This window comes from Mesorhizobium sp. LMG17149, assembly GCF_024518695.1.
Classification (GTDB): Bacteria; Pseudomonadota; Alphaproteobacteria; order Rhizobiales; family Rhizobiaceae; genus Mesorhizobium.
Genome location: NZ_JANIFL010000002.1, coordinates 505,273 through 559,771, shown reverse-complemented (window position 1 = coordinate 559,771; position 54,499 = coordinate 505,273). Strand labels below are relative to the sequence as shown.

Annotated in this window: 61 protein-coding genes (2 of these 61 running past the window's edge); 35 read left to right on the top strand and 26 right to left on the bottom strand. The window is 63.3% G+C overall.

The features are described 5' to 3' along the window. On the top strand, window positions 1–189 hold the 3' portion of the coding sequence (locus tag NP945_RS06005; RefSeq protein WP_127270215.1) for a nuclear transport factor 2 family protein. 165 nt of this gene lie to the left of the window's left edge; the window shows 189 of its 354 coding nt (coding positions 166–354); its start codon lies off the left edge, out of view; it ends in the stop codon at window positions 187–189. Window positions 190–282: 93 nt separating this feature from the next. Here NP945_RS06005 and NP945_RS06000 read toward each other — a convergent pair whose 3' ends face one another. Then, complete coding sequence (locus tag NP945_RS06000) at window positions 283–762, bottom strand: SRPBCC family protein (RefSeq protein WP_256745813.1); 480 nt, start codon at window positions 760–762, stop codon at window positions 283–285. Further along, entirely contained in the window at window positions 759–1,115 is a 357-nt protein-coding gene (locus tag NP945_RS05995; protein ID WP_127270295.1) for a helix-turn-helix transcriptional regulator, read from the bottom strand. The genes NP945_RS06000 and NP945_RS05995 overlap by 4 nt, the downstream gene beginning before the upstream one ends. A gap of 158 nt (window positions 1,116–1,273) precedes the next feature. On the opposite strand from NP945_RS05995, the gene NP945_RS05990 reads away from it, so the two are divergent. Then, entirely contained in the window at window positions 1,274–1,609 is a 336-nt protein-coding gene (locus NP945_RS05990) for an ArsC family reductase (RefSeq protein WP_256745812.1), read from the top strand. Window positions 1,610–1,805: 196 nt separating this feature from the next. Here the strand turns inward: NP945_RS05990 and NP945_RS05985 are convergent, their stop codons facing one another. From NP945_RS05985 to NP945_RS05975, 3 genes are read right to left on the bottom strand one after another with little or no spacing between them, the layout of a single operon-like run. Further along, window positions 1,806–2,168, bottom strand: coding sequence for a DUF488 domain-containing protein (locus NP945_RS05985; protein WP_256745811.1), 363 nt, complete (start codon window positions 2,166–2,168; stop codon window positions 1,806–1,808). A 16-nt stretch (window positions 2,169–2,184) separates the two neighbouring features. Continuing rightward, window positions 2,185–3,441: an aminopeptidase gene (locus NP945_RS05980; RefSeq protein WP_256745810.1), complete on the bottom strand. Its 1,257-nt coding sequence runs from the start codon at window positions 3,439–3,441 to the stop codon at window positions 2,185–2,187. After that, window positions 3,438–4,430: a LysR substrate-binding domain-containing protein gene (locus NP945_RS05975; protein WP_256745809.1), complete on the bottom strand. Its 993-nt coding sequence runs from the start codon at window positions 4,428–4,430 to the stop codon at window positions 3,438–3,440. Before NP945_RS05975 ends, NP945_RS05980 begins: the two co-directional genes overlap by 4 nt. A 94-nt stretch (window positions 4,431–4,524) precedes the next feature. On the opposite strand from NP945_RS05975, the gene NP945_RS05970 reads away from it, so the two are divergent. The 3 genes from NP945_RS05970 to sbmA all read left to right on the top strand — a co-directional run bounded on the left by NP945_RS05970 (window position 4,525) and on the right by sbmA (window position 7,391). After that, entirely contained in the window at window positions 4,525–4,746 is a 222-nt protein-coding gene (locus NP945_RS05970; RefSeq protein WP_256745808.1) for a hypothetical protein, read from the top strand. A gap of 111 nt (window positions 4,747–4,857) precedes the next feature. Next, window positions 4,858–6,018, top strand: coding sequence for a YbfB/YjiJ family MFS transporter (locus tag NP945_RS05965; RefSeq protein WP_127272628.1), 1,161 nt, complete (start codon window positions 4,858–4,860; stop codon window positions 6,016–6,018). 113 nt (window positions 6,019–6,131) lie between these two features. Further along, a complete protein-coding gene (sbmA, locus tag NP945_RS05960) occupies window positions 6,132–7,391 on the top strand; it encodes a peptide antibiotic transporter SbmA (protein ID WP_256745807.1) in 1,260 nt (419 codons plus the stop codon). 36 nt (window positions 7,392–7,427) lie between these two features. On the opposite strand, the gene NP945_RS05955 is transcribed toward sbmA, so the two are convergent. After that, the gene (locus tag NP945_RS05955; protein ID WP_256745858.1) at window positions 7,428–8,426 is read right to left on the bottom strand and encodes a polysaccharide deacetylase; all 999 of its coding nucleotides are present in this window, start codon (window positions 8,424–8,426) and stop codon (window positions 7,428–7,430) included. A gap of 214 nt (window positions 8,427–8,640) precedes the next feature. On the opposite strand from NP945_RS05955, the gene NP945_RS05950 reads away from it, so the two are divergent. After that, window positions 8,641–9,306 carry a tetratricopeptide repeat protein gene (locus NP945_RS05950; protein ID WP_127383151.1) on the top strand — a complete coding sequence of 222 codons (666 nt, stop codon included), beginning with the start codon at window positions 8,641–8,643 and terminating at the stop codon, window positions 9,304–9,306. Next, window positions 9,303–10,736 (top strand): ribosome biogenesis GTPase Der, encoded by a 1,434-nt coding sequence (der, locus tag NP945_RS05945; protein WP_256745806.1) that lies wholly within the window; start codon window positions 9,303–9,305, stop codon window positions 10,734–10,736. Before NP945_RS05950 ends, der begins: the two co-directional genes overlap by 4 nt. A 248-nt stretch (window positions 10,737–10,984) precedes the next feature. Here the strand turns inward: der and NP945_RS05940 are convergent, their stop codons facing one another. Next, the gene (locus NP945_RS05940; protein ID WP_256745805.1) at window positions 10,985–11,893 is read right to left on the bottom strand and encodes a LysR substrate-binding domain-containing protein; all 909 of its coding nucleotides are present in this window, start codon (window positions 11,891–11,893) and stop codon (window positions 10,985–10,987) included. Between the two features lie 120 nt (window positions 11,894–12,013). On the opposite strand from NP945_RS05940, the gene NP945_RS05935 reads away from it, so the two are divergent. From NP945_RS05935 to NP945_RS05905, 7 genes are all read left to right on the top strand, one after another. Next, on the top strand, window positions 12,014–13,303 hold the full coding sequence (locus tag NP945_RS05935) for an MFS transporter (protein WP_256745804.1): 1,290 nt from the start codon (window positions 12,014–12,016) through the stop codon (window positions 13,301–13,303). Window positions 13,304–13,446: 143 nt separating this feature from the next. Further along, window positions 13,447–14,628: a cell wall hydrolase gene (locus tag NP945_RS05930; RefSeq protein ID WP_127270764.1), complete on the top strand. Its 1,182-nt coding sequence runs from the start codon at window positions 13,447–13,449 to the stop codon at window positions 14,626–14,628. A 254-nt stretch (window positions 14,629–14,882) separates the two neighbouring features. Then, window positions 14,883–15,290 (top strand): AtpZ/AtpI family protein, encoded by a 408-nt coding sequence (locus NP945_RS05925; RefSeq protein ID WP_127272330.1) that lies wholly within the window; start codon window positions 14,883–14,885, stop codon window positions 15,288–15,290. Between the two features lie 59 nt (window positions 15,291–15,349). After that, complete coding sequence (locus NP945_RS05920; RefSeq protein WP_023808677.1) at window positions 15,350–16,108, top strand: F0F1 ATP synthase subunit A; 759 nt, start codon at window positions 15,350–15,352, stop codon at window positions 16,106–16,108. A gap of 85 nt (window positions 16,109–16,193) precedes the next feature. After that, window positions 16,194–16,418 carry a F0F1 ATP synthase subunit C gene (locus tag NP945_RS05915; protein ID WP_006206606.1) on the top strand — a complete coding sequence of 75 codons (225 nt, stop codon included), beginning with the start codon at window positions 16,194–16,196 and terminating at the stop codon, window positions 16,416–16,418. A 63-nt stretch (window positions 16,419–16,481) separates the two neighbouring features. Continuing rightward, a complete protein-coding gene (locus NP945_RS05910; RefSeq protein WP_127272329.1) occupies window positions 16,482–17,081 on the top strand; it encodes a F0F1 ATP synthase subunit B in 600 nt (199 codons plus the stop codon). A gap of 10 nt (window positions 17,082–17,091) precedes the next feature. Then, window positions 17,092–17,583, top strand: a complete 492-nt coding sequence (locus NP945_RS05905) for a F0F1 ATP synthase subunit B (protein WP_127270951.1) — start codon at window positions 17,092–17,094, stop codon at window positions 17,581–17,583. 222 nt (window positions 17,584–17,805) lie between these two features. Here the strand turns inward: NP945_RS05905 and NP945_RS05900 are convergent, their stop codons facing one another. Both NP945_RS05900 and NP945_RS05895 read right to left on the bottom strand, forming a co-directional pair. Continuing rightward, the gene (locus NP945_RS05900) at window positions 17,806–18,504 is read right to left on the bottom strand and encodes a ribonuclease HII (protein WP_127270953.1); all 699 of its coding nucleotides are present in this window, start codon (window positions 18,502–18,504) and stop codon (window positions 17,806–17,808) included. Between the two features lie 151 nt (window positions 18,505–18,655). Then, window positions 18,656–19,810, bottom strand: a complete 1,155-nt coding sequence (locus NP945_RS05895; RefSeq protein WP_256745857.1) for a PA0069 family radical SAM protein — start codon at window positions 19,808–19,810, stop codon at window positions 18,656–18,658. Between the two features lie 150 nt (window positions 19,811–19,960). Here NP945_RS05895 and NP945_RS05890 point away from each other — a divergent pair, with 150 nt between their 5' ends. Then, complete coding sequence (locus tag NP945_RS05890; RefSeq protein ID WP_256745803.1) at window positions 19,961–20,485, top strand: glycosyltransferase; 525 nt, start codon at window positions 19,961–19,963, stop codon at window positions 20,483–20,485. 142 nt (window positions 20,486–20,627) lie between these two features. Further along, the gene (locus tag NP945_RS05885; protein WP_023808671.1) at window positions 20,628–21,602 is read left to right on the top strand and encodes a hypothetical protein; all 975 of its coding nucleotides are present in this window, start codon (window positions 20,628–20,630) and stop codon (window positions 21,600–21,602) included. 7 nt (window positions 21,603–21,609) lie between these two features. Here the strand turns inward: NP945_RS05885 and NP945_RS05880 are convergent, their stop codons facing one another. From NP945_RS05880 to NP945_RS05850, 7 genes are all read right to left on the bottom strand, one after another. Further along, entirely contained in the window at window positions 21,610–22,074 is a 465-nt protein-coding gene (locus tag NP945_RS05880; RefSeq protein WP_256745802.1) for a GFA family protein, read from the bottom strand. A gap of 141 nt (window positions 22,075–22,215) precedes the next feature. Continuing rightward, entirely contained in the window at window positions 22,216–22,770 is a 555-nt protein-coding gene (moaB, locus tag NP945_RS05875) for a molybdenum cofactor biosynthesis protein B (protein WP_127383353.1), read from the bottom strand. Then, window positions 22,757–23,656 (bottom strand): 4-(cytidine 5'-diphospho)-2-C-methyl-D-erythritol kinase, encoded by a 900-nt coding sequence (locus NP945_RS05870; protein ID WP_256745801.1) that lies wholly within the window; start codon window positions 23,654–23,656, stop codon window positions 22,757–22,759. The genes moaB and NP945_RS05870 overlap by 14 nt, the downstream gene beginning before the upstream one ends. Before the next feature lie 20 nt (window positions 23,657–23,676). Continuing rightward, a complete protein-coding gene (locus tag NP945_RS05865) occupies window positions 23,677–23,862 on the bottom strand; it encodes a membrane protein (protein WP_023808667.1) in 186 nt (61 codons plus the stop codon). 123 nt (window positions 23,863–23,985) lie between these two features. Then, window positions 23,986–24,849: a S49 family peptidase gene (locus NP945_RS05860; protein WP_127272776.1), complete on the bottom strand. Its 864-nt coding sequence runs from the start codon at window positions 24,847–24,849 to the stop codon at window positions 23,986–23,988. 79 nt (window positions 24,850–24,928) lie between these two features. Continuing rightward, entirely contained in the window at window positions 24,929–25,729 is an 801-nt protein-coding gene (locus tag NP945_RS05855) for a tRNA1(Val) (adenine(37)-N6)-methyltransferase (protein ID WP_127395889.1), read from the bottom strand. Further along, entirely contained in the window at window positions 25,729–25,953 is a 225-nt protein-coding gene (locus tag NP945_RS05850) for a DUF2007 domain-containing protein (RefSeq protein ID WP_063167652.1), read from the bottom strand. Before NP945_RS05850 ends, NP945_RS05855 begins: the two co-directional genes overlap by 1 nt. Window positions 25,954–26,156: 203 nt before the next feature. On the opposite strand from NP945_RS05850, the gene NP945_RS05845 reads away from it, so the two are divergent. Continuing rightward, entirely contained in the window at window positions 26,157–27,173 is a 1,017-nt protein-coding gene (locus NP945_RS05845) for a polyprenyl synthetase family protein (protein WP_127272280.1), read from the top strand. Between the two features lie 6 nt (window positions 27,174–27,179). Here the strand turns inward: NP945_RS05845 and NP945_RS05840 are convergent, their stop codons facing one another. Then, entirely contained in the window at window positions 27,180–28,631 is a 1,452-nt protein-coding gene (locus NP945_RS05840) for an MFS transporter (RefSeq protein ID WP_256745800.1), read from the bottom strand. A gap of 100 nt (window positions 28,632–28,731) precedes the next feature. Here NP945_RS05840 and NP945_RS05835 point away from each other — a divergent pair, with 100 nt between their 5' ends. The 5 genes from NP945_RS05835 (at window position 28,732) to NP945_RS05815 (ending at window position 33,252) form a co-directional block, all read left to right on the top strand. After that, window positions 28,732–29,334 (top strand): TetR/AcrR family transcriptional regulator, encoded by a 603-nt coding sequence (locus NP945_RS05835; RefSeq protein WP_256745799.1) that lies wholly within the window; start codon window positions 28,732–28,734, stop codon window positions 29,332–29,334. A gap of 75 nt (window positions 29,335–29,409) precedes the next feature. Next, window positions 29,410–30,078 carry a GntR family transcriptional regulator gene (locus tag NP945_RS05830; RefSeq protein WP_027035987.1) on the top strand — a complete coding sequence of 223 codons (669 nt, stop codon included), beginning with the start codon at window positions 29,410–29,412 and terminating at the stop codon, window positions 30,076–30,078. 107 nt (window positions 30,079–30,185) lie between these two features. Then, window positions 30,186–30,779: a biotin transporter BioY gene (locus NP945_RS05825; protein WP_127328424.1), complete on the top strand. Its 594-nt coding sequence runs from the start codon at window positions 30,186–30,188 to the stop codon at window positions 30,777–30,779. Continuing rightward, the gene (locus NP945_RS05820) at window positions 30,776–31,219 is read left to right on the top strand and encodes a DUF1284 domain-containing protein (protein WP_127380641.1); all 444 of its coding nucleotides are present in this window, start codon (window positions 30,776–30,778) and stop codon (window positions 31,217–31,219) included. The genes NP945_RS05825 and NP945_RS05820 overlap by 4 nt, the downstream gene beginning before the upstream one ends. Window positions 31,220–31,476: 257 nt before the next feature. Beyond that, a complete protein-coding gene (locus NP945_RS05815) occupies window positions 31,477–33,252 on the top strand; it encodes a tetratricopeptide repeat protein (protein ID WP_127328420.1) in 1,776 nt (591 codons plus the stop codon). A gap of 79 nt (window positions 33,253–33,331) precedes the next feature. Here the strand turns inward: NP945_RS05815 and NP945_RS05810 are convergent, their stop codons facing one another. Then, window positions 33,332–33,793 (bottom strand): GNAT family N-acetyltransferase, encoded by a 462-nt coding sequence (locus NP945_RS05810; protein ID WP_023808656.1) that lies wholly within the window; start codon window positions 33,791–33,793, stop codon window positions 33,332–33,334. Window positions 33,794–34,011: 218 nt separating this feature from the next. Here NP945_RS05810 and NP945_RS05805 point away from each other — a divergent pair, with 218 nt between their 5' ends. After that, window positions 34,012–34,932 (top strand): glycine--tRNA ligase subunit alpha, encoded by a 921-nt coding sequence (locus tag NP945_RS05805; RefSeq protein ID WP_256745856.1) that lies wholly within the window; start codon window positions 34,012–34,014, stop codon window positions 34,930–34,932. Between the two features lie 3 nt (window positions 34,933–34,935). Here the strand turns inward: NP945_RS05805 and NP945_RS05800 are convergent, their stop codons facing one another. Beyond that, window positions 34,936–35,250 (bottom strand): hypothetical protein, encoded by a 315-nt coding sequence (locus tag NP945_RS05800; RefSeq protein WP_127270002.1) that lies wholly within the window; start codon window positions 35,248–35,250, stop codon window positions 34,936–34,938. A gap of 88 nt (window positions 35,251–35,338) precedes the next feature. Here NP945_RS05800 and glyS point away from each other — a divergent pair, with 88 nt between their 5' ends. Next, the gene (glyS, locus tag NP945_RS05795; protein ID WP_256745798.1) at window positions 35,339–37,756 is read left to right on the top strand and encodes a glycine--tRNA ligase subunit beta; all 2,418 of its coding nucleotides are present in this window, start codon (window positions 35,339–35,341) and stop codon (window positions 37,754–37,756) included. A gap of 109 nt (window positions 37,757–37,865) precedes the next feature. After that, window positions 37,866–38,090, top strand: coding sequence for an ATPase (locus NP945_RS05790; RefSeq protein WP_256745797.1), 225 nt, complete (start codon window positions 37,866–37,868; stop codon window positions 38,088–38,090). A 102-nt stretch (window positions 38,091–38,192) separates the two neighbouring features. On the opposite strand, the gene NP945_RS05785 is transcribed toward NP945_RS05790, so the two are convergent. After that, a complete protein-coding gene (locus tag NP945_RS05785) occupies window positions 38,193–38,582 on the bottom strand; it encodes a hypothetical protein (RefSeq protein ID WP_128309670.1) in 390 nt (129 codons plus the stop codon). A 137-nt stretch (window positions 38,583–38,719) separates the two neighbouring features. After that, window positions 38,720–39,205: a hypothetical protein gene (locus NP945_RS05780; protein ID WP_128309669.1), complete on the bottom strand. Its 486-nt coding sequence runs from the start codon at window positions 39,203–39,205 to the stop codon at window positions 38,720–38,722. 191 nt (window positions 39,206–39,396) lie between these two features. Here NP945_RS05780 and NP945_RS05775 point away from each other — a divergent pair, with 191 nt between their 5' ends. From NP945_RS05775 to NP945_RS05765, 3 genes are all read left to right on the top strand, one after another. After that, on the top strand, window positions 39,397–40,371 hold the full coding sequence (locus tag NP945_RS05775) for an L-threonylcarbamoyladenylate synthase (RefSeq protein ID WP_256745796.1): 975 nt from the start codon (window positions 39,397–39,399) through the stop codon (window positions 40,369–40,371). 8 nt (window positions 40,372–40,379) lie between these two features. Beyond that, window positions 40,380–41,810, top strand: a complete 1,431-nt coding sequence (locus NP945_RS05770; RefSeq protein ID WP_256745795.1) for an FAD-binding oxidoreductase — start codon at window positions 40,380–40,382, stop codon at window positions 41,808–41,810. A gap of 186 nt (window positions 41,811–41,996) precedes the next feature. Next, window positions 41,997–42,563 carry a DUF6101 family protein gene (locus NP945_RS05765; RefSeq protein WP_023808648.1) on the top strand — a complete coding sequence of 189 codons (567 nt, stop codon included), beginning with the start codon at window positions 41,997–41,999 and terminating at the stop codon, window positions 42,561–42,563. A 205-nt stretch (window positions 42,564–42,768) separates the two neighbouring features. Here the strand turns inward: NP945_RS05765 and ubiA are convergent, their stop codons facing one another. Then, complete coding sequence (ubiA, locus tag NP945_RS05760) at window positions 42,769–43,752, bottom strand: 4-hydroxybenzoate octaprenyltransferase (RefSeq protein WP_164749081.1); 984 nt, start codon at window positions 43,750–43,752, stop codon at window positions 42,769–42,771. Between the two features lie 68 nt (window positions 43,753–43,820). After that, entirely contained in the window at window positions 43,821–44,732 is a 912-nt protein-coding gene (locus NP945_RS05755; protein WP_027035976.1) for a LysR family transcriptional regulator, read from the bottom strand. Between the two features lie 89 nt (window positions 44,733–44,821). On the opposite strand from NP945_RS05755, the gene NP945_RS05750 reads away from it, so the two are divergent. Together NP945_RS05750 and purD are read left to right on the top strand one after the other, a co-directional pair. Next, window positions 44,822–45,643: a phytanoyl-CoA dioxygenase family protein gene (locus NP945_RS05750; protein WP_256745794.1), complete on the top strand. Its 822-nt coding sequence runs from the start codon at window positions 44,822–44,824 to the stop codon at window positions 45,641–45,643. 157 nt (window positions 45,644–45,800) lie between these two features. Then, window positions 45,801–47,078 carry a phosphoribosylamine--glycine ligase gene (gene purD, locus NP945_RS05745; RefSeq protein WP_256745793.1) on the top strand — a complete coding sequence of 426 codons (1,278 nt, stop codon included), beginning with the start codon at window positions 45,801–45,803 and terminating at the stop codon, window positions 47,076–47,078. Window positions 47,079–47,092: 14 nt separating this feature from the next. Here the strand turns inward: purD and NP945_RS05740 are convergent, their stop codons facing one another. Further along, window positions 47,093–48,202: a glycoside hydrolase family 25 protein gene (locus tag NP945_RS05740; protein WP_164761764.1), complete on the bottom strand. Its 1,110-nt coding sequence runs from the start codon at window positions 48,200–48,202 to the stop codon at window positions 47,093–47,095. 248 nt (window positions 48,203–48,450) lie between these two features. After that, on the bottom strand, window positions 48,451–48,669 hold the full coding sequence (locus NP945_RS05735; protein ID WP_013532811.1) for a hypothetical protein: 219 nt from the start codon (window positions 48,667–48,669) through the stop codon (window positions 48,451–48,453). A gap of 216 nt (window positions 48,670–48,885) precedes the next feature. Between NP945_RS05735 and NP945_RS05730 the strand changes: the two genes are divergently transcribed. Together NP945_RS05730 and NP945_RS05725 are read left to right on the top strand one after the other, a co-directional pair. Beyond that, window positions 48,886–50,655, top strand: a complete 1,770-nt coding sequence (locus tag NP945_RS05730) for an acyl-CoA dehydrogenase (RefSeq protein WP_128308987.1) — start codon at window positions 48,886–48,888, stop codon at window positions 50,653–50,655. A 20-nt stretch (window positions 50,656–50,675) separates the two neighbouring features. Next, on the top strand, window positions 50,676–51,428 hold the full coding sequence (locus NP945_RS05725) for a crotonase/enoyl-CoA hydratase family protein (RefSeq protein ID WP_256745792.1): 753 nt from the start codon (window positions 50,676–50,678) through the stop codon (window positions 51,426–51,428). 3 nt (window positions 51,429–51,431) lie between these two features. Here NP945_RS05725 and pdxH read toward each other — a convergent pair whose 3' ends face one another. After that, entirely contained in the window at window positions 51,432–52,049 is a 618-nt protein-coding gene (pdxH, locus tag NP945_RS05720; RefSeq protein ID WP_256745791.1) for a pyridoxamine 5'-phosphate oxidase, read from the bottom strand. A 77-nt stretch (window positions 52,050–52,126) separates the two neighbouring features. Between pdxH and NP945_RS05715 the strand changes: the two genes are divergently transcribed. From NP945_RS05715 to fabI, 3 genes are all read left to right on the top strand, one after another. Next, window positions 52,127–52,588, top strand: a complete 462-nt coding sequence (locus tag NP945_RS05715; RefSeq protein ID WP_256745790.1) for an RT0821/Lpp0805 family surface protein — start codon at window positions 52,127–52,129, stop codon at window positions 52,586–52,588. Between the two features lie 100 nt (window positions 52,589–52,688). After that, window positions 52,689–53,618 carry a DnaJ C-terminal domain-containing protein gene (locus tag NP945_RS05710; protein ID WP_256745789.1) on the top strand — a complete coding sequence of 310 codons (930 nt, stop codon included), beginning with the start codon at window positions 52,689–52,691 and terminating at the stop codon, window positions 53,616–53,618. 106 nt (window positions 53,619–53,724) lie between these two features. Further along, a protein-coding gene (fabI, locus tag NP945_RS05705; RefSeq protein ID WP_128288839.1) for an enoyl-ACP reductase FabI crosses the window boundary here: on the top strand, window positions 53,725–54,499 show its 5' portion. The gene runs 44 nt beyond the window's last position; 775 of the gene's 819 nt are visible here — the first part of the coding sequence; the start codon lies at window positions 53,725–53,727; the stop codon falls past the right edge of the window.

Sequence of the window (54,499 nt, the reverse complement as noted above, 5' to 3'; positions counted from 1 at the left end):
TGGTGGCAGGAGAACAACGAAGTGCATGGCGGCTCGGTCGAGGGCCCCTATGTCAACGGAGACCAGTTCGCGGTGCGCTTCAAGTTCGACATCACGCCCAAGGCCACCGGCGAGCGCGTCACCATGGATGAAGTTGGCCTCTACACAGTCAAGAACGGCAAGATCACCGAAGAGCGCTTCTATTATTGAGGCGGAAATGCCACCGGGAGACTGCTCTCTTCGCTCCCGGGTTGAAAACAAGCATGACGGCCAAGACAACGTCCTGGCCGTCATGTGGGAAGATCAGATCGTCTTCACGTACTGCGCAAGCTGATCGGCCGCCGTGCCCCAGCCGTTGAAGAAACCCATCTCCTCATGGTTGTTGCGGGTCGCCTCGTCGCGATGGATGGCGGTGGCGGTGTAGCGCGTGCCCTTGCCGTCCGGCTGCAAGGAGATAACAGCGGTGATGAAGGGTTCCCCTGACGGCCGGTAACCCGGCAACAATGCATCCGTCCACACCAGCCGCTCGTTCGGCACGATTTCGAGATAGCAGCAATGGCGGTCGTTGACCTCGGTTCCGTCGGGCGACTGCATGCGCGTGCGGAACAGCCCGCCCGGCCTGAGGTCTATCTCGCAGTCGGTGATCATCCAAGGCTTCGGCGTGAACCATTGCTTGACGTGCTCCGGCGTCGTCAAGGCGCGCCACAGCAATTCGCGCGGCGCATCGATGACGCGCTCCAGCACGAGGTCCAGTCTGGGATCCGGCTTGAGGGGATAGATCATTTTTCTGTCTCCTTGAGGGTCATCACATAGGCGTCGAACTGGTCGAGGCGGCGCTCCCACAGCGTGCGCTGTTCGGCCAGCCAGTTTTCGGCAAGCTTCAGCGGCTCGGGCGCCAGTTGATAGGTCCTGACCCGGCCGGTCTTTTGCGAGCGCACCAGCCCGCAACCTTCGAGGATTTTGAGATGTTCGATGAAGGAGGGCAGGGCCATGTCGAACGGTTGGGCAAGCTCGCTGACCGAGGCAGGGCTGCGGTTCAGCCGCTCCACCACGCGTCGCCGCGTCGGATCGGACAGTGCGCGAAAGATGCCGTCGATCGGCGGAGGGCTCGGAGTTGTGGTCTGAAGGCTTGTCATTGGTTGGTCCTGAGGCGCTGTCAAAATACTTAGGGAAATTCCTTAGTGTTGGCAAGGGCAAAACCGAAGGCATGCCGGGGAGCGCTGGCAAAGCGCGCAGAGCGTCCTTAATCTGCGGTCAGATTCGAAATCGGAAGGTCACTGTTTTGACGATCACCATGTACGGCATCACCACCTGCGACACGGTCAGGAAGGCGCGCCTCTGGCTGGAAGGCCATGACGTGGCCTACAGGTTTCACGATTTCAGGGCAGAGGGACTGGACGCGAAGCGGATGGATGGCTGGGCGGGCAAGGTCGGCTGGGAAAAGCTGCTCAACAGGGGTAGCACCACGTTTCGCGAGCTGCCGGACAACGACAAGCAGAGCCTCGACGAAAAGAAGGCCAAGGCGCTGATGCTGGCCAAGCCGACCGTGATCAAGCGACCGGTGCTGGAGGTTGGGGATCGGATTCTGGTGGGGTTCAAGGCTGATGTTTATGAGGCGGTGGTGAAGTAGGGCAGCGCATACACCTCACTTCGTCATCCTATGGCGAAGCAAGGAGCGGAGCGACGCAGCGCAGACCATAGGATCCATGCCGTGATCTATCCGTGTTGCAACGGTGCAGATTCTGCTCCGCTGCGCCTTTCGACTGAGGTCGCGGCATGGATCCTCGGGTCAAGCCCGAGGATGACGAAGGTCTGGCTAACGATGGCTAATTGTGAGCGCTTGCGCTGAGATACCCCGCCAGCGCGACCGCATTGTTATGTGCTTCATCATGCGCGCCATAGAGCAGCGTCACCTTGCCGTGGCTGATCAAGCCTCGCAATTCACTCACCGCCTCGCCGTTCCCGTCCAGCTCAGCACGATACCGCTCCTGAAACTCCGGCCAGCGCGCCGGCGCATGGCCGAACCACTTTCGCAGCTCGTCGCTCGGTGCGATGTCCTTCAACCACAGCGTCAGCGCGGCGTCTTCCTTGCTGACGCCGCGCGGCCAGATGCGGTCGACCAGAACCCGCTGCCCGTCATCGGGCGCGGGTGGCTCGTAGATACGCTTGACCGCCAGGTCGAAGGCCATCGCACCCTCCGTACGGTCAAGCCCATTCGCCCTTGCGCATGACGGGCACGCGGGCGCCGTCCTTGTGGACACCGTCGATGTCGATCTTATCCGAGCCGATCATCCAGTCGATGTGGATGAAGCTCTTGTTGCCGCCGCGCGCCGCGATCTCGTCCTGGCTGAGCGAGGCGCCGTCGACGAAGCACTTCGAATAGCACTGGCCGAGCGCGATATGGCAGGCGGCGTTCTCGTCGAACAGCGTGTTGAAGAACAACAGCCCGCTTGCCGAGATCGGCGAGGAATGCGGCACCAGCGCCACTTCGCCGAGGCGGCGCGCGCCCTCATCTGTATCGAGCACCTTCTTCAGCACATCCTCGCCCTTCGATGCCTTGGCCTCGACGATCCTGCCTTCTTCGAAACGCACCGAAATGTCGTCGATCAGCGTGCCCTGGTAGGACAGCGGCTTGGTCGAGGAGACATGACCCTCGACCCGCCTTGCATGCGGCGTGGTGAAGACCTCCTCGGTCGGGATGTTGGGATTGCAGGTGATGCCGTTCTTGGCGGTCGAGGCGCCGCCCATCCATTCATGGCCGTCCGCCAGCCCAACGGTCAGGTCGGTGCCCGGTCCGGTGAAATGCAGCGCGTGGAAATTATGGCCATTGAGCCATTCGGTGCGGCTGCGAAGCGCCGCGTTGTGCGCCTTCCAATTGCCGATCGGGTCCTCAACATCGACCCGCGAAGCGGCGAAGATGGCATCGGCGAGCTTCACGACCGCGACATCGTCGGCATCGCCGGGGAAGACCTGTTTGGCCCAGGCGAGGTCCGGATAGGCGACGATGTTCCAGTTGATGTCGAAGCCGGTGATCTTTTCCAGCGCCGGCTGGTAGGCCATCGAATTCGCCTTGTTGGCGCGCGCCACTTTCGCCGGATCCTGTGCGGAGAGCAGCGACGGATCCTCGCCGCGCACGGCAAGCCTGGCCGCATTGTTGGAAAAGGCCTTCGCCATGCCTTCATAGAGCCAGCCGGCGGCGCGGTCGAAGCTCGCATCGGCACCGAAGCGGTAGCGGGCCAGCGTCATCTCATCATCGTTGAAGATCGGCGTCACCAGCCCGGCGCCGGCCTTGTAGGCATGCTCGACGATCCGCCTGGTCAGCGGCAGTGCCGCGATGGACGACGTCAGCACCAGATCCTGCCCCGGCTGCAATTGCAGTCCGGCCTTGATGGCGACTTCCGCCAGCCTGTCGAGCTTCACCGGGTCGATCAATGCGGAAACGCCGCGCGAATGTGTGGTCATGATCCTGCCTGTCGTAGTTTGATGTCCGACCCTACATAGCTCGGTGCCTCCGTCCTTTCCACCGCGATCGCGCCGGCGGGTTCTGGGTTTACGGACCCGAACCGCGCCATGGTTGCCTCGATCTCTTCCCTGATCCAGACCTTGAAATCACGGACCTTACGGCTTTCCGCCTTGGTGCTGGAGGTCACCAGCCAATAGCCGAGCCCGCTCTGGGCGCGGATTCCGAAAGGCGCCACCAGCCGCCCGTCGGCCAGCGCGTCGGCGGCGAGCAGTTGCCAGCCCAGCATCACGCCATGACCGGCAATCGCCGATTCCAGGCACAGCATCGGGTCGGTGAAACTCGCACCTTTCAGGAAGGTGACAGGTGGAACACCGGCCGTCTCGAACCAGCTTTCCCAGTTGATCATCGCCCGCTCGTCGGTGATCGCGCAGGTCTGGGCAAGGTCCTCGATCGACTTCAGTTTTTGGGCGATCGCCGGCGCGCAGACCGGGAAGACCTCCTGCGCCAAGAGCAGTTCCGCCCGCCCGCCAGGCCATTTGCCGTCGCCAAGCCGGATGGCGATGTCGATGTCCGAGTGATCGAGATTGGCCAGCCGCACCGAAGCGTCGATGCGCAGCAGCACGTTGGGATGCCGGTCGAAGTGGCGAGATAGCCTGGGCAACAGCCACTTCGAGGCAAAGGCCGGCGCCACCGAAACCACCAATGTGCATTGCGTAGCCTCGTCGGCCAGGGCCACGGCCTGGGAAAGCTCACGAAATCCAGCACCGAGGCGGGCCGCGAAGACGGCGCCGAATTCGGTCAGCACCAGACCGCTCGCCGTTCGCTCGAACAGCGCCTGGCCGAGCTGTTTTTCGGTACGGCTGATCTGCTGGCTGACGGCGCTGACGGAAACGTTGAGCTCACCGGCCGCCGCCGCCAGCGATCCGAGACGGGCAACGGTTTCGACGGCGCGGAGGCCGTTGAGATGGACGCGGTTGAGCATGGCCATTGAGTTTTTCTAAACTGATCCGGCTGAAATCTCAATTGATAGGCATATCGAAACGGCAGATTTTGTCGGGAGAGACAGACCTGTGGAGCCGGAAATGTTAGGGATTTTGTCGTCGTCGCTGAAGGTCTTTTTCACTGCGAGCAGGCCGTATGAGCCGCGCCCGGACGGCGAGGCGCAGAGATGGCTGATCGATCCGCTTTCGCATCCGGTGCTGAACACCATGTCGGAGCGCGAACTGGGCGATGTGCCGTTCAGGCTGACGGCACGGCGGACGGTGCACGAGAGGGGTTCATTGCGCGCCGGCGGTCGCTGCTGAGCAGGCGCCAAGCGTTCCGACATAGGAAGTCGAGGCGAGCACGTCCCGCGTACGCACTGGCCCAACAGATGGCGATTGTTTCAGCGATCCCTGCACTTATTGTGCAGTGCAATGACATCGGCCACCTCGACAGCGCTGCGTTTCGCCTTCGCCGGCATGATTGCCATGGCGATTGCCATGGGCATCGGCCGTTTCGTCTACACGCCGATCCTGCCCGGCATGATGCAGGAACTGCATCTGTCGCCGGCCGATGCCGGCTGGATCGCCTCGGCCAACTATCTCGGCTACCTCGTCGGCGCGTTGGCGGCGGCGGGCGGCTGGGCGCATGGGCGCGAGCGCCTGCTGATGCTGGCGGGGCTTGGCGCCAGTGCGGTCCTTGCCGCGCTGATGGGGCTGACCGAAGCGATGGCGGCCTTTCTCGCCATCCGCTTTCTGGCCGGTCTGGCCAGCGCCTTCGTCATGGTGTTCATGGCCAGCATCGTGTTCAGCCATATCGCGGCTGCCGGTCGCAACGACCTGCAGGCCTGGCATTTCGGCGGCGTCGGGCTCGGCATAGCGGCATCGGCGGCGATGATGGCGGTGCTGGTCGCCGAGCATTCGGGCTGGGCGGCAGGCTGGCTATGGTCGGCGGCGATTTCGGCCTGCGGTTTCGTCCTCGTGGCTCTGTTGGTCAATGAGGGTCCGCTCGGCAACGGCGAAGTCCCCCGCGAGCCGGCACTGCGGATGGACCGGTCGTTGGTCAAGGTCATCATCGCCTACGGCCTGTTCGGCTTTGGCTATGTGGTGACGGCGACATTCCTGGTCGCCATCGTCCGGCAAGGCGGCGGCAGCCGCGTCTTCGAGGCCATTGTGTGGATGGTCGCCGGTCTTGCGGGCTTTCCCTCGGTCTGGTTCTGGCAGAAGATCGCGGCGCGGACCGGCCTCTATGCCGCCTATGCGCTGGCGTGCTTCATCGAAGTTGCCGGCGTCACCGCGAGCGTCGCCATCGGCGGCGCCACCGGGCCGCTGCTTGCCGGCGTGCTGCTCGGCGGCACCTTCATTGCCATCACCGCCTTTGGCCTGCAGGCCGCCCGGCAGCAGGCGCCAAGCGCGCCGCGCCGGATCTTTGCCCTGATGACGGCTGCGTTCGGCCTTGGCCAGATCATCGGGCCGGTCGCGGCCGGATTTCTGGCGCAAATGTCCGGCGATTTCTTCCTCGCCTCGATCACCGCCGCAATCGTGCTGGTCGTCTCCGGCGCCATCACATGGTCGGCTGCGCCAAAATCGCCATGATTGTGGGCTTGCTGTGCCGGGCATCGGGCACGGGCATTTTCTTTCCTACTAATGTGTGACTTTATGCCCGCTGCCGTCAGCTGATTTGCGCCTAGATCGAGGAATTCGCCACAGTGTTCGTATCCTTTTTCCCGCAGCCGAAGCTCTTCTTCTCTTCGGCCGCCCTCTGGAGCCTTGCGGCAATCCTGTTCTGGTTTTTCGGTGGTGAACAATTGGGGGCGGTTTTCGGATTGCCGCCCGCAGTGGCCGGTGCGCCGCCAGTCGTCGGCATCGCCGTCCTCGTCTCGAAGCCATTCCTCTGGTTCTATATCTATTTCACTATCTGCGTTGGGATCTTCTACGCGTTCTGGCGCCTTTATGCGCCGCACCCCTGGCAGAACTGGTCCATTCTTGTAGCCGCCTTGATCCTCTTTCTGATCTATTTCAACGTGCAGATTAGCGTCGCCGTTAACGACTGGTACGGTCCGTTCTTCGACTACATTCAGGGCCTGATTTCCAAAACGATCGAATCGACCAATGCCGAGTTTTTCGCCCGGCTGGCCACATTCGCGTGGTTGGCGCTGGTCGGTATGAATGTCAGCGTGGTCAATGCCTTTATCGTCAGCCATTGGATCTTCCGTTGGCGGATGGCGATGAACGATCACTTCATGACGAACTGGAACAAACTGCGCCACATCGAGGGCGCCTCTCAGCGCGTTCAGGAAGATACGATGCGCTTCGCTCAAATCATGGAGGATCTCGGCACCAGCTTCGTGCAGTCGATCATGACGTTGATCGCGTTCCTTCCGGTGTTGATCAGACTTGAGGACCATATCAGTGAATTGCCGATAATCGGTGCTATCCCTCATCCCCTTGTGGTTGCCGCGATCGCCTGGTGTGTGTTCGGAACCATTTCAGTAATGATCGCCGGTCTGAAACTACCCGGCCTCCAGTTCCGCAATCAGCGCGTCGAGGCAGCTTATCGTAAGGAGCTGGTCTATGGAGAGGATCACGCTGACCGTGCTCAGCCATTTACGACAGCGGAGCTGTTCAACAACGTTCGCCGAAATTACTTCAGGCTTTATTTCCATTACATCTATTTCAATGTAGTTCGTTACACTTACTTACAAGCCGACAATATCTTCGCATTCTTTGTCATGGGGCCATCGATCGTGGCGCACAGGATAACACTTGGCGTCCTCAATCAGATACCGAACGCGTTTGGCAGAGTGACCGGTTCGCTGCAGTTTCTGCTCTCCTCCTGGTCGACCATCGTCGAGCTGCAATCTGTCCACAAGCGCCTGCGTGCCTTCGAAGCGACGCTGCAAGGCGAGCCATTGCCTGAAATCGACCAGCGCTATCTGGCAAGACAGAGCGCCGAGGACCCAGCCTAAAAACCGAGGCTTTGGAAATCGAACCGGGTTGGCGGCTCAGCCGCCGACCGAGATCTGCCTTTGGCCAGCGTCCTGTCGCGAAACATAATCGCGAAAACTGATGCATTCGACATCGGCTTTGACGCAGACCTCGCCGGCAAAGCGCTCAAGCGCGTTCCAGTAGGCGCCGTCATTCATCAGCGCGAAGTGGAAGCCGAGCTCCAGCGGAATGCGTTTTCCCGCATACTGCTTGTCGAAGGCGGCGCGGAAGGCAGCATAGGTCCGGTTCGCGAACTCGTCCGCCTGGCTTGGCCGCTCGAAGCCGCCGGAATGTCTGACATAGAGATTGTAGTCCATGGCGATCACCGGCCGCGACTTCGGTCCTTCCGGAATCTGCGGCAGTGAAAAGTGCATGATGCCGTTGCTGGCAGTCGGTCGGGCAGGGCCTTGCGAGACGCCGCTGGCGTCGAATTGATAGCCGGCCGCCGGCAGCGCTTCATAGAGCGCCTTGCCGGTCGACAGATACGGCGCGCGAAAGCCGACCACCGCATGCCGCGCGAAATCGCGCCAGCCCTGTGGTTCGGGTGCAATGCCGTTGATCGCATAGGCGTTCTCGAGAATGTGCTCGAACGAACTGAACTCTTTCAGCCAGTCGGCCTTGCTCCAGTCCTTGCCGTCGAAATGGCCACAGCCATGGCTGGCGATATCGTGGCCTTCATGCGCGGCAAGCCCGATCTGTTCGAGCCGCTCGCTGACTTCCTGCTTCGAGGCGGCAAAGCCGATGTTGGATTTGCCGGCGCCTTTGCCCGGTGCGGTGTATTCCTTGCGTGTCTCCGTCGACAGCAGGAAGACGCAGGAGAGAAAATAGGTGAAGTGCGCGCCGGTGCGCTCAGCCAGTGCCCGGCTGCGTTTCCACTGCGAAATGTCGCGGGCACTGTCGAACGAGATGATGACGACCTGTTTCGGCTTTGCCGGCGCCGGTGGATCGGCCAAAGCCCCACCGGCAGCGGCGAGTGCCGCAAGCGAAAACGCAACAACGCGGAACGGACGAAGCATAGGCAATCTGATCTTCACTCGGGGAATGTCTGCAAGCCGGCTATCGCCTAAATGTGGCGTGGGTGCGATTGGCCTTTTCGGCTGCCTGTCCGGGGCAAACATCCGTTTGCCCCGGACAATAGGCGATTTTCCGGTTGAACCCCTTCCATGCCGGCAAAATTTCGCTAAAACGCGGGCTGACAAAGGCCCGACGGGGCAGGAATGGTTTGATTTGATGTCCGACGACAGTTTTATCCGTGAAGTCAATGACGAGATCCGTCGCGAACAGGCGCAGAAGCTGTGGGACCGTTTTGGCCCAGCCCTGATTGTCGTTGCGATCCTCGTGGTGCTCGGCACCGCCGCCTTCGTCGGCTATCGCTATTGGGACGAGACGCGCGCCAACCGCTCGGGCGATGCGTTCTCGCAGGCACTGAAGCTTGCCAATGACGGCAAGAACGATGAGGCGCTGACCGCGCTCGATCAGTTGGAGAAGGATGGCTACGGCGCCTATCCGCTGCTCGCCCGCATGCGCGGCGCAACCGTCAAGGCGAATAAGGGCGATGTTCCCGCCGCCGTCAAGGATTTCGACGAAGTCGCCGCCGACACAGCCATTCCCCAGGGAATTCGCGACATGGCGCGCCTGCGGGCAGCGCTGCTGCTCGTCGACCATGGCTCCTTCGCCGACGTCTCCAGCCGTGTCGAGGCGCTGACATCCGACACCAACACGCTACGCCACACGGCGCGCGAGGCACTCGGCCTTTCCGCCTGGAAGGAAGGCAAGACGCAGGATGCGCTGAAACTGTTCGACCAGATCGCCGCCGATGACGGCGCGCCGCGCAACACCCGCGAGCGCGCAACATTGATGTCCGAGCTGATCCGCGGGTCGGGCAGTGCGTCGTGACTTTCAAAGTCGCCATCATCGGCAGGCCTAACGTCGGCAAATCGACTCTTTTCAATCGGCTGGTGGGAAGGAAGCTGGCGCTCGTCGACGACACGCCGGGCGTCACCCGCGACCGTCGCGTCCATGCCGCCAAGCTTTACGACCTGCATTTCGACGTCATCGACACCGCCGGCTTCGAGGACGCAGGCGCCTCGACCTTGCCCGGCCGCATGCGTGCGCAGACCGAGATCGCCATCCGCGAGGCCGACCTGATCTTCTTCACCATCGACGCCAAGTCCGGCCTGTTGCCTGACGACAGGACCTTCGCCGAGATCGTGCGCAAGTCCGGCAAGCCGGTCGTGCTGGTCGCCAACAAGGCCGAGGCGAAGGGCGCCCAGGGCGGCATGCTGGAGGCCTGGGAACTCGGCCTTGGCGAGCCGATCCCGGTTTCGGCCGAGCATGGCCAGGGCTTGCCTGACCTGCGCGACGCCGTGATCGGAGCGCTCGGCGAAGCGCGAGCTTTCGACGAAAATGAAGATGGCGAAGACTTGGAAGTCGCTGCCGGCGAAGTTCTGATCGGCGAGGATATCGCCGATCCGGATGCCGAGCACACCTATGACGACACCAAGCCAATGCGCATCGCTGTCGTCGGCCGTCCCAATGCCGGCAAGTCGACGCTGATCAACGCGCTGATCGGCGAAGAGCGGCTGCTCACCGGACCGGAAGCCGGCATCACCCGTGATTCCATCTCCGTCGATTGGGAATGGCATGGCCGCCGGCTGAAACTGTTCGACACGGCCGGCATGCGCCGCAAGGCCAGGATCCACGAAAAGCTGGAAGTGATGTCGGTGCAGGACGGCCTGCGCGCCATCCGGTTTGCCGAGATCGTCATCATCGTGCTCGACGCCACCATTCCCTTCGAGAAGCAGGATCTGCAGATTGCCGACCTGATCATCAGGGAAGGCCGGGCGCCGGTGATTGCCTTCAACAAATGGGATCTGATCGATCATCCCCAGGAGCTTCTGGCCGAACTGCGCGAGAAGACGGAACGGCTTCTTCCGCAGGCGCGCGGCCTCCAGGCCGTACCCGTATCGGCCGAGACCGGGCGCGGTCTCGACAAGCTGATGGATGCCGTCATCAGGACCCACAAGGTGTGGAACAGCCGCGTTTCCACCGGCAAGCTCAATCGCTGGCTGGAAGGCATCCTGGCGCATCATCCGCCGCCTGCCGTGGCCGGGCGCCGGCTGAAGGTCAAATACGTCACCCAGGCCAAGACCCGGCCGCCGGGTTTCGTTGTCCAGTGCTCGCGGCCCGATGCGATGCCGCAATCCTATGTCCGCTATCTCTCCAACAGCCTGCGCGAAGCCTTCGACATGCCCGGCGTGCCGATCCGCATCGCGCTGCGCACGTCGGACAATCCATTCGCCGGCAGGTCCAACAAGCGCAAATAAGCGGTCGGGCTCGAATGAGCCTCTTTGCTCGCGGGAATTCTCCGCAAAGTTGGCGGGACAGCACCCCCCTCTGGCCTGCCGGCCATCTCCCCCGCAAGGAGGGAGATCAGCAGTTCGTTCTGACGGCGCCTTTCTTGCAACGTTGAAGATTCGCGAGAGCACTCGCGACATCCAATCTCCCCCCTTGCGGGGGAGATGTCCGCAGGACAGAGGGGACGGAACGCGACACTGGATACCTTTCCGGCTGTCTAAGCGACCTCCTTCAACCGCTCGTCCCGTGGCAGCGCCTGCAACGCCGCCTGCAACAATATGTCGGCTAGCCGCGCTGCCACCGGATCCAGTTCAGCATCCTTCTGGTGCAGCACCAACGCCATTTTGGGCAATGCCGGCAGCCCGGCGATCTCCGGCGTCATTGCGCTGACGCTGGCCGGCAGGCCGATGTCGGTGCGGATCGTCAGCCCCAGCCCCGCCGCCACGGCTGCCCAGATGCCGCCAAGGCTCGGGCTGGAAAAGGCCATCCGCCACGACAGCCCGGCGCGGTCGAGCGTTTCGGTTGCCACCGTGCGCAGAAGGCATGGCGCTTCGAGCGCCACCAGCGGCAGCGGCTCACCGTCGCGCAGGCTGGTCTCGATGCGCTTTGCCGGCCCGATCCAGCGCATCGGCACATCGGCGACATGCTGGCTGTAGGGCAGCGTTTCGCCGCAGTGCCAAGTGAGCGCGATGTCGAGGCTGCCTGACATGACCCTTTCGGCAAGGTCGTGGCTGCGTGCGATCCTGGCTTCGATCTTCACCTTGGGGTGCGCCCGGGCAAATCGGCCGAGCACGTCCGGCAGCACCGCCTCGCCGAAATCTTCCTGCAAGCCGAGCCGTACCCAGCCTTCCAGCTCGACATCATGGATGGCGGATGCCGCCTCGTCATTCAATTCGATCAGCCGGCGCGCATAGCCGAGCATGGTCTCGCCGGCCTCGGTCAAAGCGAGGCCGCGTCCTGATTTGCGGAAGATCGGCGTCGCCGCCTGTTCTTCCAGTTTCTTCAATTGCGCGCTGACCGCCGACGTCGACCGGCCAAGCCGGTCAGCCGCCTTGGCAAAGCTGCCCAGCTCCATACCGGTGACGAAACTGCGTAGGACGTCGAGGTCGAAAGTTACGCGTCGCATGTCTGAAGTCCCGATTTTCAGGATTGTTAGTTCAAAACTTCCTGATTTTCAGGATGAAATTATGGCGGTAGGGACAGATCGTCAAGGCCGGGACCGCTGGCCGGCACGGGAAATGAAGTCATGTCCGCCATTGTCAATTGCACCGACCGGCAGCCGTCGGAACCCTTGGAAGATACCGGTTCCGCCGGGAGGGCGTTCAAGCCGGGCCATCGCTGGAAAGTCCTGGGCATCGGCGTTGCCGCCAATGCCGCCTTCTCGGCTACGTTCTCCGGCATCCCGGCGACGGCGGTCGTTCTTCGCCAGGGCTATCACTTAGGCAATGCCGAGCTCGGCCTGGCGCTCGGCCTTCTCGGGCTGGGGGTCGCGCTCAGCGAACTGCCCTGGGGTCTGCTCACCGATCGCTGGGGCGACCGCCGCGTGCTCCTGATCGGGCTCTGCGCGACGGCGGCGTGGCTCCTGGTCATGGCGATGCTGGTTGTGCCGACAAAGTCCGGTATTCCCGGCGTCACGCTGCTCTCCGCGAGCCTGCTCATCACCGGACTGCTCGGCGGCAGCGTCAACGGTTCGAGCGGCCGCGCCATCATGGGCTGGTTTCGGGAAAACGAGCGCGGCTTCGCCATGAGCGTCAGGCAGACGGCGGTGCCGCTTGGCGGTGGCCTTGGCGCGCTCGTGCTGCCCTCGCTTGCGCTGGCTTTCGGCTTTGGCGCGGTGTTCGGGGTGCTGGCGGGCGCATCCGCTCTGTCTGCCCTGTTCGCCTGGCGCTGGCTGCACGAGCCGCCGACGGCGGGCGAGGGCCATCTCGCTTCGGCTGTGGCCGGACCGGCGCCGCTGCGCAATCGCGATGTCTGGCGTATCGCGACCGCCATCGGCCTGCTCTGCTTTCCGCAGGTGGCCGTGCTCACCTTCGCTTCCGTGTTCCTGCACGATTTCGTTGGGTTGGGAACGGCGGCAATCGGCGCGAGCCTCGCCGCCGTTCAGATCGGCGCCATGGTCATGCGCATCTGGAGCGGCCGCTTCACCGACCGTCACGGCAACCGCCGCCAATTTCTTCGCTTGTGCAGCGCGTTCAGCGCCCTTGCCTTCGCCATGCTTTGGCTGCTGGTCCTGTTCGGCCCAACCGTTCCGGGCGGCCAGCTCATCTGGTTGGTGGTCCCTCCAGTCGTGCTTATTGTCGCAGGCATCTCGGTCTCGGCCTGGCACGGCGTCGCCTACACCGAGCTTGCCACCCTTGCCGGGGCCAGCCATGTCGGGACCGCGCTCAGCCTTGCCAACACCTTTGTTTTCGTAGGCTTCTTCCTGGTGCCGGTGGCCATTCCGGGGCTCTTGCACCTTTGGTCTTGGTCCGGCGTCTGGCTGGCGGCCGCCATCTGCGCGCTGATCGCCCGGCCGATCTTCCTGCGTCCGGCCTGAGTTCGGCCGCAAAACCGCCCGACTTCGGAACCACGACCTGAAGCCGGCTGAGAACAATCCGATCGAAGCCGTTAACGTCCCATCAAGGTTAATGCATCATTTTGCTCTCCAGTGGGGTCTGTCGCGTTCCTGGAGAGTGTTCCGTGCATCGACGTGTGTTGAAGCGGCTGGTTGCCGCCGCCGGTGAGAGAAGACGTGGCTTTCTGCCCCCGTTCGTCATCGGTCTCGGCATCTGGATCGGCTTTCCGACCATCGTCGCCTATCAGGACATGACGAGCCTTGTCTCCGGCCTCGAAGCGAACACCCGCTGGAATTCCTATGTCGAGAAATCCGTCGCCGGCTCGACCCATGCGGCCGAGATGCCCTTTGTCGATTCTGATGTCACCGGCTCCATCTCCGGATCGGGTGTCCACCTGGCCGGTGTCGGCAACGTGTCGTTTCGCGGCAAGGGCGGCAAGGTCAGCGGCACGCCCGATGAGGACCGCGTCGTGCGCGCCGAGAAGAAAGGGCGCATCGTCCAGATGTCTCCCGTCGCACCGCCGAAGAACTTCAACGCCGGCTCGATCTTCGAGCGCACCTCCTCCTTGCTGCGGCCCAGCATGGACAGCGGCCTGAAAATGGCTTTCGCCAAGCCGCAGATCAAAGGCAAGGAAATCCAGATCGCCGCGGCATTCCATGCGCGCGAGGACAGGAAGCCGGATCCCGGCGTGCCGGCCATGCTGGCAGCGCTGGTCAACAACGACCATCCGGACGTGCTGGCCACCGCCTACGCGCAGTCCGAGCCTGACTATGCCAAGGCATCGCCCTTCGAAGCCCTGCTTCAGGACGAGCAGCCCAATGAGGGCCGCTTCATTCCGCCGATGGCCAAGGGCGATCATTCGTGGATCCAGAACCCGCTGCCCGCCAGTGTCTTCTCCCAGAAGGAGCAGGCATGCCTTGCCAACGGCATCTATTTCGAGGCGAGGAGCGAATCCGTGCGCGGCCAGGCCGCCGTCGCCCAGGTCATCCTCAACCGCGTCCGCAACCCGACCTATCCGAATTCGATCTGCGGCGTCGTCTACCAGAACGACAGCTGGTTCAACCGCTGCCAGTTCTCCTTCGCCTGCGACGGCAGGAAGAAGCGCATCGATAGCCCAGCCGCCTACAAGACCGCCAAGGAGATCGCCATGGCCGTCACTGCCGGCAAGATCTTCATCCCGGAGGTCGGATCGTCGACCCACTACTATGCGCAATATGTCCATCCCGGCTGGGCGCGCACGATGCAGAAGATGACCAAGATCGGCCTGCATATCTTCTATCGGACCTATGGCGGCGGCTGGAGCTGAGTGCGGAGTAGCCGCTGATCTTTGATGTGGCGCGCAGCCGATCAAAGGGCCATTGCGCGGGGGATTCGCGCCATGCATCTTCGTCATCATGGCGGGCACGATGTCGCACCTTTCTAATTCATTGATTTTATTGCCTAAAATACATGGCAATGAACTTCCGCCCGTGGCTTGACGGGCGCAAACCCTCTAACTATGTTGCCGGCGACTTTAGAAGCGGACGGACGGTGACGGTCTGACCGGGCAGGGGGGTTGCGATGGCCGACAAGAATGGGCCAGACGGAACCGGAAAAACCGGCCGCGGCAATCAGCATGAGCCCGACATCCGCGACGACGATCTTGAGCGCCGCCGCCGTGACCTTGAAGCTTCGCTTGCGACAAGGCGGCCGGGCCGGCTCGAGGGGAAAGACGACGCGAAAGCGGGCAGTGTGGCCGGTTACGGTCAGGCGCTCAAACTCTCCAGCGAATTTATCGCCGGGGTGGTGGTGGGTGCCGGCATCGGCTGGATCATCGACCGTCTGGCGGGGACATCGCCATGGGGTCTGATCGTGTTTCTGCTGCTTGGTTTTGGCGCCGGAGTGCTCAATGTGATGCGTTCCGCCGGCGTTGTGGCAGAATTTGGACAGGGCGATAAATCGCGCCGTGGCCAAGACGACAAGAAATGACCGCGCACCATGTGCGGTAATGGTAACGAGGCCGTACGCGGCATTGACGGGGTTTGAACGTGGCAGCTGACAAGGTCGATCCGATCCACCAGTTCCATATCAACAAGCTGATTCCGATCGACATCGGCGGCTATGACCTGTCTTTCACCAATTCGGCACTGTTCATGGTCGCAACCGTTATCGTCGCGGCTGGATTTCTGTTTCTCACGACGTCGAGCCGCAGCCTGGTTCCCGGGCGGCTTCAGTCGGTCTCCGAGATGGCCTACGAGTTCGTCGGCAACATGTTGCGCGATGCCGCCGGCACGCAAGGCATGAAGTTCTTCCCTCTCGTGTTCTCGCTGTTCATGTTCGTGCTCGTCGCCAATCTGCTTGGCCTGTTCCCGTATTTCTTCACCGTCACCAGCCACATCATCGTCACCTTCGGCCTTGCCGTGCTGGTGATCGCAACCGTGGTCGTCTACGGCTTCATGAAGCATGGTTTTGGCTTCCTGAAACTGTTCGTGCCGCATGGCGTGCCGGTCTTCCTGCTGCCACTGGTGGTGCTGATCGAAGTGATCTCCTTCGTGTCGCGCCCGGTCAGCCTCTCGGTTCGTCTGTTCGCCAACATGCTCGCCGGCCACATCACGCTGAAAGTGTTTTCCGGCTTCGTGGTCAGCCTGAGTGCGCTCGGCGCGGTCGGCGTCGCCGGCTCGATCCTGCCTCTGGCGATGGCGGTGGCGCTGACGGCACTGGAACTGCTGGTCGCCTTCCTGCAGGCCTACGTCTTTGCCGTGTTGACCTGCATGTATCTCAACGACGCCCTGCACCCCGGGCACTAGGTCCAAAAGTTTCCGGCCCAAGAATTTCCAACATTGGCGCCGGATGGAATCGCAACGGAATTTTAGATCCAAAGGAGTTGAACAAATGGACGCAGAAGCAGCAAAGTACATCGGCGCCGGCATCGCTTGCCTGGGCATGGGTGGTGCGGGCATTGGCCTCGGCAACATCTTCGGCAGCTACCTCGCGGGCGCACTGCGCAACCCGTCGGCTGCCGATGGCCAGTTCGGCCGCTTGATCTTCGGTTTCGCCGTGACCGAAGCTCTGGGCATCTTCTCGCTTCTCATCGCGCTTCTGGCCCTGTTCGGCTGAGCACTCGGGAAGATTGGACAGGCCGGCCGCGCGAGCGGCGGGCCTGAATTTCGGGGATAGTCCATGTTCGTGACATCTGCCTTTGCGCAAGAGTCCGCGCCATCAGCCGATACCAGCCACGCTGCTACGGAAGGCGACACGCATTCCAGCACCGGTGTGCCTGCTGAAGCGCATGGCACGTTTCCGCCATTCGATCCGGCGACGTTCCCGTCGCAGCTTCTGTGGCTGGCGATCACCTTCGGGCTGTTCTATCTCTTCCTGAAGCGGGTTGTGATGCCGCGCGTCGGCGGCATCATCGATGTCCGCAACGATCGCATCACGCAGGATCTCGATCAGGCGGCCAAGTTGAAGGGCGAGGCCGACGCTGCCGTTGCTGCCTACGAGCAGGAACTGGCGGAAGCCAAGACCAAGGCCAACGCGATCGGCCAGCAGGCCAACGACGCGGCTAAGGCCGAGGCCGACACCGCTCGCAAGAAGGTCGAGGCCGCGCTCGACGCCAAGCTTGGCGAAGCCGAGGCCCGCATCTCTTCCATCAAGGCCAATGCCATGAAGGAAGTCGGCAGCATCGCCGAGGACACCGCTTCGGCGATTGTCGAAGCCCTGGTTGGCGGCAAGGCCAGCAAGGCAGAGATCGCGGCCGCGGTCAAATCCGTGGCCCGGTGAGGAGCGCATCATGGACGCCACATCTCTCGCGACGCTCTGGGCCACGGTTGCCCTGGTCATCTTCCTGGGCATTGCCGTCTACATCAAGGTGCCTCGCCTGATCGCCAAGGCGCTCGACGCCCGCGCCGAAAGGATCAGCAACGAACTCGACGAAGCGCGCCGGCTGCGCGAGGAAGCCCAGCAACTGCTTGGCCAGTATCAGCGCAAGCGCAAGGAAGCCGAGCAGGAGGCCGCCGACATCGTCGCCGCCGCCAAGCGCGAAGCCGACTTGCTTGCCGCCGAAGCGCACAAGAAAACCGAGGACTATGTTGTCAGGCGCACCGCGCTTGCCGAGCAGAAGATCGGCCAGGCCGAGCGTGACGCCATCAGCGAAGTCCGCGCCAGCGCCGTCGACATCGCCGTAGAGGCAGCGCGCGCGCTGCTTGCCGGCAAGATCGACGCCAAGGCCGGTGCCGATCTGTTCAAGGCATCGCTTGCGGACGTGAAGTCGAAGCTGAATTAGAGGGTCCCGCTAGCCAATCATCGAAAGCCGCCCGGGCAACCTGGCGGCTTTTTTGTTGTGGGCGGGGATAATCTCCCCCCTCGAGGGGGAGATGTCGCCAAAGGCGACAGAGGGGGTCGGCTCGACCGGGCGCGACGTCATTTTTGCAGCGCAGATAAGGTCGGCGTTTCACGCGCGGCGACCCCTCTGGCCTGCCGGCCATCTCTCCCTCGAGGGGGGAGATCAGCTATCCATTCCGACGAAGCTCTCTTCCTCGACCACTTCAGCGCCACCCAGCCTGAACGGCGAAAACGATACGCGATGCAGCCGCGCCACCGGGCCATGCGCCTCGATTGCCGTGCGATGGCGAAGCGTGGCGTAGCCCATATGGACTTCGAAGCCGTAACGGTCGTGATGGTTGCCGCAGCCGCACATCATGCGATCACGCATCACCTTGGCGACGATCGAGGCGGCGGCGATCGACTGCGAACGCTGGTCGCCCTTGATCAGCGCGCGCCCTTCACAAGGCAGGCCAGGCGGCACGTCGCGTCCATCGGCAAGGGCGAGCTTCGGTCTGACCGACAGCCCTACCAGGGCGCGGCGCATGGCTTCCAGGCTTGCCTTGAGGATGTTGCTGCCGTCGATACCCTCGGCACTGATGGAGGCCATTGAGACCGCCTGCGCAGAGCCGAGAATTCGCAGGAACAAGGCTTCACGCTGCAGATGGCTGAGGCGCTTGGAATCGTCGAGGCCGTCGGGAATGTTGGCGGGATCGAGCACCACGGCCGCGGCGACTACCGGCCCGGCCAGGGGGCCACGGCCGGCCTCGTCCATCCCGGCAACCGGCCACAGGCCCTCCGCCATCGCCTTCGTCTCGAAGGAGAAGTCGGGCTTCTCGATGATCTCAAAGAGAGGCGGAGAATCAGAACGCGCGCGAGCCATGTTGCGGCGAGGTTCGCATCGGCTCTGATTCTCCGCAAGTCCCTCCGGGTCGGGTGGGGCGCCGGACCGGGAGGGCACCGTCTGCAGGCCGGGGCAGGCCGGACGGGATTCTGGTGCCGCGACGGATCAAACCACCGCGACGAATTGTCTCTTAAAGCAGCGTCAACTGCACCTGGTCTTTCCCGGCGGCAACGAACTGGTCGGTCCGCAGCGTGCGCCGTTCGGCATTGAGGCCGAGCCGCTTGGCTGTGATCTCGAAGCGCCGGCCGATCTGCCAGGCATAGGGACCGGCGCCCTTCATGCGTTTGCCCCATTCCGAATCGTAGTCCTTGCCGTCACGCATCGACCGGACCAGCGACATCACATGGCGGTAGCGGTCGGGATAATGACGCAGCAGCCAATCCTTGAAGATCGGGCTGACCTCCAGCGGCAGCCGCAGGATCACGTAGCCCGCTTCGCCCGCGCCCGCCGCACGTGCGGAATCGAGGATGCGTTCCATCTCCGGATCGGTCAGGCCCGGAATGATCGGCGCCACCATGACCGACGCCGGAATGCCGGCATCCGAAAGCTGCCGGATCGCTTCCAGCCGCTTGGTCGGCGTCGACGCGCGCGGCTCCATGGTGCGCGCCAGCATACGGTCGAGCGTCGTCACCGACAGCGCTACCTTGGCGAGCCCGCGTTCGGCCATGCGCGACAGGATATCGATATCGCGCGTCACCAGAGCGGACTTTGTCACGATGCCGACCGGATGGCCGCGCGCTTCCAGCACTTCGAGGATTTCGCGCATGATCCGGTATTGCTTCTCGATCGGCTGGTAGGGGTCGGTGTTGGTGCCGATGGCGATGGTGCGCGGCTGATAGCTGTCCTTCGAAAGCTCCTTGTCAAGCAAGCGCGCCGCATCAGGCTTGGCGAACAGCTTGGATTCGAAATCCAGACCCGGCGACAGGCCCATGAACGCGTGCGTCGGGCGGGCAAAGCAATAGACGCAGCCATGCTCGCAGCCGCGATAGGGGTTGATGGAACGGTCGAAGGAAATGTCGGGCGATTCGTTGCGGGTGATGATGGTGCGCGGCTTCTCTACCTGCACTTCGGTCTTGAAAGGCGGCAGTTCTTCCAGCGAATTCCAGCCATCGTCGAACACGTGCCGGCTGACTGGCTCGAACCGGCCGGACGGATTGATGCCAGCCGACCTGCCGCGGTTGCGGTCCGGGCGGACACGCATGCCGCTCTGCTCGACCATCGCGTTGGCCATCTCGGCTCTTCCTGCTCCGAAAGCCGCAATGTCGGCGCGCACGATCTGTTCCATCTTCGCCCGCTCCCAGGGACTGTCCATGTTGTGTCGAATCGCTCTGTTCATGAAATTATTCCTATTTGGTTGATGAGAACAAAGCAAGAACTTTCTATGGTGCGATGCAAAAACTGGCGCTGTCCGGCGCTTTCCGCTATTCGGCTAAGGATGCTCAGTGTTCTCATCGAAACCCGCAATGACGAGGAGGGCCTCGCCCGTACGCTCGCCTCACTGATTGGCGGCGCGGTCGAGGGCGTGGTGCGTGAAGTCATCGTCTGCGACACAGGCTCTACCGATCAGACGCATCATGTGGCCGAGCATGCCGGCTGTCAGTACGTGACGGGCGGTGTCGCTGCCGGCATCCGCCAGGCCAAGGGGGATTGGTTGCTGCTCCTGGAGCCGGGCGCGCGGCTGGTGGAGGGCTGGATCGACGAGGTTGTCGCCCATACGGCCAGGCAGACCATGGCGGCACGGTTTTCGCGCACGCGAGCCAGCCGCACGCCATTCCTGGCCCGGGTCTTTTCGGGAAACCGCGCCTTGGCCGACGGCTTGCTGATCAGCAAGCGTCAGGCGGCTGCCGCGGCAAAGAGCGCCGGCAGTGCCGAGGCCATCGCCCGCGGCCTCGCGACGAAGCGGCTCGACGCGGAGATCTGGATGGCGCCGGCCAAGCAGGAGCGCCGCTCGTCGACGTGATTTTTGCAGTTGCTCAGGTCATTGTGCATTGCACAAAATCTGACGCGGGGTTAGCTTCCGTTCAAGCGGGAATTGGGTTTGGGACATGCCGAGAGGCGAGCACCGATGCGGCATCGGTGGTGCTCTCATAGCCGAGGACCCAATGAAGCTTTCAACCCCCGACACATCCGGCGCGGCCAGTCTCGAGGCCATTGCGCGCAACGGCAGCCTGCTGCGGCGCATCGCCGTACGTATTCCAACCTATCTGACGGACCTGCGGGAGAACCCTGCCTGGCTGCCGATGTTCGTGCTGGCGCGCACGATGCCCGGACGCCGCATGCATTGGCTGGGCGCAAAACGCGCCCGCCCGGTCGCCAATGCCGGGGATACGATGTTTGCCGGTGTCGAACGGGGAGCGGTCGTCGATGCGTTGCGCTCCGACGGGCTGTTCTCAGGCCTGGTCCTGCCGCCTGATATCCATGAAGAGATCGCCGACTTCGCCGGGCGCACGCCTTGCTTCGGCAATTTCGACCGCCGTCTCGAATTCATGCCGGGGGAACATGCCGAGGCCGAGAAACGCCTTGGCCGCTCGCTGCTCAGCGGGCATTTTTTCGAGCGCATCCTCGACTGCCCGGCGGCGCTTGCCATCCAGCGCGATCCGCTGCTTCTGGATATTGCCGCGCACTATCTCGGCGGCCAGGCAAAACTGATCACGACGCGCGTCTGGTGGAGTTTTCCAACCGGTGCGGCTTCGGACGCCGACAAGAACCTCGCCTCGCTCGGCAAGTATCATTTCGACCTCGATGATTGGCGCATGCTGAAATTCTTCTTCTACCTGAAGCCGGTCGACGCCGACACCGGTCCGCATGTCTATGTCAGGGGCAGCCACAAGCGCCGCAGCCTCAAGCATCAGCTTACGCTTCTGGTCGGTCATCCCGCGCAACAGGTTCTGGATGTCTATGGCGAGCAGAGCCCGGTGACGCTGACCGGCGAGGCCGGTCTCGGCTTCGTCGAGGACCCCTTTGGCTTTCATATGGGCACCGTGCCGGCACGCACGCCGCGACTGATGATGGAAGTCGGCTTCGGCGTATCGCCGCCGTCGCGCCGACGGTTTCATGGCGAGCCGGTTATCCGCTGAGAGCTGCCTATCCGAAGCTCATCTCGACAGGTGTCCAGTGTGTGCGGCGTCTGGCTTGGCGCTGCGCCCTGTTTTCCGTATCGAAGTCAACGCGGACCGGCTCCTGGTTGAACCGTTCGCGGTCGTCCAGGGCGTTGATGATGACGATCGCCCTTGCATCGTCATCTCTGGCGATTGCATCGTCATCTCTGGCGATTGCATCGTCATCTCTGGCGATTGCGGCGACGTAGACACCGCACCGCCGGCAGATCAGATAGTCGGCCGTCCTCAGCCCGAACTGATATCTCCGCAATTGCGTCTCGTCCTTGACCGAGATGACCAGTCTGCCATTCGGATCGGCAACGGCGCGCGAACCATGTCTGACACAGAACGAGCATTGGCAAGCGCGAACTTCGGTTTGCGGTGGCTCGAGCTCGGTTGAAAATTCAAGGCGTATGTTGCCGCAATGGCATCCACCGGTGTGCACGGTCATCGTAGCTGCCTTGTCGTGAACGGCGATGATCGCCTTCAGACAAGGTACTTTTCCGAGGTCCGGTTTGGAATGGGGTTTCAAAGGCGCCGGTGCTGTTTTGCCTGGCGAACGCGGCGTGGAACCGGCGCTTTGCCTCGGCTTTTACGGAGCCGATTTGCCGCGCCGCAAATGCTCGTCCAGGCGCGGCATGATCTCGACGAAGTTGCATGGCGTGTGCCGGTAGTCGAGCTGCGCTTTCAGGATGCCGTCCCACGCGTCCTTGCAGGCGCCTGGCGAACCCGGCAGCACGAAGACGAAGGTGGCGTTGACGACGCCGCCGGTGGCCCGGCTCTGGATCGTCGAGGTGCCGATCTTGTCGTAGGAAATCCGGTGGAACACTTCCGAAAAGCCATCCATGCGCTTTTCGAAGATCGGCTCCAGCGCGTCCGGCGTCACGTCACGGCCTGTGAAGCCGGTACCGCCGGTGGTGATGACGACATCGATATTCTTGTCCTGTGACCACGCCAGAACCGTGTCGCGGATTTTCTCGCGGTCGTCGGTGACGATATCGCGGGCCGCCAGGATGTGGCCGGCCTCGGTGATGCGGTCGGCCAGCGTCTGGCCGGATTTGTCGTCGGGGAGGCTGCGCGTATCTGAAACGGTCAGCACCGCGATGCGCACGGGAATGAAGGAGCGGCTCTCGTCAATTCTGGCCATCTGCGCCCTCCGATGCGATGCTGCGCGTCGCCGCGACGAACCAGTCGGGCTGGCGGCCGCGGATCTCGGCAGCGGCACGCTTGGCGACATTGCCGGTCTCGAACAGGCCGAAGCAGGTGGCGCCGGACCCGGACATCCGTGAAAAACCCGATCCGGCCTTGTTCAGCCAGGAAAGCGCCCTGCCGATGGCGGGCTGCATCGCCAGCGCCGCGGGCTCGAGATCGTTGCGAGTAATCTCCAGCCAGTTGCGCAGGCTGTGAAAATCGATGCCGCGCGGCAGCGGCGGCAAGGCCTCATTGTCGCGCCGGGAAAGCGCTGCAAAGACATCCGCCGTCGACACCGGGGTGCCTGGATTGACCAGCACCAGGCCAAGCGCCGAAAAATCCGGCACCATCGACAGTTCATCCCCGATGCCGCGCGCCACCAGCGGCTTTGCCGCCAGGCACATCGGCACATCGGCGCCAAGCGAAAGGCCGATCCGCGCCAGCTCTGCGCCGTCGATGTCCAGCGCCCATGTCTCCACCAGCCCGCGCAGCACGGTCGCCGCGTCGCTCGAACCGCCGCCGACGCCGGAGGCAACCGGCAGGTTCTTTTCCAGCCGGATAGCGACCGGCGGTGTTCTCTCGTGCCCGGCTGTCTGCCGCAGGGCATCGCGCGCCTTGAGCACCAGATTGCTGGCGTCGAGAGGAACGGCCGGAGCGTAACGGCCGGACACGGTAAATTCATCGCTGTCGGCGGGCGCGATTTCGACCCTGTCGCCAAAACGCGTGAACACCGCCAGGCTTTCGATCAGATGATAGCCGTCAGGGCGCCTGCCGGTGACATGCAGCGCAAGATTGATTTTGGCGTGTGCGTGCCAGCTACGCGACCCGATGTCGGAGTCCACAATCGTCTGCGGGATGATGCTCAGTCCTTGGCCAGCCGGTATTCGCCGGTCTTCGGATCCTTGACCAAAGTGCCGATCGCGCCGTTGGCCGTCTGCTTTTCTGTGCGCCGCACCTTGGCGGTCACGCGCTCGGCTTCCCTAATGAAGGTGCGGTAGCCGAAATAAGCGGCAACGCCAACAACGGCGAAGAAAATGATCTGCGGCATGCCAAAACTCCTCCCACGCTGGGCCGGCGAAGGCGGCCGGTCGGGTGATGCATGTCGACCCGGTTTTGGGGACACGACATGCATGAAACTCAAGCTCTCATGCTAGACGGTTTTGCCGGGTTTTCAAAGCCCGAAGCGAGACCACAATGCGCGCTCTTCCGCCGCATCGATCACGCCGCTGGCGGCAGCGGCTACGATATCGGGCGCTGAAAAGCCCTTGCTTGAGCCGAACAGGCCGAAGCGGCTAAGAAAACCGCGCGGTGTCGTGATCAGCCTGAGCTGGGTTTTCGCCCCGAAACGGGTCTTGAGCACAGTGCGCATGTCGCCGAGCGCATCGACCAGACCGAGTTCGAGGCCCTTGATGCCGGTCCAGAACAGGCCGGTGAACAGGTCCGGGTCGTCCTTCAGTTTCGTGCCGCGCCGCTCCTTGACGAGGTCGATGAAGGTTGCGTGCACCTCGAGCTGCAGCGCCTTCAGCCGTTCGACATCTTCCTTCTTCTCGGGCTTGAACGGATCGAGCACCGCCTTGTTCTGGCCGGCCGTGTGGACACGGCGCTCGACACCGATCTTTTTCATCAGTTCAGGGAAGCCGAACGAGGCCGATACCACGCCGATCGAACCGACGATGGACGACGGATCGGCGAAGATCTCGTCACCGGCGACCGCGATCATGTAGCCGCCCGACGCCGCGACATCCTCGACGAAGACCAGTACCTTTTTGTTCTTTTCCGTGGCCAGGTCACGGATGCGCTTGAAGATCAGCCGAGACTGCACCGGCGAGCCGCCCGGCGAATTGATCGAGATGGCGACCGCCGGCGCGTCGTAGGAGAACGCCTTCTCGATGAGGCCGGCGGTGGAAGCCAGCGACAGGCTCGGCCGAAACTGGCCACCGCCTGCCATGATGGTGCCGTGCAGCCGGATGACCGGAATGGTGACGACGGTGGAGCGCCAGGATTTCGGCAGCAGGCGGTTGATAAGGCGTTTCACGAGGGCGCAGTCTCCGGTCGGTGGGTTGCAGGCATGTAGGGATTTCCCGGCCAACGGCAATGTCGCCGGGCAGAATAGCTCAATCTCCGAACAGCGAGGCGAGGCCGTTGGTGATCATTTCGCTGCGCTCGTCGGGGCCGTTGCCTGACTGCGTGTGGAGCATTAGGGGCGGGCGTATGGCAAGCTTTCCCCGCGCCCCGAGCGCTGCCCGCACGACGATGCGGATCGCCGCCGCATCGGGACGAGGGTGGACGGCGAGCATCTCGGCATCGCCGAAGCGGCCGGCGATCGCATCGAGAATGGCGCCGAGCTGTTCGGGCCGGGCGATTACGGCGAGCCCGCCGCGCGGCCTCACCACCGCCGCCGCACTTCTGATCCAGCTCTCGAACAGCCCGTCCTCCATGACATGGGCTTCCTTTCGCAGGCGATCCGATGTGGCGCGGTCCCGGGGGGCATTGAAAGGCGGGTTCATGATGACGAAGTCGAAGTCGTTGTCGGCGAGGCCGGCGGCCGCCCGCGCCCGGCCCGATACGGTGACATTGGCGACCAGCACGGATGCGCGATCGCTAAGATGGGCATTGCCGGGATGGGCAAGCGTCGCCGCCGCGAAGGCCGCCATTTCCGGCGCGCGTTCGACAAGCACCGCCTCTGCCGCCGGGCAGCGTGACAGCACCGCCAGTCCGGCAGCTCCGGCTCCGGCGCCAAAATCGGCCAGGCGCCCGCTAAAGGTCGATGGCACGGATGCCGCCAGCATCATCGCATCCATGCCGGCGCGATGGCCGCCCTGCTTGGGCTGGACGAGCCAGAACCGGCCGCGATGGAAGGCGTCGACCGTATGGGCCGGCGTGTCCGGAACAAGGGCGGCGGGCGCGGCGGGCATTATTTTCCGCGGATCTCGTTGGCGATGCCGGCATCCCTGAGGATGCGCCGTGCCGCGTCGGCCTGGTCGGCGTCGACCATGACGCGTTTCTGCAAAAGACCGATCGATCCTTCGAGAATGCTCATATTCTGATCGGCGACAAAGCAGGCGATGCCAGCGTCGCGCATCAGCGATTCCACAAAGGAGATGATCACGGCATCGTTGGTGCGGACAAGTTCTATCATCGTATGAAACTCGCAGTTTGCGCTATTGATGTAAACGGGCAGGGGATTCCGAGGCAGAGCCCCGTTCCCTCTGTGGTCGTTGACATTCCGTCATCGACGCCGCGCCAATTCGCCACTTGCCGTGGCCATGTCCGCCGCCCTAGAGTCCACGCAGGGACTAAGGGTGCCGTCGCACGCTCTATACCAAGACGGGAGTGATTGTCGTGGGTGTCGTTCTCAACATCGAAAACGGGAAGCGGGAGCCCGCCTCCATCAAGGATCTGATCGATCTGACAGCGGCCGATATGGGGCGCGTCAATGAATTGATCCTGTCCAAGGCCGGCTCCGACGTCGAGATGATCCCGGAGGTCGCCAATCATCTGATCTCGTCCGGCGGCAAACGGCTGCGGCCGATGCTGACGCTCGCCGCCGCGCAGATGTTCGGCTATGCTGGCGAAGGCCACGTCAAGCTCGCCACCTCCGTCGAATTCATGCACACGGCGACGCTGCTGCACGACGATGTCGTCGACGAGAGCGGCATGCGGCGCGGCAAGAAGACCGCCCGCATGATCTGGGGCAACCAGGCAAGCGTGCTGGTCGGCGACTTCCTGCTCGGCCAGGCTTTCCGCATGATGGTCGATGTCGGCTCGCTCGAAGCGCTCGATATCCTGTCGAGTGCTGCCTCGATCATCGCCGAGGGCGAGGTTATGCAGCTTGCCGCCGCCAAGAACCTCGAAACCACCGAGGACGAGCATTTCGCCGTCATCAAGGCCAAGACCGCCGCACTGTTTTCGGCTGCTGCCGAGGTAGGGCCCGTCATTGCCCAGGCGACCCGCAACGATCGTGCGGCGCTGCGCTCCTACGGCATGAATCTCGGCCTTGCCTTCCAGCTGATCGATGACGCGCTGGACTATGGCGGCACCAGCAAGGATCTCGGCAAGAATGTCGGCGACGATTTCCGCGAAGGCAAGGTGACCTTGCCGGTCATTCTCGCCTATCGGCGGGGCACGAAGGCCGAGCGCACTTTCTGGAAGCGTGCCATCGAGGACAATGTCACCGATGACGCCGGCCTGGAAAAGGCGATCGGCCTGATGACCCGCCATGGCGCCATTGCCGACACGATCGGACGAGCCCGCCATTTCGGCGAGATCGCCCGCGACGCGCTGGCGCCGCTGGAAGCGACGCCGCAGAAATCGGCGCTGATCGACGTCATCGATTTCTGCATCAGCCGGGTGAACTGAGCGGCGTCACCCGGTTGCCGGCTGCTTCGCCTTTCCCGGCAAAGCGAACGCGGCCAGCAGGCTGACAAAGATGCCCGCCGCCGCCAGCCAGAAGGCGATCTGTATGCCGTCGGCGATCGCGGCCTTCAGTGCATCGCCAGTCAATCCGCCGACATGGCTGTTGGCGATCGCGATCAATGTCGCCATGCCGATCGCGTTGCCGATGTTGAGCGTCGTGCAGGCCATTCCCGAGGCAACGCCCTGTTCGTCGTGTGCCACGCCCGACGCGGCCGCGATCCACATGGCGGTCCAGACGATGCCCTGTCCGACACCGGAGATGATCAGGCCGGGAACGATGGCGGCATAGCTGCTGTCGGCTGATGCTCCAAGGACCATCAGCGCGGTGCCGGCTGCGCCGACTATCATGCCGCCGACCAGGGTCGAGCGTGTAGAAAAGCGCGTCGCCAGGCGTTCACCAAGCTGCGTGCCGGCGGCGATGGCGATCGACGGCACCAGGAACGCCAGGCCTGTTTGCAGGGCGGTGAAGCCATGTACGGTCTGCAACAGCACGGTCAGGAAATAGGGCAGGGCTCCGAACGTTCCCATGAACAGGAAGGTGATCGTCATGCCGGCGACGAGGCTGCGATTGCGGAACAGCCGCAGCGGCATCAGCGGGTCGGCGCTCTTCGCCTCAATCAGCGCGAAGGCGATAATGAAGATCGCTGCCAGTGCGGCGCTGGCGATGATCGCTGGCGAACCCCAGCCATATTCAGGTCCCTGGACCAGCGTGAAGACCAGCAATGTGGCGCCTGCGGTGACGGTCAGCGCGCCCGGCAGATCGAAGTTGCGGTGCTGGTGCCGCTTGGGATCGCGCGGAATGATGGCAAATGCGGCGATGATGGCGATGCCAGCCAGCAGCACATTGACGTAGAAGACCGACGACCAGCCGAAGGCGCCTGTCAGGATTCCACCGGCCAGTGAGCCAAGGGTAAGGCCGCTCGCGCCGGCACCGCCCCACACCGCCAGCGCCCTGTTGCGTTCCGGTCCTTCGGCAAACAGGCGGTTGATCAGCGAGAGCGTCGCCGGGAACAGGAAAGCGCCGCCGATGCCTTGTACAGCGCGGGCAGCGATGATGATTTCCGGCGACCAGGCGAGGCCGCCGACCAGCGACGAAAGCGCATAGAGCCAGAGCGCGAAGATGAAGACGCGGCGCTGGCCGACGAGGTCGGCGGCGCGGCCGCCGAACAGCAGGAAGCCGCCGGTGAACACGGTGTAGGCGCTCACAACCCATTGTAGTGTCTGGCCGGAAAAGCCGAGGCTGGAGCCGATCTCCGGCAGCGCCACGAAGACGATGTTGATGTCGAGAGCGATGATGAGCTGGGCGAAGGCGAGCAATGCCAGCGTGGCGCCGCGCTTCGCGCCAATCCCTCCCTGTGTCGCAGTGGCGCCGAATGGCAGCCCTTGATCGAGTGAACTCATGCCAGTCTCCTTTCGATTCTTTATCGATCGACAAAGAATTGAATTTGCAATCTTGAGTCAAGCGGATTATTTGTGGATCGATAAAGAAATGGAGGTTGCGATGGCGGGACGGCCAAGGGAGTTCGACAGAGCCCAGGCTCTGCAGAAAGCGCGCGATGCCTTCTGGATGCGCGGCTACGAGGGCACCTCGATGGCCGACCTCGTCTCCATGCTTGGCCTGGCCTCGGCGCGCATCTATGCCGCCTTTGGCTCGAAGGAGGATCTGTTTCGCGAAGCCGTTGTTCTCTACGAAACCAGCGAAGGAAGCTTCGCCACCGGTGCCCTTGCCGAAGAACCAACCGCTCGGCGGTTTGTCGAGCGGCTGCTGCGCGATGCGATCGATATCTACACAAGGCCGGATCTGCCGAAGGGCTGCATGGTTGTCTCGGCCGCCACCAACTGCGCTACCGAAAATGACGGCGTGCTGCATTGGCTGGCCGAGCGCCGACTGGCGCGCAATGCATTGATTGTGGAGCGCCTGAGAAGGGGTGTTCGCGACGGCGACCTCAAGCCGGATACCGATCCGGAAGCGCTTGGCGACTACTACACCACGCTGTTGTTTGGCCTCTCAGTGCAGGCGCGCGACGGGGTGCCGAAGAAGCGGCTGCATGACCTGGTCACCGTGGCGATGCCTGCGCTCGACGGTTTCGTCTCACAGCCTTGAGTCTTGCTTCTGGCGCCTCGCGATTTCGACTGCAATTGGCTCGACAAGCTGCCCTGCCGCAAATTATCTATAAACATGGCAAAGGGCACAGACGACACCATCGCGGTGCGCATCAGCAAGGTGCTGGCGGACCGCATCATCTCCGGCGCGATCGAGCCGGGGGCCAGGCTTCGGCAGGATCATATCGCCGAGGAATTCCAAACCAGCCATGTTCCCGTGCGCGAGGCCTTCCGCCGCCTCGAGGCGCAAGGGCTGGCCATCGGCGAGCCACGTCGTGGCGTGCGTGTGGCGTCTTTTGATCTGGGCGAGGTCAAGGAAGTCGCCGAAATGCGCGCCGCCCTTGAAGTGCTGGCGCTGCGCCACGCCGCGCCGCACCTGACATCGGCCATTCTCGATCTCGCCGAGGAGGCGACCAAGGCCGGCGACAAGTCCCGCGATGTCAGGTCGTGGGAAGAGGCCAACCGCGCCTTCCACCGCTTGATCCTGGCGCCATGCGGCATGCCGCGCCTGCTCGCCACCATCGATGATCTGCACGCGGCAAGCGCCCGTTTCCTGTTCGCGGCATGGCGGTCGGAGTGGGAGACGCGCACCGATCAGGACCATCGCGCGATCCTCTCCGCCTTGCGGCAGGGAAACACCGAATCCGCGGCCGTCACACTGGGGCGGCACGTCCAATGGATTGGCCGCAAGCCGGTCAGGACGGCCTCCGGGACGACGCGCGAAGCTTTTGCCATCGTAGGTTAGTCGGCCTCCGCCAAAGCCAGGGCTTGCAATCTCCAGGGAAGTGTGGATTCGATAATAGATCGGAAAGAGAAATTATCTATAATTTTCAATCGATCAAAGGAATCCCAATGACAGACGTCGCATTCTCCCCCGGCAAGCCGTCGTTCAGTCCGCTCCGGCTCCAGGATCGTTCTCTTGCCTGGCAGGTTGGAGCCGTCGTGCTTGGCACCCTGTTCCTGGCGCTGGCGTCCTATATCGAGGTGCCGATGGTGCCGGTCCCGGTAAACATGCAGACCTTTGCCGTGACCCTGATCGGCGCGCTCTATGGCTGGCGGCTTGGCGCGCTCACCATCGTCGCCTGGCTGGTCGAGGGTGCGGTCGGCTTTCCGGTTCTGTCCGGAGGGGCAGCGGGTGCCGCGCATTTCGTCGGGCCGACGGGTGGCTATCTCTTCGCCTTCCCGCTTGTCGGCGCCTTGGTCGGCTGGCTGGCAGAACGCGGTTGGAACGGCAAAAGGGTGATGCTTGCCTTTGTCGCCATGCTGCTTGGCAACCTTGCCTGCCTTGTGCTGGGCACAGCATGGCTTGCCGTCATGATTGGAGCCGAACAGGCCGTTACCTTCGGCTTCCTGCCGTTCATCGTCGGCGGCTTGCTCAAGTCAGCGCTGGGTGCCGCGACCCTCATGGCCCTTCCCGGCGGCAAGGCCAAGCCGGCCAATCCGTGACGATCAAGCTGCGCGCCCATCATCTCCTTTGCCTGCTCACCTATGTGGGCAAGGGATACAGCCCCGCCTTCACCGCCAATTATGATCGCGTCGCGGAGCGCCTGAGCCGGGGCGAGGACATCCTCCTCGTTTCCGGCCCCGACGATGTCTGCGCTCCATTGCTCGACGAGCCGGAACCTCACTGCCTCAACGAGAGCGTCGTCGAGCGGGACCGGCTCGCCGGGCTGGATGTAGAGGAATTACTGGCGCGGCCAATCCGGATCGGCACCCACCTCGATCTCGACACGGGGACCTTGGCCCGGATGCGGCAGGCGTTTTCGGCTGGCCTTGTACGCAAGGCCTGCGGCGGCTGCGAATGGAACGAACTGTGCAGCACGATAGCGGCCGGTGGATATAGCGACACGCTGGTGCAGCGGTCCGCCGCGCCAGCCGAGGGTTGATATTGGCCCCGAGCCTTAGCGGTCGAAGCCGAGCTCAAGGGTCGAATCTGCGATATCTTCGGCGCCGCGCAGGGCCAACACCGAAATTCAAGACCGGAAAACTGGTGCCTGTCGCCATGATTTGTTAATCGGGTGCCCGGATTGTGAATTCGAGGCGGATTGAAGCGCGACCCCAAAAAGGCCATGCTTTGCCTGGAAAGATCGAGTCTACGCCGATCCCGCTGATGCGGAGATGGCGCCTGGCTGAAAGGGATATGATGCGGCAAGGACGTGCGCGCTGGCTGACAAGGCTGGCAATTGTGACCGGCATGGCGATCTCGGCTTTGCCGGCCTATGCCAAGCAAACCACCGAACCGGTCAAGATCACGTCGTTTTCGGGCGCTTATCTGGCGGCCCGGATCGCCGAAGGCGACAACGACCTCGACAGCGCCATCGCCTACTACAAGCAAGCATTGGCCTTCGACCCGAGCGACACCGGTCTGCAGCAGAGCCTGATGCTGTCGCTGATCGCGCAAGGGCGCTTCGACGAATCCCTGGTCTATGCCGACAAGCTCAAGGAAGTGCCTGACGTCGAGCGTTTCTCGCGCTTGGCGCTCGCCGTCGATTCCTTCCACAAGAAGGATTTCACCAAGGCGCAGTACTGGCTCAAGCTGTCGCTGGAATCCGATCTCGACCGGTTGATCTCCGGGGTTATGTCCGGCTGGGCGCAGCAAGGCGCCGGGGAGCCTGCCGATGCGATGGCGTCCATCGACAAGCTGCAGGGGCCGGATTGGTTCGGCCTGTTCAAGTCGTTCCACCGGGCCCTGATCGCTGATGCATCCGGCATGCCCGAAAAGGCCGAGGCGATCTATGCCGCGACCATGCAGGATACCGCCGCCGGCGGTGCTGCTCCCGAAACCTGGATGCGCAACGCCCAGGCCTACGCCTCGTTCCTGGTCCGCAAGGGCGACAAGACCAAGGCGCTGTCGGTGCTCGACCAAGCCGAGGCGTTTTCGCCGGGCAAGCTGGAAATCGTCGCCTTGCGCGACCGAATTGCAAAAGGCGACAAGATTGCGCCGCTGGTTGCCGGCCCATCCGATGGCGCCTCCGAAATCCTGCTCGACCTCGCCACCGCGCTCAACCGTGGCGGCGGCGAGCCCTTCGTCCGCCTCTATCTGCAATATGCGCTTGCTTTGAAGCCTGACAGCGACGCTGCCCTTGTGCAACTCGCCGCCGTGTCCGAGCAATTGAAGGACGGCGAAGGTGCCATCGCGCTCTATCGCCGGATTCCCGCCGCTTCGCCGCTGAAGGAGCTTTCGGACCTGCAACTCGGCCTCAATCTTGCCGATCTGGACCGTCACGAAGAGGCGATCACCCATCTGAAAGCCTTGGTCGACGCCCATCCCAATGACATGCGCGCCTATCTGGCGCTCGGCGGCGTCTATTCCTCGAAGGACGATTTCCGTTCGGCCGCCACTCTCTACGATAAGGCCGTCGAGGTGCTGAAGGCGCCGACCGCGGCCAACTGGAACATCTTCTACCAGCGCGGCATCGCTTATGAGCGTCTGAAGGAATGGCCCAAGGCCGAGCCGAACTTCCGCAAGGCGCTGGAACTGTTCCCCGACCAGCCGCAGGTGCTGAACTATCTCGGCTATTCCTGGGTCGACATGAACATGAACCTCAAGGAAGGCCTGGCGATGATTCAAAAGGCCGTCGACCTCAGGCCGAGCGACGGTTACATCGTCGATTCGCTGGGTTGGGCCTATTTCCGCCTCGGCAGGTTCGACGACGCGGTGCGCGAAATGGAACGCGCCGTGTCGCTGAAGCCGGAAGATCCGGTTCTCAACGATCACCTCGGCGATGCCTACTGGCGCGTCGGCCGCAAGCTGGAAGCCACCTTCCAGTGGAACCAGGCTCGCGACCTGAAGCCGGATCCCGATGTGCTGGCCAAATTGCAGCAGAAGCTGATGAAGGGCCTGCCGCCGATCGAGTCCAACACGGCGCAGGAAACTCCGAAGGTCAAGCCAGAGCCGGTGCCCGCCCCGAAGGGGTGACGTCAGCCATTTGAATTCAAGGCGAACGGGGCTCTTTTCGGAGTCCCGTTTTCGTTTGAACCGTATTCGGCTGGCTGCCTCAGAAGAGCTTGCGATAGACGACGAAGCCGGAGTGTTCGGCGACCTTGTCGTAAAGCTTCATCGCCGTGTGATTGGTCTCATGCGTCAGCCAGTACACCCGGCCTGAGCCGGCCGCCTGGGCGCGCTCGTAAACGCCCTCGATCAGCGCCCGTCCGATGCCTTTGCCACGCGAGGCCTGCGTGGTGAAAAGGTCCTGCAGATAGCAATTCGGCGCGATCGCCGTGGTGCTGCGATGGAAGAGATAGTGCACGAGGCCGAGAAGCTGTCCCTCGCCTTCGGCCACCAGCGCGTGGACCGGCTCATAGGCATCGAAGAAACGAGACCATGTCATCTGGGTGATCTCACCCGGCAGGGCCGTTTCGCCCGAGCGGCCATAAAACGCATTGTAGCCGTCCCACAGCGGCAGCCATTGCTCGAAATCCTGTCGCGCGACAGGGCGGATGACGATCGGGCTGGGCATGGCTGAAACCTGTTGTCGTTGCTGCACAGGCGAACAGAGCGCAGGCCCCAGAGATGGGCAATGGGCCAGCCCCTGCAAAGCTTTCAACATTGTCCATAATGTCGGCGCGGCTGCATCGGCGTGCTTTGCTTGACGCTTTGCTGCCGGGTCTCTAGGACGTGCCGGCAAGCTAGCCTGTGCTGTCGAGGCCACCCGTGACAATTGAAATCCACGCCCTTATGCATCCCAGCCGCTCGTTCCAGGGGCTGATCCTGACCTTGCACAACTATTGGGCGGCCTATGGCTGCGTCATCCTGCAACCCTACGACATGGAAGTCGGCGCCGGCACCTTTCATCCGGCAACGACGCTGCGCGCGCTCGGCCCAAAACGCTGGAACGCTGCCTATGTCCAGCCTTCGCGTCGTCCCAAGGACGGGCGTTATGGCGAGAACCCGAACCGGCTGCAGCATTATTACCAATACCAGGTGATCCTGAAGCCGAACCCGCCCAATTTGCAGGAACTCTATCTCGGCTCGCTGGCGGCGATCGGCGTCGATCCGCTGCTGCACGACATCCGCTTCGTCGAGGACGATTGGGAAAGTCCGACGCTGGGCGCCTGGGGCCTCGGCTGGGAATGCTGGTGCGACGGCATGGAAGTCTCGCAGTTCACCTACTTCCAGCAGGTCTGCGGCATCGAGTGCGCGCCGGTGGCCGGCGAACTCACCTACGGGCTGGAGCGTCTGGCCATGTATGTGCAGGGCGTCGACAATGTCTACGACCTCAATTTCAACGGCCGAGAAGGCGCCGATAAGGTCACCTATGGCGATGTCTTCCTGCAGGCCGAGCAGGAATATTCGCGTCACAACTTCGAATATGCCAACACAGCCATGCTGCTGCGACACTTCGAGGACGCCGAGGCCGAATGCAAGGCGCTGCTCGATGCCGGCGCGCCGGCATTGAACGACAATCTGCCGATGCATCGCATGGTTTTCCCGGCCTACGACCAGTGCATCAAGGCCAGCCATGTCTTCAACCTGCTCGATGCGCGTGGTGTGATTTCGGTCACCGAACGGCAAAGCTATATCCTGCGGGTGCGCAATCTGGCCAAGGCCTGCGGCGAAGCGTTTTTGAAGACGCAGGCGGGTGGCTTGGCGGCCTGAGCTTCAGGCCCGCTTCATCATCTCGAGGGAAACGTTGATCGGCGGTACGGCCTGACCGCCGGCACCGTCGATCGTGCGCAATGCCTGTCGAACGCCCGGCATGGAGAAGGCACCGTGAGCCTGCGCCGTGAAGCAGGCGCCGAGCGCGAGGATCTGCAGAAGTCTGGATGCCGTTTTCATGGTCGTTGAGCCAATAGTTTCCTGCCTGAGCGTGGGTCGCTTCAGCGCTGCGTTCGGTTCATGGAAATCTTTGATCCAAGGACGGGTGGCGCGGTCTTGTCCCGACAGGGCGGCCAAAATTTCTGGAAACGGGCGCAAATCGGCGATCCCCGCGCGGAAAGGGTGACAGCGGCCAGCCGAGTTGCTATGCCCCCGCCCGGACCATTTTGCCGCGTGAGCCCCATCCATGCCTGACCTGCTTCTAGAACTCCGCTCGGAAGAGATTCCTGCCCGCATGCAGCGCAAGGCGGCGGGTGATCTCAGGAAGATGCTGACCGACGGCCTGGTCGAGGCGGGGCTGACCTATGAAGCGGCGCGCGAGTACTGGACGCCACGCCGGCTGACGCTCGATATCAGGGGCCTCACCGCGCGCTCGAAAGATATAAGCGAAGAGATCAAGGGGCCTTCGACATCGGCGCCTGAACAGGCGGTCCAGGGATTCCTGCGCAAGGCCGGACTTTCCTCGATCGCCGAGGCCCATGTCCATTCCGATCCGAAGAAGGGCGATTTTTATGTCGCCCACATTTCGAGGCCGGGCAGGGCGGCGGAGGAGATCATCGCCGAACTGGTGCCGGGGATCATCCGCAATTTCCCGTGGCCGAAATCGATGCGCTGGGGACCGGCCTCGGCCAAGCCAGGCTCGCTGCGCTGGGTACGCCCTCTGCAATCGATCCTGTGCATGTTCGGCCCGGAGACCGAGGAGCCTGTCGTGGTCGATTTCGAGATCGACGGCATCCGCTCCGGCAACACCACCTACGGCCACCGCTTCCATGCGCCTGACGCCATCACGGTGCGCCGCTTCGACGACTATGTTTCCAAGCTGGAAGCGGCCAAGGTCGTGCTCGATGCTGATCGGCGCAAGGAGATCATCCTTGCCGACGCCCGCAATCTAGCCTTCGCCAACGGGCTTGATCTGGTCGAGGACGAAGGGCTGCTGGAGGAGGTGTCCGGACTGGTCGAATGGCCTGTCGTGCTGATGGGCGAGTTCGAGGAGGCATTCCTGGCCATTCCAGCCGAAGTGATCCGACTGACCATCCGCGCCAATCAGAAGTGCTTTGTGACGCGGCCGCAGGGTGTCGACGACGCGCTTTCCAGCCGCTTCATCCTCACAGCCAATATCGAAGCGAAGGATGGCGGCAAGGAGATCGCCCACGGCAACGGCAAGGTGGTGCGCGCCCGCCTGTCCGACGCGCTTTATTTCTGGACGACCGACCAGGGCGATTTGCCTGACCTGGCTGAGCTCGAGGCATCGGCGAATAAATTCGGGCTTGATCTCAAGAAGCCGCTCGACCAGCGCATGGCCCGCCTCGACCATCTCGGCGTGACTTTCCACGCCAAGCTCGGCACGCAGGGCGAACGGGTGGAGCGGATCAAGCGATTGGCGGAAGAACTGGCGCCGATCGTGGCGCAGTCAATCTCCCCCCTTGAGGAGGAGATGGCCGGCAGGCCAGAGGGGGTCGCCGCGCGTGAAGCGCCGGCGTCCTCTGACCGCGATGGGGCGTCGCATCCGGTCGTGCCGACCCCCTCAGTCGCCTTCGGCGACATCTCCCCCTCGAGGGGGGAGATTATCGCGCTCGCAGGTCGTGCCGCCGTCTTGGCCAAGGCCGATCTCACCACCGAAGTCGTCGGCGAGTTTCCGGAACTGCAGGGCGCAATGGGCCGCAAATATGCGCTGCTTCAGGGCGAGCATGCATCGGTCGCCGCTGCAGCGGAGGAACACTACAAGCCGCAGGGCCCGTCCGATCGCGTACCGAGCGATCCGGTGTCGGTCGCTGTCGCGCTCGCCGACAAGCTGGATACACTGGTCGGCTTCTGGGCGATCGACGAAAAGCCGACAGGGTCGAAGGACCCTTATGCGTTGCGGCGGGCCGCGCTCGGGGTTGTTAGAATATTGGTCGAGAATAATATTCGACTGGCGCTGATATCCATTGTCGGGACGGCTTCCGACCTCCTCTCCTTCTTCCACGACCGCCTGAAGGTCTATCTCCGTGACCAGGGCGCACGGCATGATCTCATCGATGCGGTGTTGGCGGCAGGTTCGCGCCCCATCTCCCCCCTAGAGGGGGAGATGTCGGCGAAGCCGACAGAGGGGGGCGCTGTCCCGCCGACCTCTCAGCGCGAAGCGCTCCCCTCTGCCCTGCCGGGCATCTCCCCCACAAGGGGGGAGATTGGCCAATCGCCGAACGACGATCTCCTGCAGATCGTGCGCAGGGTCGAGGCGCTGGGCTCCTTCCTCGACACGGAGGACGGCAAGAATCTGCTCGCCGGCACCAAGCGTGCGGCCAACATTCTGGCCGCCGAGGAGAAGAAGAAAACGGCGGTGGCCGAAACCGTTGAGTCGGCACTTTTGCGCGAGGATGCCGAGAAATCGCTGTTTGCGGCGGTGAATCAGGCTGAGAAGCAAGCCGGCGAAGCGATTCAAAACGATGACTTTTCCGGCGCCCTGCTGGCGCTTAGCGTATTGCGCGAGCCGGTTGATTCATTCTTTGAGCATGTTCTTGTAAACGATGAGGATCAGGCGGTGCGTGCCAACCGCCTGGCGCTGCTCGCTCGCATCCGCGCGGCCACCGGCCAGGTCGCGGATTTCTCCAGGATCGCAGGTTAAGGCGAAGAAAATATTCTCTGCCGCCGGCCGTTCGAGCCGGCTTACAGTCATATGGCGATGATCTCTCCGTGGCAAAAGGGACATGTTCCCCAACCCCACGGAGGCTTCCATGAATTCCGATCACGAAATCGAAGTGACAGAAGAAACCCCGGCTCCCGCCGAGGCGCTTGAATCCGCTTCCGAAACCATCCTCGATCATGCCGCCGCAGCAGCGGTCGAAGCCGCTGACCTGTCTGATGACGACGAAGATGAAGACGAAGAAGACGCCGAGGACAGCGTGAAGGCTGAAGGCGACGAGTCCGAAGAAGATGACGACAAGGAAGAAGCGGCCTGATTTTTTCAGCCGCCGAATCTATCGATGGCAAGGCGGCGCTGAGGCGCCGCCTTCTCCTATCAGCCGTCCCCCGAAGCCGACGGTCAGCCGCCCCGGCGACGGTCAGTTCTCGAGAATGCTGACGCGCACGCTGTTTTCGTAGACATCGACCTGGATCAGCGGTTCGCCATTGACGATGGCGCGTTTGGTCGAGGAACTCATCGCGCCGCCGCGTTCCAGCATGCGCTGCAGGTCGGCGCGCTGGCCGTTGGTCCTGAACCAGCCATCAGCCTCGTCGTCGCTGTCACGGCGGTGGAATTTGTGCCAGTTGGCGCGGTCCTGCCGCACCATCTGCGCGGCATTGTCCAGCGCATAGCCGTCACTCGCCTGATGGTCGCGATCGGAAATGCGCGCGACATAAGATCCCAGCATGTCGTCGGCATGAGCCGCGACGACGCCAAGCAACGACGCCAGCAGAAGGCCTGCCCCGGCTACGATTCCAGATTTTCTCATGATCACCCCCCTTTACCCCTAGCGATGAAATCCCGTCTGCCAGAAATACCTAGAACGGGGCTTGCCTGGCAATGGTGCGCCGGGCGCCAGACCACCGTCAAGTCACGCCATCGATGTCGGCTGTCTTTGAGCCGGGGCTATTTGGTGTAGCCGTTGGGAGGCATGCGCTGCCCTGCTGCCGGCGCCGAAGCGCTCGGCGGGGTGGGTTGGTTCTCGGCGTTCCCTGAGGGGGCTGCGGAAGCGGTGGCCGTTGCCGGCGCCGTGCCAGCGGCCGGCGCGGCACCGGCCGCTGGTGCAGCGGTTGGCGCCGGTGCAGGGAAATCGGGACCGGTAACGCCGCCACGAATGACCATCGGGCCTGGCTGGAAGCCGTGCCCGGTCGCGGGCTTGTCCGGGATCGCCGCCACTTTTTCATCGGTAACGTCGGGCGGCGTTTCCCCTATTGCCACCACCGATCGCGCATCGCTGGCTTTGACTGCATCGGCGGTTCTAGGCTGGTTGGGAGCGCCGATCCTGACGATCGATGGTGTGGAGGATGGCGCGCCTGGAAAAACCAGGGATGACGCCTGGGCTTCGCCGGCCGCAACAGCAAGAATGATACCCAGCAGGATACGCGCAGACACTGATGTCGCTCCCCTTTGCCCAGAAGCTGTTCGATATCAGGCCGGAATTGATGCCGGCTTTCGCGGAAACATAGCATTTTAGGGATTGATAAATTGCCAATGCTCCTGCTCGCCAACAATAGGTTACCCAACAGCGGCTTGCCCAACGGCCGCCATCGTACTACGCACCCCGCATCTGTGAGGTGACGAGAGTGGCTGAAATACTTGGCTCGGGCGAGGCGCTGGAGCGGGCGCTGGCGCTGCTCATGGAAGGCGATGTCGTCGCCATCCCGACGGAAACCGTCTACGGGCTGGCCGGCGACGCCACCAACGGCATCGGCGTTGCGCGCATTTTCGAGGCCAAGGGGCGGCCGCGCTTCAACCCGCTGATCGCCCATGTCGCGGATACGGCGATGGCAGAGCGCCTCGCGCTGTTCGATCCGCTGTCCAGGAAACTGGCGCTGGCATTCTGGCCAGGTCCGCTGACGCTGGTGCTGCCGCAACGGCCCGGCAACGGCATCCATCCGCTGGTCACCGCCGGGCTCGATACGATTGCCTTGCGCATGCCGAGGGGCTTTGGCGGCGAGCTGATCGCCAGGCTCGGCCGCCCGCTTGCAGCGCCCAGCGCCAATTCATCCGGCAAAATCAGCGCAACGACCGCGCAAGCGGTAGCGGCGGATCTCGGCACGCGCATAAAGCTGGTGGTCGATGGCGGCGCGACGCCGATCGGGCTGGAATCGACCATCGTCAAGGCCGAAGGAAACAGATTGCGGCTGCTGAGGCCCGGCGGCATCGCCGCCGAGGAGATCGAGGCGGCTATCGGCATGGAGCTGTTGCGCGGCGGCACCGTCGGTATCGAGGCGCCGGGCATGCTTGCCTCGCACTATGCGCCAGGTGCTGCGATGCGGCTCAATGCCGGCACGGTCGGCGAGGGCGAGGCTTTGCTAGGCTTCGGCAGCCAGAGGGCGCAAGGCTGGCGCCGCGCCGAAGCCTTCCTCAATTTATCCGAAACCGGTGACCTGCGCGAAGCGGCGAGCAATCTGTTCGCCTATATGCAGGAGCTCGACCGCAGCGGCGCGCGGACCATCGCCGTCGAACCTATTCCCTTCGACGGGCTCGGCGAAGCGATCAACGATCGGCTGTCGCGCGCGGCCGCCCCTCGTGACAACACGCAAGCCACATCATAGCTTTCCCCATGACCGAAATTCCAGAGACCCTCGACCCTGTTCTCATCGATCGCTTTGCCGCGATCGTCGGCGACAAGTATGCGCTGCGCGACGAACAGGACATCGCGCCCTACCTCATTGAGCGGCGCGGGCTCTGGCACGGCGCGACATCGCTGGTGCTGCGGCCGGGCAGCATCGACGAAGTCAGCCGGATCATGCGGCTGGCGACGGAGACGGGAACGCCGATCGTGCCGCAAAGCGGCAACACCGGGTTGGTCGGCGCCCAGGTGCCGGACAGGTCCGGGCGCGAAATCGTCCTGTCGCTGTCGCGGCTCAACCGCATCCGCGAGATCGACGTCCTGTCCAACACCGTGACGGTCGAGGCCGGCGTCATCCTGCAGACGCTGCAGGAGGCAGCCGACGCCGCCGACCGGCTGTTCCCACTGTCGCTGGCCGCGCAGGGCTCCTGCCAGATCGGCGGCAATCTTTCCTCCAATGCCGGCGGCACCGGCGTGCTTGCCTATGGCAATGCGCGCGAACTCTGTCTCGGTGTCGAGGTGGTGCTGCCGACCGGCGAGGTGTTCGACGACCTGCGCAAGCTGAAGAAGGACAACACCGGCTACGATCTGAAAAACCTGTTCGTCGGCGCCGAAGGTACGCTCGGCGTCATCACCGCCGCCGTGCTCAAGCTGTTCCCGAAGCCGAAGGGGCGCGAAGTCGCCTTCGCCGGCCTGTCGTCGCCCGAGGCCGCACTTTCGCTGTTCAGCCTGGCCATGGACCGTGCCGGGGCAGCACTCACCGCTTTCGAACTGATCGGCAGACGGCCATATGATTTCACGCTGGCGCATGCCCAGGGCGTGGTGCGGCCGCTGATCGAGGACTGGCCGTGGTATGTGCTGATGCAGATTTCATCAGGCCGTTCGTCGGAGGATTCGCGGGCGTTGATCGAGGACGTGCTCTCGGCCGGCCTTGAACAGGAATTCGTCGGCGACGCCGTCATTGCGGCGAGCCTCGGGCAGGGGGATGCCTTCTGGAATTTCCGCGAGCTGCTGCCCGAGGCGCAGAAACCGGAGGGCGCCTCGATCAAGCACGACATTTCGGTGCCTATTGCATCGATCCCGCGCTTCATCGCGCAGGCTGCCGGCGCCGTGGCGTCGGTAAGTGCAGGTGCCCGCGTGGTCTGCTTCGGCCATATGGGCGACGGCAATCTCCACTACAACATTTCGCGGCCCGTCGACGGCGACGATGAGGCGTTCCTCGCTCTCTATCACCCCATGAACAAGGTGGTGCACGATGTGGTGCGCAGCCTGCACGGTTCGATCTCGGCCGAGCATGGCATCGGCCAGTTGAAGCGCGACGAACTGATCGCCACCGCGCCGCCAATGGCGATCGATCTGATGCGAAGGGTGAAGGCCGCTTTCGACCCGGCCGGCATCATGAATCCGGGTAAGGTTATCTGAACCTTTCGACAAGTTGCGGCTGGTGGGATTCCGATAACCATCCCTGAGATCAGCAAAATTTAACCGACTTTCTTAAGCGGGGCGGTAAGGAGCCCGCGCTACTGTCTCCCTACAAACGAGGCTGGAAAAACCGGCCCGGAGAGAACCGGACACCGGCTCTCAGGAGACAGACAGGAAGGCCACTCTATGAACACCGGACTGAAGCCAGTCTGGGCGGGACGCAACATGCGTCTCGACCCATTTCGCCTGCCGCAAGTGGTGAGCTACGCGACTCGCGACGACTACGGCGATGTAACCTTCACCATCGACCAGCGCGGCGCCGTGATCCGCCGCCTGCTCGAGATGAGCGGCCTGCCCGCGATCATCGTTCTGCCCGCCAATGCGTTCCGCGGCGTTGCCGCCCGCGCCATGGAGGATCCGGACGGCAATGTCACGGTGACCCTGGAACTCCTGCACAACGACCCGATGCTGTCGGTGCCGCTGCTGGTGGCCGACGATCTCGACGATGTCGCAGCCGACTGGCGCGCCTGGGCCGACGCTTACCGTCTGCCGATGCTGCTGATCGAATCGGACGGCGTTGCCCGCACCCTGGAAGAATCGCTCGGCGCCGCCATCAAGACGCTGCCGCCGCAGGACCGGCGCAAGGGGCGGATTTCGAACACGCGCCGCCCGCGTTTCCTCGCTCGCCGCAGGGCCGGCGCCCTCGGTCTCAGGCTGGTCATCGACGGCCAGGAGATTATTTCGAGGGATTAGCCTTCTTCTCCCCGTCACTATACGGGGAGAAGTGCCCGGCAGGGCGATGAAGGGGCAGCGCCGACCTAAGTGTTCGGCCACCTTAAGACTCAATTCATGTTCGCCCGGTTCGCCGCTGAACCTCTTGCCTCCCCTCCAAGGTCGGCGCTGCCCCTCATCCGGCTGCCGCCACCTTCTCCCCGTATAGGGGACGGGGAGAAGGAGACTAAACCAGCGGCTTCAGCGCCACCCACACAGCGCCGCCGATCAGACCAAGGAATATCAGCCAGCCGACCTGGTTGTTCGACCTGAACAGCCGCAGGCATTGGTCCGGATTGTCGATATCCAACACGGCGATCTGCCGGGCCATATGGGCGCCTGCGGCGATCAGTCCGGCCAGCGCCACCACCGGCGCCTGCGCCGACGCGAAGGCGATCGCAAAGCAGATCAGCGCGCCGCCATAAAGCCCGGCCAGCCACGATTTGGTGTTATCGCCAAACAGGCGTGCCGTCGAGCGCACGCCGACAATGGCGTCATCTTCCTTGTCCTGATGTGCGTAGATCGTGTCGTAGCCGATCACCCACAGGATCGAGCCGATATAAAGCATGATGGCAGGCCCATCGAGATCGCCGAACTCGACCGCCCATCCCATCAGCGCGCCCCAGGAAAAGGCAAGGCCAAGCACCAGTTGCGGCCAGTTCGTTATCCGCTTCATGAATGGATAGATGGCGATGACCGCCAGTGAGCAGATGCCGAGCAGGACGGCGAAGCTGTTGAACTGGATGAGCACGACGAGGCCGACCAGGGCCTGCAGGACGAGAAACAGCCATGCCCGCCGGCGCGTCGCCTTGCCCGACGGCAACGGTCGCGAGCGCGTGCGCTCCACCTGGCTGTCGATGTCCTCGTCGACGAGGTCGTTGTAGGTGCAGCCGGCGCCGCGCATGGCGATGGCCCCGACCAGGAACAGCACGAGATACAAAGGCGCCGGCAGCAGTGAGAGCAGCGGGTCGCCCGGACGCGGATAGGCGCTTGCCGCCAAGGCTGCCGACCACCAGCACGGCCACAGCAGCAACTGCCAGCCGATCGGCCTGTCCCATCGAGCAAGCTGCGCATAGGGCCATATCGAGCGCGGCAGCACGCGGTAGACCCAATGGCCGTTCGGCGCATCGGCGACACGGCCCTGGGCCGCTTTCGACTGGATATTTTCCATGTCCATGGAGTGGCAGCAGCGGCAGAAACCGTCAAGCGGCAAGCGGAGACGCGGCGCCTGTCAGCCTTTCACGAGGCAAAGATGTCGCGGGTGGCGAACCAGTCCTTGGCCACCTCGACGAAGGCCAGCGCTGCATTCGATACACGCTGATGCGTGTCATAGGTCAGCAGGATCCGCTGCATGGGCAGCGGATCGGACAGCGGCTTGCAGATAAGCGGCAGGCCGTCATAGCTGCGGTCGCCGTGCGGGCGGGTATAGCTGACCGCGACGCCGAAGCCGTTGGCGACCATGCTACGCTGCAGTTCGAACGAGCTTGTCGTCGTATCGGCCACCGGCGAGAGGCCGCGGCTGCGGAACAGGTCGAGCATGTGCTGCCAACTGTGCGGCTGATCCGTCGTGATCAGCGGATAGGCGGCCAGATCGGCAAGGCTGACCGTTGGGCGGTCCGCCAGGGCATGGCCTGCCGGCAACAGCGCGTGTGGACGAAGTTCGCGCAGCAGGATGCGGGCGAAATGCGTCGGCAGGCTGAGATCATAAGTCAGGCCGAGATCGATGGCCGCATCCCCCAGCCGTCGTCCCAGCGTCTCGAACGTCTCGTCGCGAACGACGATTTTGACGGCCGGATAGCGTTCGGAGAAGGCGCGGATCAAAGCCGGCGCGAAGAACGGCGCCAGATCCTCGAAGCATCCCAGCACCAACTCACCGCTGACAGCCGATTTGCTTGAACCCAGGCCGACGAGTTCGTCCGTTTCGGTGAGAACCTGCCTTGCCTTGGCCACGACGGCGCGGCCGAACGATGTCGGCGACACGCCGCTTCCGCGCTGGCGGACGAACAGCTTCTGGCCGAAATTCTTTTCGACCGCGTCGATCGCCACCGAAATCGACGGCTGCGAAACGTTCAGCATCTTCGCCGCCCCGGTGACGCTGCCATGACGCGCCACGGCGACAAGATAACGCAATTGGGTGAGAGTCACATTCATAGGGTTATCCTATGTACCAAATGGAAAGTTATTATTTTACTGAATGAAAGAGGGTTGCGATAGTCCGTTCATTCCAAGAGGAGAACGCCATGGCTACCCAAGCTGCCAGCCACACTTCCAACGCCTCCATGATCGATGCGGGCACCATCGCCGACTATCAGCGTGACGGCGCTGTCTGCATTCGCGGCGCCTTCAAGGGCTGGGTCGACACGATTGCCGCCGGCATCGAACGCAACATGCAGAACCGCAGCGCCACCGCATCCGACATCGCCAACGGCCGCGGCAGTTTCTTCGATGACTACTGCAACTGGGAGCGCGTCCCCGAATTCGTCAGCCTGGTGCGGGGTTCGCCAGCCGCCGAACTGGCGGCGGCGGTGATGCAGTCGCGGACCGCGCAGTTCTTCCACGATCATGTGCTGGTCAAGGAACCCGGCACGCAGAAGCCGACGCCCTGGCATCAGGACATCCCCTACTATTTCGTCGATGGCCGGCAGACGGTGAGCTTCTGGATCCCCATCGACCCGGTGAAGGAAGCGACGCTGCGGCTGATCGCCGGCTCGCACAAATGGGACAAGATGATCCTGCCGGTGCGCTGGCTTGACGACAGCAATTTCTATGCCGGCGAGGGCGACTATCTGCCGGTGCCAGATCCCGACAAGGATCCGTCGATGAAGGTGCTCGAATGGGAAATGGAGCCGGGCGACGCCATCCTGTTCGACTTCAGGACCGCGCATGGCGCGCGCGGCAACCTGACCGCGGCGCGGCGCCGGGCGCTGTCGCTGCGCTGGGTGGGTGACGATGCGCGCTATGTCGAGCGGCCGGGCCGCACCTCGCCGCCCTATCATGGCCACGGCATGCAGCCGGGCGAGAGGCTGCGCGAGGACTGGTTTCCGGTGGTCTACCAGGGCTGAAGCGAGGCCAGAAAATCGACGCCGATGTGCGCCGCCGATTTTCGGCTGGGGTAACGTTCCCGTGCGCAATTCCCATCAATGCGCCCGGATGCCTTGACCCGTCGCCCAGAGAGCAATAGCGGGTGCTCTAACGGATAGTCGGCATCAAGAGGTGGCCATGAACGTTCTTCTTCTCGGCTCCGGCGGCCGCGAACATGCGCTCGCCTGGAAGATCGCCGCATCACCGCTGCTGACAAAGCTCTATGCGGCTCCCGGCAATCCGGGCATCGGCAGCGAGGCTGAGCTGGTGAAGCTGGATTTAGCCGACCATGCCGCCGTGGCCGCGTTCTGCCGGGAGAAAAAAATCGACCTCGTCGTGGTCGGCCCGGAGGGGCCGCTGGTCGTCGGCATTGCCGACGATCTGCGCGCGCAAGGCATTCGCGTCTTCGGACCCTCCAAGGCTGCCGCACAGCTGGAAGGATCGAAAGGTTTCACCAAGGATCTCTGCGCCCGCTACAACATCCCGACCGCCGCCTATGGCCGTTTCAGTGACCTGGCCTCGGCCAAGGCCTATGTCGAAAAGACCGGAGCACCGATCGTCATCAAGGCCGACGGGCTCGCTGCCGGCAAGGGCGTCACCGTCGCCATGACGCCCAGTGAAGCACAGGCAGCACTCGATGCCTGCTTCGACGGTTCCTTCGGCGCCGCTGGCGCGGAAGTTGTGGTCGAGGAGTTCATGACCGGCGAGGAGGCAAGTTTCTTCTGCCTCTGCGACGGTGCCACCGCACTGCCCTTCGGCACCGCGCAGGATCACAAGCGCGTCGGCGACGGCGACACCGGTCCCAACACCGGCGGCATGGGCGCCTATTCGCCGGCCCCGGTGATGACGCCGGAACTGGTCGAGCGCACCATGCGCGAGATCATCGAGCCGACCATGCGCGGCATGGCCGAACTGGGCGCGCCGTTCTCCGGCGTGCTGTTTGCCGGGCTGATGATCACCGACAAGGGACCGAAGCTGATCGAATACAACACCCGTTTCGGCGATCCGGAATGCCAGGTGCTGATGATGCGGCTGAAGGACGATCTGCTGGTCCTGCTCAACGCGGCGACCGACGGCCAGCTTGCGCATACTTCGGTACGCTGGCGCGATGAGGCGGCACTCACCGTGGTGATGGCGGCGAGAGGCTATCCCGGCACGCCGGAAAAAGGCTCGGTCATCCGCGGCGTCGAAGACGCGGCGAGCGACGGCGTCCAGATCTTCCACGCCGGTACCGCCATCAATGGCGGCGCGCTGGTTGCCAATGGCGGCCGCGTCCTCAACGTGACGGCATCAGGCGCCACGGTCGGCGAGGCACAGAAACGAGCCTATGCCGCGCTTGACCGCATCGATTGGCCGGACGGGTTCTGCCGCCGCGATATCGGCTGGCAGGCCGTAGCGCGCGAACAGGGAAATTGAAGTTCCGCATTGGCTCACCGCTGGCCGCGATCGAGTTCGGTGGAAGCGGTGCTGAGTGGATCGGACACGGCAAAGGCAGCGTCGAGTTGTGCGGGTGAACGCCGTTCGGTCCGCTTCCAGGCGACATATTGGACAATGCCGAAGCTTGGCCGTCGCGGCACCGTCTTCACGACTGGCATGCGGAAGCCGTCGCGGAAACGGGACCAGCGTGTGCCCAACGCTGTAACCATGTCCTCGAGAGTCGGCGGCGCGGCCACAGACGCATAGGTGATGGTGACATTGCCGGCGAGGCCGGCCTCGCGTGAAACCGGTAGCGGTATCGAGGCGAGATAGTCCGGCGGCACGTCGATAAGCCCACCGAACGGCCATTGCGTGCGCAGCGTGGCGGCGTCTGTCGGCGCGACATTCACGTCTATGTCGATAGGCGTGCCGGCAACCCTGTAAGGGCAGCGGAAACGGCCGCAATTGGCTTGCGCCGAAAACTGCCACAGCGCGTAGCCTTGCCAGTTGCCCATCGGAAAATGCACGTCGATGTCGTTGGTGTAGCGCGCATACCAAAGCGGCAGCCGCGACAGGAGCCGGTATCGGTAGCTGTTGTCGGCAATGTAGCGGGCGGTCTTGCCGTTAGTGTACAGCACCGGGAAACGGCCGATGCGCCGATGCACCTGGCGTACGAACTCCTCGGCATCGTCGAGCGACATCCATTGCGAGGGGTCATTGCCCTCGATGTCGAGAGCCATGAGATCGTCCGGCGCAGGCTCGGCGAAATCGAGGAAATTGTTCGCCTGCTCGACCGGATTGCCGGGACGGGCAAGGTGATAGGCGCCCCATTTCAGGCCGAGTGCCTTGGCCACCACCCGGCGCGTCTGGAACAGTTCGCGCGTTACCGCATGACGTTTCCACAGCGCCTTGCAAAGCTTCACCTCAATGTCGTTGCCCAGGCAGAAATAGGCCGGCGGCATGCCGTCGGAGGCCTTGTTGATGAAGCCGACGACCCGCTTGTCGGTGGCGAGCTGGGCCCAGTCGATGGAATTATATTCGTAGGCATCGACGACCAGAGCGCGGTCGGCGTTCTTCCACGGCTCGGAAAAATCCGAGGCCGTTGCCGCCGTCGAAAGCGCCATCGTCGCCGCAAGAGCGAGGATCGCCAGCGCATGCCGGCCAAAAGTATGCAGCGGTTTTGGGGCAACGACATGCGCAGGAAACAGAGGCTTGAAGGGTGTCGGTACGACACTCTTCAAGCGGCGAAGGAGGTGCGCCGTCCTTTTCAAAACAGGGAATCCCCGTTGATCAAAAACAAATCCTGAACGGCTATGGTTAAGGAAGTGCTTTCGGGGGCTGGCTCCCAGAAGAGCTGGCGACGCATCAGCCGCTAGAATTCAAACGGGTCAGGCGCCGGCTCTTGCCGCAGCGTGCCTTCGGCGGCGCGTTTGCGGTGGTGGGCGAGCGAGCATTGCGGCGAGCACAAAATGCCGCGATCCGACCAGTAGGCGGCACCATGGTCCAGTCTGCCCCCATGGTAGCAGAACCCCTCCGCTCGATAGGGCAGGCCGCATTCGATGCAGCGGTAGGCGTCGGGTCTGGCAAGCATGGGCGGTTCCGGTTGGCTGGTTCTGATTGCATCGCCGGTCGACTTGATCCGGCATGGGTTGAACTTAATACGCGCCGCCGCGATTGCAAAATCCGCGTGACAAAATTTGACGTTTACGTAAAAAGAAGATGGGAGACCGCTGATACGGCGGGTGGTTTTGCAGCGGCACCGGTTCTAGGGTTGGGCAGGCCGATGCAATCAGGAGGAGTGGGCGGCATGTATAGGGCACCGGTCGAGGATATCGCCTTCACGCTCAAGCACGTGGCCGGCATGAAGTCGGCGCTCGATGCCGGCACCTTCGGGGATCTCGGCGAGGACCTGGTCGATGCCGTTCTGGGTGAGGCCGGCCGTTTCGCCACCGAAGAGGTCGCACCGCTCTACACGATCGGCGATCGGCAGGGTGCGGTGCTGAAAGGCGGCGCCGTCACCACGCCGCCCGGCTGGAAGGAACTCTATCGCCGCTGGATCGATGGCGGCTGGAATGCGCTCTCGGGGCCTGAGGAATATGGCGGCCAGGCGCTGCCGACCATGCTCGGCGTGGCCGCGCTCGAAATGTGGAACTCCGCCGCCATGGCCTTCGGCATCGGCCCGACGCTGACCATGGGCGCGGTCGAGGCGCTCGACAAACACGCCTCCGAAGACCTCAAGGCCAAATATCTCGAAAAGCTCGTCTCCGGCGAGTGGATGGGCACGATGAACCTGACCGAGCCGCAAGCCGGCTCGGATCTCGCCGCCTTGCGCGCCCGCGCCGAGCCGGCGGGTGACGGCAGCTATCGCATCTTCGGCCAAAAAATCTTCATCACCTATGGCGAGCACGATTTCACCGACAACATCATCCATCTCGTGCTGGCAAGGCTGCCCGATGCGCCGGCCGGCACGCGCGGCATATCGTTGTTCCTGGTGCCGAAATTCCTGGTTGGCGACGATGGCGCGCTCGGTGCCCGCAACGACGTCTTCTGTTCCGGACTTGAGCATAAACTCGGAATCCATGCCTCGCCGACCTGCACCATGATCTATGGCGACGGCTTCGAAGGGGCCGAACCCGGCGCCGTCGGCTGGCTGATCGGCGAGGAGAACAAGGGGCTCGCCTGCATGTTCACCATGATGAACAATGCGCGGCTTTGTGTCGGCATGCAGGGGGTGGCGGTCGCGGAAGCCGCAACGCAGAAGGCGATCGCCTATGCCAATGAGCGCCGGCAGGGCAAGGCCGCGAGCTACACTGGCACGGGTATGGCGCCTATCGTCCATCACCCCGATGTCCAGCGTAACCTGTTGACCATGAAGGCGCTGACCCAGACCGCACGCGCCATCAGCTATTCCTGTGCCCACGCCATCGACATGGCCCGTGTCTCCGCCGGTGACGAGGCGGCATACTGGCGCGACCGCGCCAATCTGCTGACGCCGCTGGCCAAGGCGTTCTCGACCGATATCGGCGTCGAGGTTGCCTCGCTCGGCCTCCAGGTTCATGGCGGCATGGGCTTCATCGAGGAGACGGGAGCGGCCGCCTTCTATCGCGATGCGCGCATCGCCCCGATTTACGAGGGCACCAACGGCATCCAGGCGATCGATCTGGTGATGCGCAAGCTGCCGCTCGGCGGTGGCGACCATGTGCATGGTTACATCGCCGAACTGGCTGATATGGCCGCAGCGGTGCGGACCTCGAACATGCAGGGTTTCGGCCGCACCGCCGACGCTCTCGACGCGGCACTTGGCGATCTCAGCGAAGCGACCCGCTTCCTGCAAAAACTGACGGCCGATGGCCGATCGGAAGAGGCGCTGGCAGGCGCCACGCCCTATCTCAGGCTGATCTCGCTTGCCGCCGGCGGCGCCTATCTGGCGCGCGGTGCTCTTGCCGATCACAACCGCATAGCGCTTTGCCGTTTCTTTGCCGAAAACCTGCTCGGCGAGGTCAGCGCCTTGAGGGCGCGCGTCATTGATGGCGCCGAAAGCCTCGCCGCTGCCGGCAAGACGCTCGTCTCTGCCTGACGTTTCACAAGGAAAACACCGTGACAGACCATATCCTCGTCGAGCGCCAGGGCGCCATCCAGATCATCCGCATGAATCGGCCGGACAAGAAGAACGCGCTGACGCGCGCCATGTATGCGAAAATGTCAAAAACCCTGGCCGAGGGCGACGCCGACCCGGCCATCCGCGTCCATGTCTTTCTCGGCGTGCCCGGCGCCTTCTCCTCCGGCAACGACCTTGCCGACTTCATGGTCGTCGCCACCGGCGGCGACGGCGGCACCGAAGTCTGGGATTTCCTGATGGCGCTGGCCAAGGTCGAAAAACCCATGGTCTCCGGCGTCGACGGCATCGCGGTCGGCATCGGCACGACGCTCAACCTGCATTGCGACCTGACTTTCGCCACGCCACGCACCGTGTTCAGGACGCCTTTCGTCGACCTGGGCCTTGTGCCTGAAGCGGGATCGAGCCTGCTGGCACCGCGCATTCTGGGCCAGCAAGCCGCTTTCGCGCTGCTCGGTCTTGGCGAGGGTTTTTCGGCCGAGCGCGCCAAGGCCGCCGGCCTGATCTACGAGGTGGTCGAGGAAGCAGCGCTGGAGGCTTCGGTATTGGCGGCAGCCGGCCAGATCGCCGCCAAGCCACCACAGGCGCTGAAGATCGCGCGCAACCTGATGCGTGGTTCGCGCGACGATCTCGTCGCCCGCATCGGCGAGGAAAGCGAGCATTTTCGCGAGCGGCTGAAGTCCGATGAGGCGCGCGCCGCACTCACCGCGTTCATGACGAGAAAGAAGGCCTGAGCCTCAGGGATAAAGCCGTGTCTTGTCCCAGCCGTCCTTCGCACTGCGCGTAAAAACGAGCCGGTCGTGCAGCCGGAACGGCCTGTCCTGCCAGAACTCGATGGTGCTGGGCACGATGCGGAAGCCGGACCAGTGCTTTGGCCGCGGGATCTCGCCGATCGGATAGCGTGCCGTGTATTCCGCCACCGCTTTCTCCAGCGCAAAGCGGCTTTCCAGCGGCCGCGATTGTTTCGAGGCCCAGGCGCCGATGCGGCTGCCGCGCGGCCGTGTCGCATAGTAGGCGTCGGCTTCGGCGTCGCTGACGATCTCCACCGGTCCGCGAATGCGCACCTGGCGGCGCAGCGACTTCCAATGGAAACACATCGCCGCCTTCATGCTGCCAAGAATCTCCTGGCCCTTGGCGCTCTCGAAATTCGTGTAGAAGACAAACCCGCTTTCATCGAACCCCTTGAGCAACACCATCCGCACATCCGGCATGCCGTCGGCATCGACGGTCGCCAGAGCCACGCCGTTGGGGTCGTTCGGCTCGCTTTTCGTGGCGTCGTCCAGCCATGCGGCAAAGAGGCGAAACGGCTCGGCAGCCTCGGTAAAGTCACCGCTTGTTAACTCAGTGTCACTCATAGTTTTTCTCAAATTGTCACGAAGCCAAGATTCTTACAAAACCAAGATTCTTTACGAAGCAAGGGGGAGGCTGCCGATTGTCGCGTATCGCGCAAGCTTTTGACAGCAGGCAATGGAGCGTTATCGCTTCGGCCAGCGCGAAAGCCGCGATCGTGGCGGTCGCCTTGCCGCTTGCCGCGTGTGGCGCCGGCGGCTTCAGCCTGGAAAAAGCCGAAGTCGACCGCTCGATCCTGACCAGCAGCACGTCTGCTTCGGCCGCGCCGGCCAATTTGGATCGCGACTCCGACCAGACGACGATCGGCAATGCGGTTTCCTCGGCCGACATCGAGCAGCTCGGCGGGCAGGCCGTGCCGTGGGCCAATGCCGGCACCGGTTCGCGCGGTTCCATCACCGACCTGGCGGAATTGAAGGACAAAGGCCAGACCTGCCGCCGCTTCAAGGCCTCACGCGAAAGCTTTGACGGCGTTGCCATGTTCGAAGGCGAACTGTGCCTGGCCAGCGCCGGCGGCTGGCGCATGCAGGACTTCAAGGCACTCTGATTTTCCGCGTCTGATATGCTGCTCCAGCACTGGAATTTCTTCCTATGCGAGCGCATATAGGTGGCAACCAGAGACTCAACTCTTCTCCAGGGCAGTAAGCATGCGCGACCCCTATGAGGTGCTGGGCGTTGCCAGGAACGCATCGTCCAAGGACATAAAGTCGGCGTATCGGAAACTCGCCAAGAAGCATCATCCGGACCAGAATCCGAATGATCCCAAGGCGAAGGACCGTTTTGCCGCGGCCAACCAGGCCTACGAGATCGTCGGCGACGAAAAGAATCGCGCCGCTTTCGATCGCGGCGAGATCGACGCCGACGGCAAGCCGCGATTCCAGGGCTTTGAGGGCGCTGCCGGTGGCGGCGATCCCTTCGGCGGCTTCCGCCGGCAGCAGGGTCCGGGCGGTTCGCGGTTCGAATTCCGCTCCGGCAGACCGGGTGGCGATCCGTTCGACGGCAACAGCGACATCTTCAGCCAGATTTTTGGCGACACTTTTTCGGGCGCGCGCGGTCCCGGCGCGGGCGATCGCCGCCAGCAAACGACAGCAGCCGATCTGAACGTGACGCTCGACGTCACCATCGAGGAAGCGGCGACCGCCGAAAAGGTGACGGCGATGTTCCCCGACGGCCGCAAGGTGGCGGTCAAGCTGCCGGCCTATGTCGAGGATGGTCAGACCATCCGCCTCAAGGGCCAAGGCGAGCAGGGGCCAGGCCAGCCAGGCGACGCGCTGGTCAAGATCCATCTGCGCCGACATCCACGCTACCGCATCGAGGGCCGCGACCTGCACGCCGATCTACCGGTGGTCCTGGCGGATGCGGTGCTCGGCGCCAAGGTGCCGGTCGAGACGCCGACCGGCAGGCTCGCGGTCAACATTCCGGCCTGGTCGAGCTCCGACAAGGTCCTGCGGCTGAAGGGCAGAGGCCTGCCGGAAAAGGCCGGCGGTCACGGCGATCTCTACGCTCATGTGCGTATCATGCTGCCGGAAGGCGGTGACAGCGCGCTCGAAGCGCTGTTGCGCAGCCAAAAAGGCTGATCGGCGGCTTTTGTCCCCCGAACTGTCCGGTTTGGACGCTTGAAGGGGCTCTGTGCCTGTGCGATAGGGCAACCCACAAAGCTGAAATCTTGCGGAGAGCGCTCACATGGCGGGTGGACAGGGCCTAATGGCCGGCAAGCGCGGCCTCATTCTTGGCGTCGCCAACAATAGGTCGATCGCCTATGGCATCGCCAAGTCGTGCGTCGACCATGGCGCCGAGATCGCGCTGACCTATCAGGGCGAGGCCTTCAAGAAGCGGGTCGAGCCGCTGGCGGCGGAACTGGGCGCCTTTGTCGCCGGCCATTGCGACGTCACCGATCCGGCGAGCCTGGACGAGGTTTTCGCCAATGTCGCCAGGCACTGGGGCAAGCTTGATTTCCTCGTCCACGCCATCGCCTTCTCCGACAAGGATGAACTGACCGGCCGCTATGTCGAGACGACGCGCGACAATTTCCTGCGCACCATGGACATTTCGGTCTATTCCTTCACCACCATAGCCAAGCGCGCCGAGGCGCTGATGACCAATGGCGGCTCGTTGCTGACGCTGACCTACTACGGCGCCGAAAAGGTCATGCCGCACTACAACGTCATGGGTGTTGCCAAGGCGGCGCTCGAGGCCAGCGTGCGCTACCTGGCGGTCGACCTCGGCGCCAAGAAGATCCGCGTCAACGCCATCTCGGCCGGCCCGATCAAGACGTTGGCCGCCTCCGGCATCGGCGATTTCCGCTACATCCTGAAGTGGAACGAGTACAATTCGCCGCTGAAGCAGACGGTCACGCAGGAGGAAGTCGGCGATTCCGGCGTCTATTTCCTGTCCGACCTGTCGCGCGGCGTCACCGGTGAAGTGCATCACGTCGATTCGGGCTACCACGTCGTCGGCA

Coding starts and splice junctions, on each gene's coding strand:
- NP945_RS05895 (WP_256745857.1), bottom strand. CDS start 19,810: ATGGAACAGATCGTGCGCGCCGACATTGCGGCTTTCGGAGCAGGAAGA.
- NP945_RS05765 (WP_023808648.1), top strand. CDS start 41,997: ATGAACACCGGACTGAAGCCAGTCTGGGCGGGACGCAACATGCGTCTC.
- NP945_RS05740 (WP_164761764.1), bottom strand. CDS start 48,202: ATGGCGCTTTCGACGGCGGCAACGGCCTCGGATTTTTCCGAGCCGTGG.
- NP945_RS05910 (WP_127272329.1), top strand. CDS start 16,482: ATGTTCGTGACATCTGCCTTTGCGCAAGAGTCCGCGCCATCAGCCGAT.
- NP945_RS05750 (WP_256745794.1), top strand. CDS start 44,822: ATGGCTACCCAAGCTGCCAGCCACACTTCCAACGCCTCCATGATCGAT.
- NP945_RS05915 (WP_006206606.1), top strand. CDS start 16,194: ATGGACGCAGAAGCAGCAAAGTACATCGGCGCCGGCATCGCTTGCCTG.
- NP945_RS05850 (WP_063167652.1), bottom strand. CDS start 25,953: ATGATAGAACTTGTCCGCACCAACGATGCCGTGATCATCTCCTTTGTG.
- NP945_RS05995 (WP_127270295.1), bottom strand. CDS start 1,115: ATGACAAGCCTTCAGACCACAACTCCGAGCCCTCCGCCGATCGACGGC.
- NP945_RS05985 (WP_256745811.1), bottom strand. CDS start 2,168: ATGGCCTTCGACCTGGCGGTCAAGCGTATCTACGAGCCACCCGCGCCC.
- NP945_RS05790 (WP_256745797.1), top strand. CDS start 37,866: ATGAATTCCGATCACGAAATCGAAGTGACAGAAGAAACCCCGGCTCCC.
- moaB (WP_127383353.1), bottom strand. CDS start 22,770: ATGGCCAGAATTGACGAGAGCCGCTCCTTCATTCCCGTGCGCATCGCG.
- NP945_RS05900 (WP_127270953.1), bottom strand. CDS start 18,504: ATGGCTCGCGCGCGTTCTGATTCTCCGCCTCTCTTTGAGATCATCGAG.
- NP945_RS05965 (WP_127272628.1), top strand. CDS start 4,858: ATGACATCGGCCACCTCGACAGCGCTGCGTTTCGCCTTCGCCGGCATG.
- glyS (WP_256745798.1), top strand. CDS start 35,339: ATGCCTGACCTGCTTCTAGAACTCCGCTCGGAAGAGATTCCTGCCCGC.
- NP945_RS05735 (WP_013532811.1), bottom strand. CDS start 48,669: ATGCTTGCCAGACCCGACGCCTACCGCTGCATCGAATGCGGCCTGCCC.
- NP945_RS05770 (WP_256745795.1), top strand. CDS start 40,380: ATGACCGAAATTCCAGAGACCCTCGACCCTGTTCTCATCGATCGCTTT.
- NP945_RS05830 (WP_027035987.1), top strand. CDS start 29,410: ATGGCAAAGGGCACAGACGACACCATCGCGGTGCGCATCAGCAAGGTG.
- NP945_RS05925 (WP_127272330.1), top strand. CDS start 14,883: ATGGCCGACAAGAATGGGCCAGACGGAACCGGAAAAACCGGCCGCGGC.
- NP945_RS05980 (WP_256745810.1), bottom strand. CDS start 3,441: ATGACCACACATTCGCGCGGCGTTTCCGCATTGATCGACCCGGTGAAG.
- NP945_RS05840 (WP_256745800.1), bottom strand. CDS start 28,631: ATGAGTTCACTCGATCAAGGGCTGCCATTCGGCGCCACTGCGACACAG.
- NP945_RS05975 (WP_256745809.1), bottom strand. CDS start 4,430: ATGGCCATGCTCAACCGCGTCCATCTCAACGGCCTCCGCGCCGTCGAA.
- NP945_RS05955 (WP_256745858.1), bottom strand. CDS start 8,426: ATGCTTCGTCCGTTCCGCGTTGTTGCGTTTTCGCTTGCGGCACTCGCC.
- NP945_RS05905 (WP_127270951.1), top strand. CDS start 17,092: ATGGACGCCACATCTCTCGCGACGCTCTGGGCCACGGTTGCCCTGGTC.
- NP945_RS05710 (WP_256745789.1), top strand. CDS start 52,689: ATGCGCGACCCCTATGAGGTGCTGGGCGTTGCCAGGAACGCATCGTCC.
- NP945_RS05890 (WP_256745803.1), top strand. CDS start 19,961: ATGCTCAGTGTTCTCATCGAAACCCGCAATGACGAGGAGGGCCTCGCC.
- NP945_RS05815 (WP_127328420.1), top strand. CDS start 31,477: ATGCGGCAAGGACGTGCGCGCTGGCTGACAAGGCTGGCAATTGTGACC.
- NP945_RS05730 (WP_128308987.1), top strand. CDS start 48,886: ATGTATAGGGCACCGGTCGAGGATATCGCCTTCACGCTCAAGCACGTG.
- NP945_RS05940 (WP_256745805.1), bottom strand. CDS start 11,893: ATGCGACGCGTAACTTTCGACCTCGACGTCCTACGCAGTTTCGTCACC.
- NP945_RS05810 (WP_023808656.1), bottom strand. CDS start 33,793: ATGCCCAGCCCGATCGTCATCCGCCCTGTCGCGCGACAGGATTTCGAG.
- NP945_RS05865 (WP_023808667.1), bottom strand. CDS start 23,862: ATGCCGCAGATCATTTTCTTCGCCGTTGTTGGCGTTGCCGCTTATTTC.
- NP945_RS05805 (WP_256745856.1), top strand. CDS start 34,012: ATGCATCCCAGCCGCTCGTTCCAGGGGCTGATCCTGACCTTGCACAAC.
- purD (WP_256745793.1), top strand. CDS start 45,801: ATGAACGTTCTTCTTCTCGGCTCCGGCGGCCGCGAACATGCGCTCGCC.
- NP945_RS05880 (WP_256745802.1), bottom strand. CDS start 22,074: ATGACCGTGCACACCGGTGGATGCCATTGCGGCAACATACGCCTTGAA.
- pdxH (WP_256745791.1), bottom strand. CDS start 52,049: ATGAGTGACACTGAGTTAACAAGCGGTGACTTTACCGAGGCTGCCGAG.
- NP945_RS06000 (WP_256745813.1), bottom strand. CDS start 762: ATGATCTATCCCCTCAAGCCGGATCCCAGACTGGACCTCGTGCTGGAG.
- NP945_RS05755 (WP_027035976.1), bottom strand. CDS start 44,732: ATGAATGTGACTCTCACCCAATTGCGTTATCTTGTCGCCGTGGCGCGT.
- NP945_RS05970 (WP_256745808.1), top strand. CDS start 4,525: ATGTTAGGGATTTTGTCGTCGTCGCTGAAGGTCTTTTTCACTGCGAGC.
- ubiA (WP_164749081.1), bottom strand. CDS start 43,752: ATGGAAAATATCCAGTCGAAAGCGGCCCAGGGCCGTGTCGCCGATGCG.
- NP945_RS05935 (WP_256745804.1), top strand. CDS start 12,014: ATGTCCGCCATTGTCAATTGCACCGACCGGCAGCCGTCGGAACCCTTG.
- NP945_RS05885 (WP_023808671.1), top strand. CDS start 20,628: ATGAAGCTTTCAACCCCCGACACATCCGGCGCGGCCAGTCTCGAGGCC.
- NP945_RS05950 (WP_127383151.1), top strand. CDS start 8,641: ATGTCCGACGACAGTTTTATCCGTGAAGTCAATGACGAGATCCGTCGC.
- NP945_RS05785 (WP_128309670.1), bottom strand. CDS start 38,582: ATGAGAAAATCTGGAATCGTAGCCGGGGCAGGCCTTCTGCTGGCGTCG.
- NP945_RS05990 (WP_256745812.1), top strand. CDS start 1,274: ATGTACGGCATCACCACCTGCGACACGGTCAGGAAGGCGCGCCTCTGG.
- NP945_RS05825 (WP_127328424.1), top strand. CDS start 30,186: ATGACAGACGTCGCATTCTCCCCCGGCAAGCCGTCGTTCAGTCCGCTC.
- NP945_RS05835 (WP_256745799.1), top strand. CDS start 28,732: ATGGCGGGACGGCCAAGGGAGTTCGACAGAGCCCAGGCTCTGCAGAAA.
- NP945_RS05855 (WP_127395889.1), bottom strand. CDS start 25,729: ATGCCCGCCGCGCCCGCCGCCCTTGTTCCGGACACGCCGGCCCATACG.